Origin of the sequence: Leifsonia shinshuensis (genome assembly GCF_014217625.1) — a bacterium.
In the GTDB taxonomy this organism is placed as follows: Bacteria; Actinomycetota; Actinomycetes; order Actinomycetales; family Microbacteriaceae; genus Leifsonia; species Leifsonia shinshuensis_A.
The window spans coordinates 3420307-3477141 of sequence record NZ_CP043641.1 but is presented as its reverse complement, the minus strand read 5'-3'; the positions used below and the strand labels follow the sequence as shown (position 1 = coordinate 3477141).

The following is a 56835-nucleotide window of genomic DNA, read 5'->3' as shown; positions in this document are numbered from 1 at the left end:
GCGTCGCGCACCCGGGCGGCGAGCGCGTCCCACTCGGCGGGCGGCACGTTCGCGCGCGGGAAGGTGACGGCGATCCCGGCGGCCGGCCAGCCGGCGTGGTCGCGCACCGACACGGCGACGGAGGCGAAGCCGGGCGTCACGTCACCGTCCTCGGTGGCGTAGCCGCGCTCGCGCGCCTCCGCGACGAGCCGCCGCAACTCGGAGTACGAGTGCGGGCCGGCGCCGGTGCGGTCCTCGAACGCGTCGGCGTCCGGGTACAGGGCGCGCAGCTGCCCGGCCGGGAGGGAGGCCAGCAGGGCGCGCCCGCTCGCCGTCAGGTGCGCGGGGAGGCGGACGCCCACGTCGGTGACGAGCCGCGGCCTCCTGGGTGCCCGCTCCTCCACGATGTAGACGACGTCCCTGCCGTGCAGTACCGCGACGTGGCCGGACTCGCCGATCGCGTCCACCAGCGCGGCGACGATGGGACGGCCGAGCCGGCTGAGCGGCTGCTGCCGGGAGAACCCGCTCGACAGCTCGTAGGCGGCCACGCCGAGCCCGTAGCGCCGCGCCTCGGGGAAGTGCAGCACGAAGCCGTGCTCGGTCAGCACGGTCAGCAGATGGTAGACGGTCGAGCGCGGGAGGCCGAGGGCGGACGCGATGCCGGCGGCGGGGACGGGGCCGCGCTGAGTGGCGAGGTAGGCGAGGACGCGGAGGGTGTTCTCCGCGGCGGGGACCTTGCTCATGGACACTCCTCCCTGGATCGCATCCGGGCTGGATTCGGACTCGATCGCGGGCTCGCCTGGTTCGATTCCGCGTTCGATTCTCTGCTCGCCGCACCGCTCGACCCGGCGTCCGCCGCGCATCCCTGTCTGGTATCCCGGACACCGATGAGCCTAACCCCCGGGCGCTCCGGACGCCCAGCAGCGCATGATCGGAGCATGTCCGCCTTCACCACCGGTTCCACCTCCGCAACCACCCCCCGCGATGTGGACGACAGCGCGCCCGTCACCGTCGGCGCCCGCCCGCTCACCATCGCCGAGGTCGTCGCGGTGGCCCGCCACGACGCCCCCGTCCGGCTCGACGTCGCCGCGCTCGCGGCCGTCGAGGCCTCCCGCGCGATCGTCGAGGCCCTGGCCGACGACATCGAGCCGCACTACGGGATCTCCACCGGCTTCGGAGCACTGGCGACCACCTTCATCCCCGGCGAGCGCCGCGCGCAGCTGCAGGCCTCGCTCGTCCGCTCGCACGCTGCCGGGTCGGGACCGGAGGTCGAGCGGGAGGTCGTGCGCGCGCTCATGCTGCTGCGCCTGGCCACGCTGATGACCGGCCGCACCGGTGCGCAGCGCCGCACGGTCGAGACCTATGCGGCCCTCCTCAACGCGGGCATCACCCCGATCGTGCGCGAGTACGGCTCGCTCGGCTGCTCCGGCGACCTCGCCCCGCTCGCGCACTGCGCGCTCGCGGCGATGGGCGAAGGTCAGGTGCGCGTCGACGGAGAGCTCGTGGAGGCCTCCGACGCCCTCGCCGCCGCCGGCATCGAGCCGGTCGTCCTGGCCGAGAAGGAGGGCCTCGCGCTCATCAACGGCACCGACGGCATGCTCGGGATGCTCTCGCTCGCGCTGCACGACCTCGGCGCCCTGCTCACCACGGCGGATATCACCGCGGCGATGAGCGTGGAGGCGCTGCTCGGCACCGACGCCGTGTTCGCCGCCGACCTCCAGCAGCTGCGACCCCAGGCCGGGCAGGCACTCTCCGCGGCGAACCTGCGCGCGCTGCTCGCGGACTCCCCGCTCCTCGCCAGCCACAAGGGCCCGGAGTGCACGCGCGTTCAGGACGCCTACTCGCTGCGGTGCTCGCCGCAGGTGAACGGCGGCGCCCGCGACACCGTCGCGCACGCCACGATGATCGCCGAGCGCGAGCTGGCCTCCGCCATCGACAACCCCGTGCTCACCCCGGACGGGCGGGTGGAGTCGAACGGCAACTTCCACGGAGCGCCCGTCGCGTACGTGCTCGACTTCCTCGCGATCGTCGTCGCCGACGTGGCGAGCATGTCGGAGCGGCGCACCGACCGCTTCCTCGACCCCGCACGCAACCAGGGGCTGCCGCCGTTCCTCGCGCACGAGGTGGGCGTGGACTCCGGCCTGATGATCGCCCAGTACACCGCGGCCGGGATCGTCTCCGAGCTCAAGCGCCTGGCCGCCCCCGCGTCGGCGGACAGCATCCCGTCCTCCGCGATGCAGGAGGACCACGTCTCGATGGGCTGGGCCGCCGCCCGCAAGCTGCGCCGCGCGATCGACGGGCTCACCCGCGTGCTCGCGATCGAGCTGATGACCGCCGCGCGCGGCGCCGACCTGCGCGCCCCGCTGCGGCAGGGCCCCGCGACCGGCGCTGTCACGTCGGCGCTGCGCGCCACCGTCCCCGGCCCCGGCCCGGACCGCCACCTCTCCCCCGAGATCGAGGCCGCCGTCGCGTTCGTCGCCTCCGGCGGCGCCGTCGCCGCGGCACACACGACCACCGAACTCGCCTAACCATTCGACGTAGAAAGGACCAGACCATGCAGGGATCGCGACCCGTCCGCGCAGCGCGCGGCACTGAGTTGACCGCCAAGAGCTGGCAGACCGAGGCGCCGTTGCGCATGCTGATGAACAACCTGGACCCGGAGGTGGCTGAGCGTCCGGATGATCTGGTCGTCTACGGCGGCACCGGCCGCGCCGCGCGGAGTTGGGAGGCGTACGACGCGATCGTCGCGACCCTCCGCGATCTGGAGGCCGACGAGACGCTGCTGGTGCAGTCGGGCAAGCCGGTGGGTGTGTTCCGCACGCACGAGTGGGCGCCGCGGGTGCTGATCGCCAACTCCAACCTCGTGGGCGATTGGGCGACCTGGCCGGAGTTCCGCCGCCTGGAAGCCCTCGGCCTGACCATGTATGGGCAGATGACCGCGGGGTCGTGGATCTACATCGGTTCGCAGGGCATCCTGCAGGGCACCTATGAGACGTTCGCGGCGATCGCGGACAAACGGTTCGGCGGCAGCCTGGCCGGCACTCTCACGTTGACGGGCGGTTGCGGCGGGATGGGCGGCGCGCAACCGTTGGCTGTCACCCTCAACGACGGTGTCGTGTTGATCGTGGACGTCGACGCCACCCGCCTGCAGCGCCGGGTGGACCACGGCTACCTGGACGAGCTCACCGACGACATCGACGACGCAATCACCCGGGTCCTCGCCGCCAAGAGCGAGCGGCGGGCCCTCTCGGTGGGTCTGGTCGGCAACGCCGCCACCGTCTTCCCCGAGCTGCTGGCCCGCCGGGTGCCGATCGACATCGTCACCGACCAGACCAGCGCGCACGACCCGCTCAGCTACCTCCCCGAGGATGTCACGGTCGAGGAATGGCACGAGGCCGCCGCCGCCGACCCGGAGGCGTTCACCATCGCCGCGCGGCTCTCGATGGCCAAGCAGGTGGAGGCCATGGTCGGCTTCCTCGACGCCGGCGCCGAGGTCTTCGACTACGGCAACTCGATCCGCACCGAAGCACAACTCGGCGGCTACGGGCGCGCGTTCGCCTTCCCCGGCTTCGTGCCCGCCTACATCCGCCCGCAGTTCGAGGAGGGCCGCGGCCCGTTCCGGTGGGCGGCGCTCTCCGGCGACCCGGCGGACATCGCCGCCACCGACCGCGCCATCCTGGAACTGTTCCCCGACGACCACAAGCTGCGCCGCTGGATCACCCAGGCCGGTCAGAAGGTGCACTTCGAGGGCCTGCCCGCGCGGATCTGCTGGCTCGGCTACAAGGAGCGGCACCTGGCCGGCCTGAAGTTCAACCAGATGGTCGCCTCCGGCGAACTGTCCGCGCCGATCGTGATCGGCCGCGACCACCTCGACTCCGGCTCCGTCGCCTCCCCCTACCGGGAGACCGAGTCCATGAAAGACGGCTCCGACGCGATCGCCGACTGGCCACTGCTGAACGCGCTGCTGAACACCGCCTCCGGCGCGACCTGGGTCTCCCTCCACCACGGCGGCGGCGTCGGCATCGGCCGCAGCATCCACGCCGGCCAGGTCGTGGTCGCCGACGGCACCCCCCTCGCGGCGGAGAAGATCGAACGCGTGCTCACCAACGACCCCGGCACCGGCGTCATGCGGCACGTGGACGCGGGATACGAGCACGCCACCGACATCGCCCGCGAGCGCGGACTCCGCATCCCCATGCAGGAGACTGCGACCGTCTCGTCGGGACCGGTCGCCTGATGACCCGCGCGACGCTGCTGACCGGGATCGGCGAGCTCGTCACCCTGGACCCCGCCCATCCCGGACCGCTCGGCATCCTCCCCGACGCGGCCCTCCTGGAGGTGGACGGCCGGGTCGAGTGGACCGGTCCCGCGTCGGCGGCGCCGCGCGAGGACGCCGACGAGGTTCTGGACGCGGGCGGCGCTGCCGTCATCCCGGGCTTCGTCGACAGCCACACGCACCTCGTCTTCGGCGGCGACCGCTCGGCCGAGTTCGAGGCGCGGATGGCCGGCCGGGCGTATTCCGCCGGCGGCATACGCAGCACGGTGGCGGCGACGCGGGCGGCCTCCGACGACGAGCTGCGCTCCCGGATGGCCGGTTTCGTGCGCGAGCTCCGAGCCCAGGGCACGACGACGTTCGAGATCAAGAGCGGCTACGGCCTGACGGTGGAGGACGAGGCCCGCATCCTCCGGCTCGCCCGCGAGGTCACCGACGAGACGACCTTCCTCGGCGCGCACGTGGTGCCGGCCGAGTACGCGTCCGACCCCGAGGCGTACGTCGACCTGGTCACCGGCCCGATGCTCGACGCCTGCGCGCCGTACGCGCGCTGGATCGACGTGTTCTGCGAGACCGGGGCGTTCACCGTGCCGCAGTCGCGGCGCATCCTGGAGGCCGGCGCGGCCCGCGGGCTCGGCGTGCGGGTGCATGCGAGCCAGCTCGGCCCGGGCGACGGCGTCGCGCTCGCGGTGGAGCTGGACGCGGCGAGCGTCGACCACGGCACCTACCTCACCGACCGCGACGTGTCGCTGCTCGCGGGGTCGCGGACCGTCGCGACCCTCCTGCCCGGTGTGGAGTTCTCGACCAGGCACCCCTACCCGGACGCCCGGCGCCTCATCGACGCCGGCGTGCGCGTCGCCCTGGCGAGCGACTGCAACCCGGGCTCGTCGTTCACGTCGTCGATGCCGTTCTGCATCGCGGTCGCGGTGCGCGACATGGGGATGACGGTCGCGGAGGCGCTGCGGGCGGCGACCCTCGGCGGCGCGGAGTCGCTGCGCCGGGAGGACGTCGGACACCTCCGGCCGGGCGCGCGAGCGGACTACGTCGTGCTGGACGCGCCGTCGTACGTGCACCTGGCGTACCGGCCGGGGGTCCCTCTGGTGGCGCGCACGCACGTGGCCTGAGCTCGGCGCCGCCGAGTAACGCGTCAGCGCGACGCGAGCCCCGCCGCCGCCTCCAGAACGAGCAGCGCCGCCAGCCGCACCGTGCGCTGGTCCTCGGTGTCGGCGGTCGCGTCGACCTCGGCGATGTCGATCGACCGCACGCGGGGGTCCGCGCCGGCGAGGCGGGCGAAGCGGCGCAGTTCCCACGCCGCGAGTCCGCCCGGCACGGAGGCGGGGCAGCCGGGCGCCACGGAGCGGTCGCACACGTCCACATCCAGGTCGACGTGGATCGGGCCGCCGCCGGCGCCCGCGATGTCCAGGGCCTCCGCCATCACGTCGTCGATCGGGCGGCGGTGCAAGTCCTCACGCGGGATGACCGTGATGCCCCACTCCTGCGCGCGCCGGGAGTACGCGGCCGAGTTGGCGAAGTCCGCGATGCCGATCTGGACGATGCGGCGACCGTCGAGGCCGGCCTCCACCAGGCGGCGCACCGGGGAGCCGTTGGAGACGCCGTCGCGCAGGTCGTGGTGGGCGTCGAGCGTGACGAGACCGGCGTTCGATGCGTCGCCGTCCCACGCCCCGAGCGCGCTCGGCACGGTCAGGGAGTTGTCGCCGCCGACCGCGACGGTCAGGCGCGACCGGGAGACGGCCTCGCGCACCGCGGCGACCGACCGGCGCTCGCCTTCCGGACCGTCGGGCTCCTCGACGTCGCCGGCGTCGGCGAACCGCAGGGCCTCGACCTCCAGGCCGGGGACGTGCAGCGAGTACCGGCGCAGCGCGTCGCGGACGGCCGCCGGCGTCGCGTGCGCGCCGGTCGGGGACAGCGAGGTCCGCCAGGTGGGGAGGCCGATCAGCGTCAGGTCGGCCCGCTGCCCGTCCGGCAGCTCGGCGAGCGACGGCCAGGAACCGGCACGGGGCCAGAGGGGATCGACGGAGAGGCTCATACCGCGACGCTAGCAACGCCCGGCCCGGCCGGCGCCCCGACGACCGCAACCCACGTCTGAAATCCCGGACACCCGCTCACCCTCACTCCCCCGCCCTCCGCCGAGGGGCACGCAAACGCCCCTAAAACCCGGTTTTAGGGGCGTTTGGGTGCCCTTCGAGGGCTGGGGTCAGAGCTGCCGGCCGCCGGCGGGGGTCGTGAAGACCGGGGGCTCCGGGGACTCGCCGTCCGGAGCGGACCCGTCCGGGGCGCCCGGGCCGGTCGCACCGGGCCCACCGGCGCCGGCGGCCCCGCCGCCCTTCGCCTCCCGGCGCGCGATCCGGCGCTCGCGCGCACCCTCCACGAGGTTGTAGAGCGTCGGCAGCACGACGAGCGTCAGCACCGTGGACGAGATCAGGCCGCCGATCACGACGATGGCGAGCGGCTGCGAGATGAAACCGCCGTGCCCGGTCAGGCCGATCGCCATCGGCGTCAGCGCTGCGATCGTCGCGAGCGCCGTCATCAGGATCGGGCGCAGACGGCGGGAGGCGCCGTGCACGACCGCGTCGCTCACGGTCAGTCCTCTGGCGCGGTACTGGTTGACCAGGTCGATGAGCACGATCGCGTTCGTCACCACGATGCCGATGAGCATCAGCACGCCGATGAGCGAAGCGACGCCGAGCGGGATGCCCGAGGCGAGCTGCAGCAGGATGGCGCCGGTCGCCGCGAACGGCACCGAGACCAGGAGCAGCAGCGGCTGCCGCAGCGAGCGGAACGTCGCCACCATGACGATGTAGACGATCAGGATCGCCGCCAGCAGCGCGAGGCCGAGCTGGCCGAACGCGCTCGACTGGCTGGACGAGACGCCGCCGATCTTCGCCGTGGCGCCGGCCGGGAGGTCGGCGTCCTTGAGCGCCTTGGTGACGTCCGCGTTGGCGGTCGTCAGGTTGTCGGTGGCCGGCGTCGCCGTGACCGTGGAGGTCCGCAGCCCGCGCTCGGTGGTCACGGTCGACGGCCCCTTGGCCTCGGCGACGGTCGCCACCGAGCTGAGCGGCACGATGCCCTTCGCGGTCGGGATCGGGAGGTCCGAGAGGCCGGCGACCGTGGTCGGCGGGTTGTCGCTCTGCAGGTAGATGTTGAGCGTCGAGTTCTCGATCGCGACCGAGCCGATCTGGGTCGGCTGCATCGCCTGCGAGACGAGCGTGCCGACCGCGACCTCGCTGAGGCCGGCCTCCGCCGCCTTCGTGCGGTCGACGCTCACCGAGACGTACGGCAGCGACGCGCTCAGATTGTCGGTGACCTGCTTGAGCGACGACTTCTTCTTCAGCTCGGCGACGACCGAGTCCGTGGCCTTCTGGAGGTCGGCGTTCGAGCTCGCGCTGATGTCCACCTCGATGTCGCTCGACCCGCCGAACCCGCTCGACGCGGACACGGTGATGTCTCCGGCGCCGGTGATCGACGCCATCTCGTTCTGGACGGTGGTCTGCAGCTTGTCCTGGTCGGCGTTCTCGTCGGTGGTGACCGAGAAGGTCGTCGCGCCGCCGCCGCCGGTGAAGGCGTCGCGCAGCGACGAGCCGCTGGAGCCGATCGACACCTGCACGGTCTTCACGCCGTCCGTGTGCAGGAGCTTGTCCTCCACCTTGCGTGCGGCGTCATCCTTCGCCTGGAGGCTGGCGCCCGGCTCGAGGGTCTGCGACACGGTCAGCGAGTTCTGGCCGCTGGAGCCGAGGAAGTTGGTCTTGAGCAGCGGGAACGAGAAGAAGGTCAGGATCAGCACGACCACCGCGGCGACGACGGTCAGCACCGAGTGCTTCAGCGTCCAGCGGATGATCGGGAGGTAGCCCCTCTGCAGCCGCGACGGGTGCTCCAGCTCGTCGTGGCCGGAGGCCGTGGCCTCCGCGACGGACAGGTGCGCGGCCTCGTCGTCCACCTCGCCGCCCTCGTGCTTGCGGGCCTTCGGCGCGCGCAGGAACCAGTACGCGAGCACGGGCACGATGGTCAGCGCGACCAGCAGCGACGAGAGCAGCGCGATCGTGACGGTCAGCGCGAACGGCCGGAACAGCTCGCCCGTGACGTCGCCGACGAAGGCGAGCGGCAGGAACACCGCGACGGTCGTGATCGTGGACGCCGTGATCGCACCGCCGACCTCCCGCACCGCGCGGATGATCGTAACCGCCCGGTCTACGCCGGGCACGAGTTGCCGTTTGATGTTCTCGATGACGACGATCGAGTCGTCCACGACGCGGCCGATCGCGATGGTCAGCGCGCCAAGCGTGATGATGTTGAGCGTGTAGCCGCTCGCCCACATCACGATGAACGTGATGAGCACGCTGGTCGGGATGGAGACCACGGTCACGAGCGTGGAGCGCACCGACAGCAGGAACACGAGGATCACGATGACCGCCATCGCGAGGCCGAGCAGGCCCTCCTCGGCGAGCGAGTTGATCGACTGGGTGATGAACGGCGCCTGGTCGAAGACGACGGTGATCTTGGCGCTGTGGCCGAGCTTGGTCTCCAGGCTCGGGATGAGGGCGGACACCGCGTGCGAGACGGCGACGGTGTTGGCGGACGGCAGCTTCGTCACCGCGATGGTCAGCGCGGGCTTGCCGTTGACGCGCGAGAGGGAGGTCACCGGGTCGTCGGTCTGCGCGACCGTGGCGACGTCGCCGATCGTGGGCGGGGTGGTGTTCGCGGCGGCTGCAGCTGCAGCCGCGGCTGCTGCGGCGGACTGGCTGGAGGCCGCACCTCCCGCAGCGCCACCGGTGGCTCCCGTGGCCCCGGTCGCTCCGGTCGCACCCGTGGCGCCAGACGCACCAGACGCTCCGGCAGCCCCCGTGGACGACGTGATCAGCGGCAGCGCCGAGATGTCCGCCACCGACTTCAGCTGCGCCCCCGACTGGATGGTGAGCGTCTTGCCGTTCTCGGTGATCGACCCGCCGGGCAGCAGCACGCCGTTCTGCTGCAGCGCGTTCTTGATCGCCGACGAGCTGACGCCGGCGGCCGCGAGCTTGGCGGTGTCCGGGGTGATGGTGATGCGCTGGCCGACCTCGCCGACGAGCTGGGCGTCGTTGACGCCGCTGACCGCCTTGATGTCCGGGAGGGCGAGCTTGGTGATGTCGTCGCCGAGGGTGCGCTGATCGGTGTCGCTGCTCACCGCCAGCTGGATGACGGGGAGGTCGTCGATGGAGCCGGAGAGCACCTGCGGGTCGACACCGGACGGCAGCGTCGACTTGATCCGGTTGATCGCCTGGTCGATCTTCTGCTCGGCCGTCGCCAGGTCGGTGCCGTACGTGAACTTCGCCGTGATGATCGACTGGTTGGTGCTGCTGACCGCGGACGTGGAGTCGAGGTCGGGCACGCCCTGGATGGCGGCCTCCACCGGCGTGCTCACGTCGTGGTTGACGACCTCGGGCGATGCGCCGGGATAGCTCGACAGCACGACGAGCTGCGGGAACGTGATCGACGGCGCGAGCTCCTGCTTGAGGCTGGTGAGCGCGACCCCGCCGAAGATGGCGGCGACGATCGTGATCAGCGCGATCAGGGCGCGGTTCTTCATGCTGAGAACGGCGAGATAGTGCACGGAGGTCCCCTTGGCGAATGTGATTGCTGGCACGCGACGACGGCGGCGCTGCCAAAGTATCTCATTGCAGGCTGTGCAACTTCCTCATCCCCAGGTACCTGTTCTCGCCCCGGCCGGGCCGTACCGGTGGAGGACTCTCAGACCACGTTGGGCAGCGCCGCCGCGTCGAAGTACGGCGCCGGCTCGGCCGAGGCGACCGCCCAGGCGCGCTCCAGCGCGGTGAAGGCGCGTCGCGTCTCGTCCTCGCTGTAGGTGATCGGCACGCGCAGGAACCGCTCGAACGCGCCGTCCAGACCGAACCGCGGTCCGGCCGCGATGAGGAGGCCGTGGTTGCGCGCGGCGAGCGCGAGCGCCGAGCTGACCGGCGCGCCGATCCCGATCCAGGCCGCGAGCCCGCCGTGCAGGCGCGGGATGCGCCACTCCGGGAAGACCTCCGCCGCGAGCCGCCTGACCGTCTCCCTGCCTGCGGCGAGCTGCACGCGGCGCTCCTCGAGGATCTCGCGCGTCTGCGGCAGCATCCGCGCGACGACCAGCTGCTCGATCATGGGCGTGCCCAGGTCGGTGGACGGCTTGGCCGCGGTCAGCCGCTGGATGAGCGGGCGCTCGGCGCGGATCCAGCCGATCCGGAGGCCGCCCCAGAGGCTCTTGCTGGCCGAGCCGATCAGCAGCACCGGCGCGTCCCCGGCCTTGCGGCGCGCGTAGGACGGCAGCGGCAGGTACTCGCCGACGCGGTCGATGTCGAGGTCGGCCGTCGTCTCGTCGCCGACCACGACGGTCCCGTGCGCGGCCGCGGCGGCGAGGATGCGCTCGCGCGTGGCGGGCGACATGGACGCGCCGGTCGGGTTGTGGAAGTCCGGGATCAGGTACGCCAGCGCCGGGCTCGCCCGCCGGATCGCCTGCTCGGCGGCGTCGGCGTCCCAGCCGTCCTCCTCGGCGGGCTCCCGGCCGTCCGGCCCGAGCGCGTGGGGCGCGTCCTCTGGCGGCGTGACCGTGATCGGGAGCAGCCGGGCGCCGGCCAGCCGCAGGGCCTCCGTCGCGTGCGGGTAGGTGGGCATCTCGACGAGCGCGCGGTCGCCGCGCGACAGGAACGTGCGCGCGATGAGCGCGATGGCCTGCTGCGCGCCGACCGTGACCAGGATCTGGTCGGCCGTGGTCGGGAGCCCGCGCTCGATATAGCGGTCGGCGATGGCCTGGCGGAGGTGCGGGAGGCCGACCGGGTCGTAGCCCGAGTCCGGCAGGAAGTGCGGCAGCTCCTCCGCGGCGGCGCGCGCGGCGGCCGGGAGGGAGGCCGCGGCCGGCAGGGCGGCCTTGGTGAAGTCGAGCATCCCCTCGCCGCCCGTCATCGGGAGGGCGAGAGCGGGTCCGGGGAGGCGCGCGACGCTGCCCGAGCCGCGCACGCTGTCCAGGAATCCGCTCTCCCGCAACTGCCGGTAGGCCGCGCTGACCGTGGTGCGGCTCAGCTGGAGCCGGCCGGCCAGGTCGCGCTCGGCCGGGAGGCGCGTGCCGATCGGGATGCGACCGTCGAGGACGAGCAGGCGCACCCGGTCGGCGAGGGACTGGTAGCCGGGGGAGGCCGCTCCGCGCCAGTCGCCGAGCAGCGACTCCAGGGAGCGGGCGGTCAGTTGAGCGTCGGGCATGCGGGCCACTTTATCCGGATTGGCATCTTGATGTAAGGCCAATCGAGCGATTGGATTATCAGCATGTCCCGATTCCTCCTCACCCGCCGCCTGGCCCAGCTCCTCGTCGGACTGTTTCTGTACGGCATCGCCATCGCCCTGATGGTGCGGGCGGGGATCGGCGTCTCGCCGTGGGACGTGCTGGCCCAGGGCGTGTCGTACAAGACCGGCATCCCGTTCGGGCTGGTGACCAACCTGGTCGGCCTCGTCGTGCTGGCCTTCTGGATCCCGCTCCGCCAGCGACCGGGCCTCGGGACCGTGCTCAACGTCCTCCTGGTCGGGCCGAGCGCGCAGCTCGGTCTGTGGATCATCCCGCAGCAGACCGTGCTGTGGGCGCAGGTGCTGGTGTTCGCCGCCGGCCTCCTGCTGCTCGCCATCGCCACCGGCCTCTACATCGGGCCGAAGCTCGGCCCGGGCCCGCGCGACGGTCTGATGACCGGCCTCCACGCCCGCACCGGCCGGCCGATCTGGGCCGTCCGCACGGCGATCGAGGTCACGGTGCTCATCATCGGCTGGTTCCTCGGCGGCAACGTCGGCATCGGAACGCTCGCGTTCGCGCTGCTGGTCGGCCCGCTGTGCAGCCTCACCCTCCCGTTCTTCGCCATCCGGCTGCCGGAGCCCGCGCCCGCGGACGCCGAGCTGGAGGGCGACCTCGAAGGCACGGCGGAGCAGGGCCCCGGCCTCCGCGCGGAGAGTGCGGAAGAGCAGGATGCCGTCCGTTTCGACGTGCGAGACGGCATCCTGCTCGAATCCGACGCGGCCACCCGGTCGCGCGGCGTGGACCGCGCCGCGTCGCCGCTGGTGCGCGGCCCCCAGCCGGACCGCGCCCCCGCCGAGCCGGCCACGGCGCGGCGCCCGTCCCGGCTCGTCGAGGCGCACTGGCTCGACGACCGCCTCACCGGCCGCACCCGACGCGCCTGACCCCAAGCGATCCATTCCGGACGTATGCACGCTCGCGCCCAGCGCGTCGCGCGCATGAGTCCGGAACGGATGGAGTGGGGCTCTAGAGGGCGCCGGCGTAGATGCGGAGGGCGTCGCGCACGAAGGTCGCGCCCTCCTCACCGCCGTAGTTGGCGGCGAAGCGCGGGTCGGCGACGTACATGTCGCCGAGCCCGGTGAGGTACGCCGCCTTCGGCGCGCCCGTGCCGTAACCGGGCGTGCCCGGGATGTCGGCCAGCCAGTCGGCGTGCCGGCGGGCGAGGGCCTGGGCTTCCTCCGACGCCGGGTCGACCCCGCGTGCGGCGGCGGCCGTCCAGTCGGCGGCGAGCGCCTTCTGCCGCTGCTGCCAGGCGGCGCGCTCCTGGTCGGTCATCCCGCGCCACCAGCGGTCGGACGACGCGTAGGCGTCCTTCCCCCAGCGCTCCTCGACCTCCTCCTTGTACTGGGTGTGGTCGAAGCCGTCGAACATCTCCTCAGCCACGATCTCTCCTCCTTCCTCCACAGCGTGGATCGTCGACTCGACCGACGCGATCTGCCGCGCCAGCCGTTCCCGCTCGCCGCGCAGCCACGTCAGGTGGTCGCGCAGGGCGGGGACCGCATCCTGCCTGTCGTCGAGCACGCGGGCGATGGCCGGGAGGCCGAGCCCGAGATCCCGCAGCAGCAGGATGCGCTGCAGCCGCACGAGGGAGTCGCGGTCGTAGTGGCGGTAGCCGTTCGCGGCGACCCGGCTCGGCGGGAGCAGGCCGAGCTCGTCGTAGTGACGCAGCGTCCTGCTCGTCGTGCCGGCGATGCGCGCGATGTCCTGGATGCTCCAGTCCACGGTCGCCTCCACCATGATCCGTCTCCTCTCGTGGGGTGCTGATACCACGGTAGAAGTTGACGTTACGTCAAGGTCAAGCGGGGCGCGATACTGTCGTGCGTGTGCGCGCGATCCGATCCCTGACCACCGTCGCCCCCGGCATCCTCTTCGTCGAAGGCCCGGCCTCCAATTGGACCGTGTTCCACGGCCGCGGACGCGTGGAACTGGTCGACTGCGGCTACCCGGCTGACCGACCGCTGGTCGAGGAGTCGATCCGCAGGACCGGGCTGGATGTCGCAGCGCTCAGCCGCATCATCGTCACGCACGGGCACTCCGACCACGTGGGAGCCGCGCGAGACTACAGCGAGCGGCACGGCGTGGAGGTGCTGGCAGCCGCCGCCGAGCTGCCGAACGTCCGCCGCGAGGTCACCGAGCAGGTGACCGTGAAAGACCTGCTTCCGGTCGCGCTGCGCCGGGGCACCGTCCCCTGGGCCGTCGCGGCCATCCGCGCAGGGGGCCTCGGGGAGGTCGGCGTCCCGTCGGCTCAGGCGATCACCGCGGACACGCTGGAGCTCTCGACCGGACACCGCCTGGAGGTGCTGTCGACGCCGGGCCACACGACGGGGCACGCGTGCTTCTTCGTGCCGGACGCGGAGGTCCTGATCACGGGCGATGCCCTAGTGACCGGGCACGCGCTGCTCCCCGAGACGGGCGAGCTCCAGCAGCTCCCGGCGTTCTTCCATCACGACACCGACGGAGCGGCGGCGAGCGCGCAGCGTCTCAGCCTGTGCGACGCGCGCTGGGTGCTCCCCGGCCACGGGCCGGCGCTCCGGCTCTAGGACGCGCTACCGCTTGGCCTTCGCCGGCTCCTTCTGCTCATCCGCACCCAGCGGCGGCACCGCCAGCTCTCCCGGAGCCGCGAACTCGCCCTGCGCGCCTTGCTCGCTCAGCGTGATCGGCGTCGAGTGGATGTGGATGCGCGCACGCGCCGCGGACGCCGGCGCCAGCGGCCGCCGCGCGATCGGTCGCGTCGGCTCACCGCGGCGGTCCTGCCCGGGCAGCGGCCGCGAGCGGCGGCCGTAGATCAGCGACGACGAGTCCAGCAGCCACGGCACGAGCGCCACGGTGACGCCGTGGCACAGCATGAGCTGCTTGCTCAGCCGGCGGGCGCGGTGGTTGTGCAGCAGCGACTCCCACCAGTGGCCGACGATGTACTGCGGCAGGTAGACGGTCACGACCTCGGAGCCGTGCTCCTCGCGGCGGTGCTTGAGGTATTTGATCAGCGGCACGCCGAACTCGCGGTACGGGGACTCGATGATCGTCAGCGGGACGTGGATGTTCTGCTCGATCCACTGCCGCTGCAGCTTCTGGGTCGCCTCCTCCTCGATGGAGACGTGCACGGCCTCGATCGAGTCGTGCCGGGCGGCGATCGCGTAGTCCAGGGCCTTCAGGGCCGGCTTCTGCATCTTGCCGATGAGGACGACCGCGTGGTCGCCGACGCTGCCGAAGGTCGTGACCGGGTCGACCTCGATCTCCTTCTCGACGTCCCGGTAGTACCGGTTCACGCCGAGCATCAGGAACCAGAGGATCGGCATGAAGATGAACACGAGGTACGCGCCGTGAGTGAACTTCGTGATGGTGACGACGATGAGGACGACGAAGGTCAGCGTCGCACCGAACGCGTTGATGCAGAGCGACCGGACGATGCTGCTGCGCTCGCGCGAGCTGAGCAGCGGGTTGCCGTCCTTCCCGCTGCCGCGCAGCAGCGTTACCCAGTGCTTCACCATCCCGGACTGGCCGAGCGTGAACGAGACGAACACGCCGATGATGTAGAGCTGGATGAGCTGGGTCAGGTTCGCCTGGTAGACGAGCAGCAGGACCGTCGCGGCGAGCGCCAGCAGGATCATGCCGTTCGAGTAGACGAGGCGGTCGCCGCGGGTGTTCAGCGCCTTCGGGGCGTAGGAGTCGCGGGCGAGCACCGAGCCGAGCAGCGGGAAGCCGTTGAACGCGGTGTTCGCGGCCAGCAGCAGCACGACCGCGGTCGCGGCCTGCACGATGAAGAAGAAGAAGGTGTTGTTGCCGAAGGTCGCGGCCGCGATCTGCGCGATGAGCGAGCGCTGCGGGGAGGTCGCGCACTGCGCCCAGCCCTGGAGGTCGCACGGGTTCTCGGCGTAGTGCACGCCGCTGATCAGCGCCGTGGCGGTGAGGCCGGCGAACAGGACGATCGCGATGCCGCCCATCATCCCGAGCGTGGTGCGGGCGTTGCGGATCTTGGGCGTGCGGAACGCGGGGACGCCGTTGGCGACGGCCTCCACGCCGGTCAGCGCCGAGCAGCCGCTGGAGAACGCGCGCAGGAGCAGCAGCACCATCCCGGCCTGCGCGAGGCTGCTCGCGTGCACGGTGTACCCGGCCGACTCGGCGACCGGCGCGTGGCCGAGCGCGGTACGGACTAGCGCCGTGACGACCATCACGAAGATGCTGCCGATGAAGATGTAGGTGGGGAGCGCGAACGCCTTGCTCGACTCCCGGACGCCGCGGAGGTTGACCGCGGCGAGGATGATGACGCAGACCACGGCGAGCTCCACCCGCCACGGTGCCAGGAACGGCAGCGCGGAGATGACGTTGTCCACGCCGGACGCGACCGACACGGCGACGGTCAGCACGTAGTCGACCAGGAGGGCAGAGGCGACGATCAGGCCGGCCTTCTCGCCGAGGTTCTTGTGCGCGACCTCGTAGTCGCCGCCTCCCGAGGGGTACGCCTTGACCAGTTGCCGGTAGCTCAGCACCACCGTGACCATCAGGACGACGACGGCCGTCGCGACCCACGGAGCGAACGTCAGGAACGACAGCCCGCCTAGCAGCAGGATCATCAGGAGTTCCTGCGGAGCGTAGGCGACGCTGGAGAGTGCGTCGGACGCGAAGATCGGGAGCGCGAGGTGCTTCGGGAGTAGCTGTCCTTCGAGCTTCTCGCTCGGAAGCGGGTCGCCGATCAGCCACCGCTTCGGGGATCTCCCCTCATTTGTCACGAGGGACGAGAATACTCGCTGCCAAAACGCTGTCAAATCGGCGCGTCGCAGCATCCCCCGAAGGTGATTCCGCCGACGCTGGGTCGGCACCCCGCGATGCGTCCGTTGCCGCGGATTCTCGCGGGAGCCGGCCCGTCATCGGCCTCACTGGGAGTGAGATGAGCATGGGCTGAGACTTTCTGGGGATCTTTCGGAAACCCGCTCTCACCGGGCGGTTCAGTCGCGGCCGATCGCCTCGACGATCGACCGCCGCACGCGCAGCAACTCCTCCTTGAGGAGGGGCACGACGTTCTCCGGCAGGGCGCCGCGAGCCGCCTGGGACCGTAGGTCCGTGCGGAGCTGCTGGCGGAACTCGTTGATCGCCACCTCGGCCTCCCGCGCGGCGGCGTTGGCGGCCGCCCGGGCGTCGCGGCCGGCCTCGCGTGCCTCCTGCCGCGGGTCGACCCTGGTCGCGTCGCGCTTGGCCTCCCGCGCCGCCGACGCCAGCTCGGCGCGTAGCGTGCGCATGGCGTCGTTCACGCCGGCGCGGACCTCGTCGGCGAGCCGGCGGACGGAGTCGGTGACCTCCTCCTCGATCGCGTCCAGCTCGGGCTCGCGGGCGGCGAGCTCGGCGCGGCCGGCGTCCGTGATCGAATAGACGGTCTTGCGGCCGTCTGTCGTCTTGGTGACCAGCCCCTCCTCCTCCAGCTTCGCCAGCCGGGGGTAGATGGTGCCGGCACTCGGGACGTACGTGCCGCCGAAGCGGTCGCTCAGCGCCTGAATGAGCTCGTAGCCGTGGCGCGGCTCCTCCGCGAGGAGACTCAGCAGGTAGAGGCGGAGACTGCCGTGGGCGAAGACGGGAGTCACGCCGACGCCTCCTCCTGGGCCGCGGAGCTGCGCAGGACCGAGACCGCGCCGGAGACCGAGTTGACGGTGATGTCGACCCAGTAGCCGTCGAGGCTGCCAGTGGTCGCGGTGTACCCCTTTCCGGCGGAGCCGACGACCATGACATTGTCCAGCTGGACGCGGCCCGAGACGGTGTTGGCGCGGTAGCGGGCTCCCAGGGCCTCCGGGATGCGGATGGTCGTGTCGCCCGAGACCGTGTTGATCTGGACCTCGTCCGGGGTGCCGGAGATGTCCACCATGATGTCGCCCGAGACGCCGTCGGCGCTGAAGCGCGGGATGGTCCCGGTGGCCGTGATGTCCCCCGACACCGTGTGCGCGGTGATGCGGCCGGTGTGGCCGCGGGCGGAGAGCTCGCCGCTCACCGAGTTGAGCTCGAGCGCGCCCTCGAGGCCGTCGATGACGACATCCCCGGAGACGGTGCTGAGCCGCGCGTCGGTCTTCAGGCCCGAGATGAGGGCGCCGGCGGAGACCACGCCGAACTTGAGGGCGACGTCCCGCGGCACCAGCACGCTGACGTCGGCGCGGGCGCTCGACCGCATCGACTTGAAGACGTCGATGAAGTTGTCCCAGCGCAGCTGCGGGTGATCGATCTCGAGGCGGTCGCCGTCGATCGTGACCTTGAGGTCGCGGCCGGACACCGAGTGGACCTCCACCCGGGCTCCCGGCTCGTCGTGGCCGATGATGTCGATCTGGCCGCCCAGCAGCCCGACCTTGAGGGAGCGGACCAGCTCCACGTCGATCGTGCGGCTCTCGCCGGGCTGGATGAGCCACTTCTCCTGTGCCATGCTCTCGCGCTCCTTGCGTCGTGTTGCGTACGTGATTCGTGCGTTCGGGCTCCGGCGGAGCCCTCGGTGACTCGCGATATATCGCGATGTTGACGTATTCACGATATATCGCGAGTTGGCGTGACGCAAGCGTTTCGAGCGAATCTCAGGGTCGGCTCAGGGACATCCCCGAGTCGCGACGGATCAGCGCCGGACGAGCCAGGGGTGCAGGAGGCGCGTGACGAACGGCAGTAGGAAATAGGTCATCGTCGGCGTCAGCAGCAGAGTCGTGATGAGCACGGTCGCGAGCGGCCAGAGCTGGTGCCAGCCGGGCACCAGATAGAAGGTGATGTACGTGAAGGCGAGCGACAGCGGGAAGAAGCCGAGCCAGATGGTGACCGCCTGCTTCCAGCGCGGCGGCGCGGCGGGGACGCCGGGCTGCGGCTCGTCGAACCAGCCCTCGATGCCGGTGCGGCGCTCCACGCGCGACACCTCGACCAGTTCGCGGCCCTCGTAGAGCCACTCGGCGCGCTCGTCGGAGGCCTCCCACGCCTCCAGCGACGCGGCGTCGGCGAAGCGGTACAGCATGTGCCACTCGTGCGAGTGGGCGTTCGCGCGAACCCAGCCCGAGCCGAGGAAGCCCTCGTACGTGTTGGCGAGGTTGACGCCCGCCTGGACCCAGTGCGTCACCTCGGGGAGGCGGCTGGGGTCGACGCGGCGGGTGATCGAGACGGTGACGGGGATGCGCGGGGGTGTGTCCGGGTTCTGCGCTTGTGGCGCGGAGACGTTCGGCTCTTGTGGAGTCATGCGTCCATTGTCGCCGCCGCGGGTTTCGGGCGCGTTTCGCGGGATGCGCTCAGCGGATGCCGATCAGCGCGCGCCGATCAGGCTGCCGCCCTCCCGGACCACGAGCTGCGGCGTCACCAGCCGGTGCCGCGGGTCGTCCACCGCCGACCGCACGCGGCCGCCGTGCGCGCCGGTCAGTAGTTCGAGCACGCCTGCGGCGACCTCGTCCAGCGGCTGGCGCACGCTCGAGAACCCGAGCGACGCCGAGACCGGGGTGTCGTCGTAGCCGATCACCGGGATGCGGCCTCCCGTCGCCGTCAGCGCGCCCAGAGCGAGCGAGTCGGAGGCGCAGACCACGGCCTCCAGCTCGACGCGGGCCGCCAGCCGCCGCATGCCCTCGGCGCCGTACGTCACGCCGTCCTCCGCCGCCTCTTCCAGGGTCGCGAGGGTGGCTTCGTCGACGGCGTGCGCCTCCCGCATCGCCTCGAGCCAGCCCGCCCGGCGGTCGTCGCCGGTGCCGGAGCCGGCCGGCCAGCCCAGGTAGCCGATCCGGCGGAGGCCCTGCGCGAGGAAGTGGTCGGTCGCCTCGCGCAGCCCCGAGCGCCCGTCCACGTCGACCCACAGGTGCAGCGGGTCGGTCATGTCGTCGATGCCCCACGGCCGGCCGAACGTGACGAAGGACTGGCCGTGCTCGATCAGCCACTCCGTGCGGGGGTCGCCGTGGAAGGTGGAGGTCAGCACGAACGCGTCCACGTCCGCACCATCGGACAGCCGGCGGAACTGCTCGATCTCGTCCTCCGGACCGTCCGCCGTGAACAGCAGGACGCGCAGGCCCTTGCGGTCGGCCTGCTCGGTGAGCGCGTGCAGGAAGCGGTCGAGCACGCTGCCGGAGATGCCGTCGCGCGTCATCGGGTCGAGGCGGATGCCGATCGTGGAGCTCTTCTGCGTGCGGAGGCGGCGCGCGGAGGCATGCGGCCGGTAGCCGAGCGAGCGGATGGCCTCCTCGACGCGCTCGCGGGTCTCCGGACGGACGATCGCCGGGGTGTTCAGCACGTTGGAGACAGTCTGCCGCGAGACGCCGGCGGCGTCGGCGACGTCGCTGACCGTCGGCTGTGCGCCCATGCTGTTCCTTCCCCGACGCGCTCCGGGCGGGCCGGAGACGCTGTCTCAGACCTTACCGCTGCGCGTTCGCGCTGGCCCGCTGCCCCGCTTGACACGTCCAGAAGGCCGTGAGTATGGTGACAGCGTCCCCGTTTGATCGTTCAAAATGCACTGTAGCATCACCGAATTTGATCGATCAAAGGGACGTCTTACCGGAAACGAGACCACAGGAGGTCGGATGCGCGCAGAGCAGCGGGCCATCCCCGGCGCGTTCGCCGCGATGTCCTCCACAGGTCCGCGTCCACCGCGAACGATCCACGACTTCCGCACCCCCACCGCGTGAGCCCGTCCGTTCGGGCACACTCACACCAAGGAGAGAAACACATGCGCAGAATCACATCCCGCTGGCTCGCGGGCGGCGCCGTCGCCGCCGCGGCCGCACTGGCCCTCACCGCCTGCGGCTCAGGCTTCGGCGGCAGCGGCAGCAGCGACACCGGCAAGCTGACCTCGTCCAGCAAGGCGCTGACGGTCATGATCGGCTCGTCCGGCGACGCCGAGACCGCCGCGGTCAAGTCCGCCGTGTCCGACTGGAGCAAGAGCTCGGGCACCAAGGCCAGCGTCGTCGCCGCCAGCGACCTCAACCAGCAGCTCTCGCAGGGCTTCGCGGCGAAGAAGCCGGCGGATGTGTTCTACCTCTCGACCGACGCGCTCGCCGGCTACGCCTCCAATGGCTCGCTTCTCGCGTACGGCGACCAGCTCTCCAACAAGAGCGACTTCTACCCGAGCCTGGTCAAGTCCTTCACCTACAACGGCAAGTTCTACTGCGCGCCGAAGGACTTCTCGACCCTCCAGCTCGTCATCAACAAGGACATGTGGAGCGCCGCCGGCCTCACCGCCAGCGACATCCCCAAGACCTGGGACCAGCTGCAGGCGGTCTCGAAGAAGCTCACCGGCGGCGGCCACGTCGGCCTCGGCATCTCCGGTGAGTACGCTCGCATCGGCTCCTTCATGGTCCAGGCGGGCGGCAACCTGATGAACGACGACAGCACCAAGGCGACCGCGAACAGCGACGCCAACGTCAAGGCGCTCGACTTCGTCAAGCAGATGCTGAACGCGGGCGATCTCAAGTACGCCAAGGACCTCGGCGCGGGCTGGGGCGGCGAGGCCTTCGGCAAGGGCCTGGCCGCGATGACCATCGAGGGCAACTGGATCACCGGCGCCATGAAGTCCGACTACCCGAACATCAAGTACCAGGTCGCCGAGCTCCCGGCCGGCCCCGCCGGTCAGGGCACCCTCCAGTTCACCAACTGCTGGGGCATCGCCGCCGACAGCCCCAACCAGGCCGCCGCGCTCAAGCTCGTCGAGAAGCTGACCAGCAAGGGCGACCAGCTCGCCTTCTCGCAGGCCTTCGGTCCGATGCCGTCGATCAAGTCCGCCGCGAGCGAGTGGAAGTCGGCCAACCCCGACCTGGTCCCGTTCCTCAACGCCGCCGACTACGCCAAGGGCGTGCCGACCGCCAAGGGCGCGGCCGATGTCGTGACCGACCTCAACAGCAAGCTGGAGACGCTGGCCACGAGCGACCCGAAGACGATCCTCGACGCCACGCAGAAGAACCTCGAAGCGCTGAAGTAAGGATCGTATCCACCATGTCGCAAGCCACGAGTCGGTCTCGCCGTTCCGGAATCCGGCGCGGCGAGGCCGCCTCGGGGTGGTTGTTCACCGCCCCGGTCATCCTGCTGCTCGGCGTGTTCCTCGTCATCCCGGTGCTCATGGCGCTGTGGGTCAGCTTCTCCGACTGGGGAGGGCGCGGCAGCCCCTTCGCGTCCGACGTGAACTTCGTCGGGCTCAAGAACTACTCGACGCTCCTGGCCGGAGGCGGGCTCGCCGAGCAGGACTTCGGCATGGCGCTGAAGAACAACGCCTGGTACGTCGTGCTGGTCGTCCCCATCCAGACGGCGGTCGCGCTCTTCCTCGCGGTGCTCGTCAACCGGGCCGTCCTCCGCGGGCGAGGCTTCTTCCGCACCGCCTTCTACTTCCCGTCGGTGACCAGCTCGGTCGCCATCACCGTGCTGTGGCTCTTCCTGTTCAGCACCTCCGGCGCCGTCAACAAGGTGCTCTCCTGGTTCGGCGTGAACGGACCGAACTGGTTCAACGACCCGAGCGGGATCATCCACAACCTCCTCGGCCTGTTCGGCGTCAGCACCGGCCCCGCCGCCCTCACTCAGAACACCCTGCTCGGCGTCTCCTGGTGGGACTGGCTGGGCGGGCCGTCCGTGGCCATGACGGCCTACATCATCATGGCCGTGTTCACCACGAGCGGCACCTTCATGCTGCTCTTCATCGCGGCCCTGCAGAACCTGGGCGGCGACATCACCGAGGCCGCCATGATGGACGGCGCGAACGGCTGGCAGCGGTTCTGGCGGATCACGCTCCCGCAGCTGCGGCCGACGCTCTTCACCGTGCTGACCCTCGGCCTGATCGGCTGCTGGCAGGTCTTCGACCAGATCTACACCGGCACCAGGGGCGCGCCGGGAAAGACGACGCTGACTCCGGCCTATCTGTCGTACCAGACCTCGTTCAACAACCAGGAGTGGGGCCAGGGCGCCGCGATCGCGTTCATCCTGTTCATCATCATCGTGCTGTTCACGATCTTCCAGCGCTGGGTGCTGCGCGAGCGCACGGTGTCCAAGCGGCGCATGCGGCCCTACGACGCTCTGCTGATCGCGTCCACCGCGCCGAGCAATTCGTCCGGCTCCGCCACGAAGGGAGGCCTGGGATGACCGCCACCTCCACCGCTGCACCCTCCGCCGCGACCTCACCGGGCAGCGTCGCCCCGCGTCCCGCCCGGCCTCGCCGCCGCAGCACCGGGAGCGTCGCCGCCACGTCCGTCAGCTACGCGATCCTCGTCGTGCTCGCGGTCGTGTACATCATGCCGTTCCTCATCCAGCTCGCGACCTCGTTCAAGACCGACGCGGACGCGACGGCCAATCCGGTGTCGCTCATCCCCCAGGTGTGGACGACGGCGGCGTACACGAAGCTGTTCCTCAACTCGGACTTCCCGATCTGGTTCATGAACTCGGCCATCGTCACCGTGTTCGTGACCATCGGCCGGGTGTTCTTCGACTCGCTCGCCGGCTACGCCCTCGCCCGGCTGCACTTCCGCGGCCGCGGGTTCGTGTTCGCCGCGCTCGTGGCGGTCATGTCCGTGCCGATGGTCGTGCTGCTGATCCCGAAGTTCCTCGTCATCAACCAACTCGGCATGTACGACTCGTACACCGGCATGATCCTGCCGCTGTTGACCGACGCGGCGGGCGTCTTCATCATGAAGGGCTTCTTCGAGTCCATCCCGGCCAGCGTCGAGGAGCAGGCGCGCATCGACGGCGCCGGCACTTTCCGGGTGTTCTGGTCGATCGTGCTGCCCATGGCGCGGCCGGCGCTCATCACGATCATCATCCTGTCGTTCCAGGGCTCGTGGAACGAGCTCGCTCACTTCATCATCTCGACGCAGGACCCGGCGCTCACCACGCTGACGAAGGGCGTCGCGGGGCTCGCCAGCGGGCAGCTCAGCCAGGGCAGCCAGTACCCGATCAAGCTCGCCGCCGCGGCCATCATGACCATCCCGGTCGCCGTACTGTTCTTCATTTTCCAGCGCCGCATCATGAACTCCAGCGACGGGGCGGTGAAGGAGTGACGGCCATCGCACCGACCATCCTGGCCACCTGCGGCGGCCTGGTCGCCGGAGAGTGGACGGACTCCCTCTACGGTCCGCTCCTCCACCATGCGATCGAGCTCGCCCGGGTCACCGGCCGCGCGCCGCGCGTGACGCACATCAACACGGCGGGCGGCGACCAGCGGCACGTCGAAGGCGGCGAGCTGGAGGCTGCACGTGCGGCCGGGGTCGACGCGTCGCACGTGCGCTTCTTCCCGCACCCGAACATCCCCGACCTCCGCGAGCACATCCTCGCCCAGGACGTGGTGTGGGTCAGTGGCGGGAGCCTGCTCAATCTCCTCGCCGTCTGGCGCGCGCACGGGCTGGACGAGATCCTGCGGGAGGCGTGGCAGCGCGGCGTCGTCCTCGCAGGCGGGTCGGCCGGCGGCCTGTGCTGGCACGAAGGCGGCACGACCGCCTCGCGCGGGCCGGACATCTCCGCACTCCCCGACGGTCTCGGGCTGGTACCGGGATCGCTCGCGGTCCACTACGACTCGGACCCGCGACGCCGGCCTGCGCATCAGGCGGCGGTCGCGTCGGGTGAGCTGCCCGAGGGGTATGCGCTCGAGGAAGGCACCGGGCTGGTCTACCGAGGCACGACGCTGGTGGAGATCGTCTCGGAGCGGGAGGACGCGGCCGTGTGGCGCATCCTGCGCACCGAGGTCGATGGACGGGCGGTGATCAGCGAGACGCGCATCGAGCCGCGGGTGCTGCCGTCCCCCCGCCACCTCCTCCATCCCATCCCCCATCACGACCCCATCCCCCACTACGACCCCGTCCCCCACAACCACCCCGACCCCCACCCCATCCACGATCGAGGAGGCGCGAACGCCACGATGACCCAGCCGCTCCAACCCCTGCTGCACGACAGCGTCGTGGTGCTCACCGCGCCCAGCCAAGCCTGGTCCGCCGCGGACGGCGCCGTCGACGGCGGCGGGATCCACGGGTTCTACCACTCGGACCTCCGGGTGCTCGACCGCATCCTCCTGACCGTCGGCGGCGACGTGCCCGAGCACATCGCCACGGCCGGCCCCGACGCGGCGAGCGCCGTCTTCACCGCGCTCGCCCGGCGGATCGACGATGCCACGGCCGACCCCCGCGTCCGGCTGGACCGCACGCGCACGGTCGTGGCGGGGAGCCTGCGGGAGCGGATCGTCGTGCGCAACGCCCTCCGCACCCCGATCACGACGACGGTCGAGGTCGCGGTGCGCGCCGACTTCACGCCGATGCAGACGATCAAGGCGGGACTGACGGGCGCCGAACATCCGGTGTCGAGCGAGTCGGCCAATGGCCGCATCGTCTTCCGCTCCGGACCTGTGACCGCGACTCTGGCCGCCCCCGACGCGCGCGTCTCGGTCGACGGCCAGGACGCCGCCCTCCGCTGGGAGATCGACGTGCCCGCCCACGGCCACGTCACCCTCGACTGGGCCATCGACGTCGACGACCCCACCGCGGTCGTCGCGGGCGCCGCCCCGTCGGCCGAGTGGGCCGCGTTCCGCGCGTCCACCGGCGACTCCCGGCTGGCCTCCTGGCTCGACCGCGCGCTCGCCGACCTCCAGTCGCTGCGCATGTCGACCACCGCGCGGCCGGACGACACCTTCCTCGCCGCCGGAGCCCCGTGGTTCTTCACGCTGTTCGGCCGCGACTCGCTCTGGGCCGCGCGCCTGCTGCTTCCGCTCGGCACCGACATCGCCGCCTCGACCCTCCGCGTGCTGGCGCACTTCCAGGGCACGGAGACCGTCTCCGAGACGGCCGAGCAGCCCGGCAAGATCATGCACGAGCTGCGTCCGGCAGCCCTCACCATCCCGGGCGAGGGCGTCGTCCTGCCGCCGCTCTACTACGGCACCGTCGACGCGACCGCGCTCTGGATCGGGCTCCTGCACGATGCGTGGAAGTGGGGCATGGCCGACGACGAGGTGCGCGAGCTGCTCCCCGCCATGCAGGCGGCGCTCGCCTGGATGCGGGATCACGGCGACAGCGACGGCGACGGCTTCCTGGAGTACGTCGACACCACCGGCCACGGCCTCGCGAACCAGGGCTGGAAGGACTCGGGAGACTCCATCCAGTGGAAGGACGGCACGCTCGCGGACGGCCCGATCGCGCTCTGCGAGGTCCAGGGCTACGCCTACGAGGCGGCGGTCGGCGGCGCCGAGCTGCTCGACGCGTTCGGTCTGGAGGGCGGCGACGAGTGGCGCGACTGGGCCGCGGAGCTCAAGACCCGCTTCGACGCCGCGTTCTGGATCGACGACCCGGCGGGCGCCTACCCCGCCGTCGCGCTCGACGCCGCCAAGCGCAAGGTCGACACCGTCACCAGCAACATCGGCCACCTGCTCGGCACCGGCATCCTCACACCCGAGCAGTCGGCGCTGATCGCGCGCCGCCTGGCGTCGCCCGAGCTGTCCTCCGGCTACGGCCTCCGCACCATGTCGACCGACTCCGGAGGCTACTGGCCGCTCAGCTACCACGGCGGCTCGGTCTGGGCGCACGACACCGCGATCGCGATCATGGGGCTGTCGCGCGACGGCCACACCGCGGAGGCCGACCTCCTCGCCGACGGCCTGCTCGCCGCCGCGGACGGCTTCAGCTACCGGATGCCCGAGCTGCACTCCGGCGACTCGGCAGAGCAGACCAGCGCGCCGATCCCCTACCCGGCCGCTTGCCGCCCGCAGGCGTGGTCGGCGGCCGCCGCGGTCGCCGTCCTCTCGGCCCGCCTCGGCCTCCGCGCCGACGCCCAGGCCGGCTCACTCGACGTGCGCCCCACCCCCGGCGCCGGCAGCATCCGCGTGAGCGGCCTCCGCTTCGCGGGCGCACCCCGCGACCTGGAGGTCTGACCCGCGCCGTTCGTGCCGAATGCCGACCCCGCACCCCCGCGCGTGGACGTCGACATTCGGCACGAATCGCGGCTACCGAACGCGCAAAGCGGACATTCGGCACGAATGCCCGCCGTCGCACTCCACGAACGCACGCACATTCAGCACGAATCGCGGCTCCCGCACGCGCAAAGCGGACATTCGGCACGAATGCCCGCCGTCGCACTCCACGAACGCACGCACATTCGGCACGAATCGCGCCTCTCCGCCGCGCAGAGTCGACATTCGGCACGAATGCCCGCCGTCGCACTCCACGAACGCACGCACATTCGGCATGAATCGCGCCTCTCCGCCGCGCAGAGTCGACATTCGGCACGAATGTCGGCGCCCCCCCGCACGCCCGAACGGACCCCACATTCGGTACGAATCGCGGCTACCGAACGCGCAAAGCCGACATTCGGCACGAATGTCGGCGGCGTGGCACGCCTAGATCTGCGCCATGATCTGCCGCGCGATCACGCGCCCGGCCCGGTTCGCGCCGATCGTGCTCGCCTGCGGTCCGTATCCCGCGAGGAAGATCCGGGAGTCCTGCCACGACGCGCCGGAGGCCACCGTGAGCCCGCCCGCCTTCTCGCGCAGCTTCAACGGCGCCAGGTGGCGCAGCTCCGGGCGGAAGCCGGTCGCCCAGATGATCGCGTCCGCGTTCGTCTTCGTGCCGTCCGACCAGACCACACCATCGGGCTCGATCCGGGAGAACATCTCGCGCTCCACCAGCAGCCCGCGGTCGATCCCGGCCGCGACGCGGCGCGTGCGGGGCACGCCCGTCCCGCTCACGATGCTCGGGAGGGCCTGCCCCGCGCGAGCCGCCGCGTCCTGGGCGGAGACCGCGGCCACGCCGCCCTCGATCGTCAGCTCGGACTCGTTGCGGAAGTCCACGGGGCGACGCGTCGCCCAGGTCAGGCTCGCGGCCACGCCCTCCAGCTCCAGCAGGAAGCCGATCGCGCTCGTGCCGCCGCCGACCACCACGACCGACTTGCCCGCCAGCTCCTCCGCCGACACGTACGACGACGTGTGCACGTGGCGCCCTGCGAAGTCGTTCATCCCCGGGTACCACGGGATGAACGGCGCGCCCCAGGTGCCCGACGCGTTCACGACGACCCGGGCGCGGGTCTCGCCGCGGTCATGCGCGACGACCAGGTCCGCCCCGCGGTCGAACACCCGCGAGACCGTCACAGGACGCTGCACCTCGAGGCCGTAGTGCTCCTCGTAGCGGCGGTAGTAGCCGGCGACGATGTCCTTGGCCGGGAGGGCGCGGTCGGCGGTCTCGAAGCTGAGACCCAGCTCCGCCATTCCCGGGAGGTCGTTCACGTGGTGGGCGCTGCCGAGACGCAGGGCGTCCCACCGGTGCTGCCAGGCGCCGCCGGTGCTCGGGCCGCGGTCCAGGATCACGAAATCCTGTCCGGGGACCAGTTCGAACCGGCGCAGGTAGTAGGCGACCGCCAGCCCGGCCTGCCCGGCGCCGACGATCACCACCTGGGTGTCGGTCATGCCACTGATCACGCGCTCATTCCATCATTCGACGCTGTACGGGAACTCGGGGTCCATGGGGGTCACCATGCTAAACTCGATGCTAGTTTTCACTGTTTCTGTTGGATCCCCGGGTGCCATTCCCCGGGCATGACCAAAAGGGGGTCACGCATGGGGCGCGGCCGTCAAAAGGCAAAGCACACCAAGATCGCTCGTCAGTTGAAGTCGTTCAGTCCGAACGTCAACTACGACGCGCTCGAGCGTGAGCTCACCGGACATTCCCACCACGACGACGAGCACCAGTACGACGCGTGGGCCGACTACGACCCGGATGGCGACGACGACACCCAAGGGTACGACGACGCCGACGAGGACGAGTACGAGGACAGCGAGTCCGAGACGCCGAAGCGCGCCTGAGCGACGCCCGCGTCATCTCCGCGATCACCCGAGCGGGCTGCGTTAACCCACGCTGACGATTCCGGCGACGTCCGCGCGCGCCGGTCTTTCCTGTTGCCTGAGGGCGTGCGACGCGTCGATTCCGTGCGGCCGACGGCCAGTAGCCTGGGCACGTGACTGCCGTGGAGCTTCTGAGCGGGCTGATGTCCGCGATCGACGACCATCGCTGGAGCGACCTGGCCGGATTCCTCCACGAGGACTTCTCCTGCCGATACGTCCACACCGGGGAGACCTTCGACCGCGCGTCCTGGATCCGGCTGAACGCGGAGTACCCGGGATTCGACCACCTTCGCGTCGAGGAGATCGTCGGCGACGCGGATCACGCCGCCTGCCGCTCCCATGTGACGGGGCGAGGGAACGACGGCCTGGACCACTTCGAGTGCGCGACATTCATCCGCGTGCGGGACGGGCTGATCGGACGGATGACCGAGGTCTGGACCGACGTCGCACAGACGGCGCCCGCCGGAACCCGCCCAGGCCTCTAGGCGAGGGCGCCTACAACCACCCCTGCCGCGTCGCGATCGCGACCGCCTCGGAGCGGTTCCGCGCGCCCGTCTTGCCGATCGCGCTGGACAGGTGGTTGCGCACCGTCCCGTCGCTGAGGTGGAGGCGGCGCGCGATGTCGGTGATCGTCCCGCCCTGGCCCGCGACGGCCAGCACCTCGGCCTCCCGGACGGTCAGCGGTGACGCACCCGACGCGAGCGACTCGGCGGCGAGCGCGGGGTCGACCACGCGCAGCCCGGAGGCGACGCGGCGGACGGCGTCGGCGAGCTGGCCGGAGGGCGTGTCCTTCACGATGAAGCCGGCCGCGCCGGCCTCCATCGCCCGGCGCAGGTAGCCGGGACGTCCGAACGTCGTCACGATCAGCGACCGGCACGACGGGAGCTCCCGCGCGAGCTCCGCGGCGACCTGGATGCCGTCCAGCCCGGGCATCTCCACGTCGAGCAGCGCGACATCGGCGGAGGTCGCGCGCGCCGCGTCGAGGACTTCGTCGCCCCGGCCGACCTGGGCGACGACCTCCAGGTCGGACTCGAGGTCGAGCAGGGCGGCGAGCGCGCCGCGGACGAGGGCCTGGTCGTCGGCGAGGAGCAGGCGGATGGTCATGCGGCCACCTTCCCGGCGGTGGCGACCGGACGGCGCATCATGCGGCCACCCGCTTCACCGTCAGCAGCGTCCCCCCGCGCGGGCCGGCCTCCACCGTCACCGCCGCCCCGAACTCCCGCGCCCGGTCGGTCAGCCCGGCGATCCCCGAGCCGCGCACGAGCTCGCGCCGCTCGGCCGCGAACGGCGCAGGCCCGCGGCCGTCGTCCTCGATCCGCAGAGCGTCCGGCTCCACCGTCACCCAGCAGTTGCGGGAGCCGGAGTGCCGGATCACGTTGGTCACGCCCTCCCGCAGCACCCAGCCGAACAGCTCGCGCAGCTCGGGGGCGACGTCCTCGCCGTTGCGCGGGAGGTGGGCCTGGATGTCGGCGGCCGCGAGTCCCGCCTGGGCGGCGGCGAGCTCGGTGGACAGGCTCATCTCCCGGTAGCCGGCGACGGCGGCACGGAGGTCGGCGAGCGCCGAGCGGGTGAGGCGCTCGATGTCGGCCAGCTCCTCCTCCGCCCGCCGCGGGTCGACCGGGATGAGGCGGCGCGCCAGCTCCGACTTCACGGTGACCACGGTCAGCGAGTGGCCGAGGACGTCGTGCATGTCGCGCGAGAACCGGGCCCGCTCGTCCACCACGGCCAGGCGCGCGATCTCGCCCTGCGCGTTCCGCAACCGGCGGAGAGTGTCGATCTGGCGGGCGAACGCGCTCATCATGATGCCGATGGAGACCGTGATCAGGGCGATGAACCACGCGTCCGCGAACGTGTCCGTGAGGAGGAACACGACGATCTGCACCGCCCCGAGCGAGCCGATGATCGTGTTCGACACCCAGGTGCGCGCGATCGACATCCCGGCCACGCACGCGACGTAGACCCATGTCCAGAGGGTGTCGATGCCGATGAACGGGATGAGCGTCAGCGTCAGCGCGAAGTACGCGAGGACGCCGATCAGCCGCGTACGCTCGCCCTCCCACCACAGGATGGGCGGGAGGGCGAGGAAGCCCGCGTAGACGAGCGTCAGCAGCGCGGTCGAGACGATCTTCGTGGTCAGCAGGCCGGGGGAGGTCCACAGGCCGACGAGCACGGAGATCTGGTACAGCAGGCCGATCGCCGCGCCGGGGTACCAGCGGAAGGCGGAGCGGTGCGTCAGCCGTGCCCACACTCCCGTGGGCCGGTACTCCTCGACGTCGCTGCTGAACACGTCCCTACCCTAGCCAGCCGTGGCCCGCCGCCCGCGGCTCAGCCGCGCGCCGCGTCGCGCCGGTAGCGCCACACGATCAGGGCGCCGAGCGCGAGCGTCCAGGCGGTCAGCACGAGCGCGGGCGTCAGGGCGTCGCCGCTCTGCAGCGCGCCGAGCTGCCCGACCCGGTTGAGCCAGTACGACGGGACGGCCTGTGCGACGTTCGCGACCCAGGCGGGGAAGATCTGCAGCGGGATCCACAGCCCGCCCAGCACCGCCATCCCCATGAACACGGCCATGAACAGCGGCTGCGCGAACTCCGGCTTGGCGAACTGCCCGATCAGGATGCCGAGGAGGGCGAACGGAACGACGCCGGCCCAGATCGCCAGGCAGGCGAGCATCCAGCTCATCGCGGGGAGGTCGGGGTGGTACAGCACGATCGACACCGTGACGATGACGACGATGCTGAGCAGGGCGAGCGCCAGGGCCGCGACGAGCTTGGACACCAGGTAGCCGGTGCCGGTGAGCGGCGTGACCCGGAGCTGGCGGTTCCAGCCGAGCGAGCGCTCCGTCACGATGTTGAACGCCTGCGACAGCGCGGCCATCATGCCGCCGTACGCGGACACCTGGATGGTCGTGACGACGATCCACGGCAGGTGCGTGACGGCGTCGACCTGGCCGCGGCCTCCGAACGTGCCGCCGAAGGCCAGCAGCATGACGAGCGGGACGGCGAGCGTGAAGATCATGGCGCGCATGTTCTTGAGCTGGCGGAGGGACTCGCGCCCCAGGTAGGCGATGCTCATCGGAGGGCTCCTTCGGGGTCGGAGTGGTGCTGGGGCTGTGCCGTGGCTTCGTCGCGCGACGCGTCCCGCGACTCGGTCAGGGCGAGGAACGCGTCGTCCATCGTGTGCGCGGTGACCTCGATGTCGTGGAGGTCGTCGTGCGCCGCGAGGAGGGCGCGGAGGGTGGCGTCGGAGTCGTCGCTGACGATCGACAGCCGGCCGTTGCGCTGGTCGACGCTGCGGACGCCCGGGAGGCCGGCGAGCTCGGCGGCGACGGCCGCCGTCCACGCGAAGCCGGCGGTGGCGGCGATCCGGCGTCCCGACACCACGGCCTTCACCTCGGCGGGGGTGCCGTCGGCGACGACGCGGCCGCGGGCGAGCATGACGATCCGGTCGGCGTAGGCGTCGGCCTCGTCGAGGTAGTGCGTGGCGAAGACGACGGTGCGGCCCTGGTCGGTGAACTCCCGCATGGAGAGCCAGAAGGTGCGCCGGGCCTCCACATCCATGGCGGCGGTCGGCTCGTCCAGGAACAGCAGGTCGGGGTTCGACACGACGGCGACGGCGAACCGCGCGCGCTGCATCTGGCCGCCGGACAGCTTGGACACGCGCTGCTTGGCGATCTCGGTGCAGCGGGCCCGCTCCAGGGCCTCCGCGACGCTGAGGGGATGCTTGTGCGCGGACGCGACGAGCGCGACGGACTCGGCGACGGTCAGGGTGGGCAGCAGCGCGCCGCCCTGCAGCATCGCGCCGACCCTCCCCTCCCGGATCGCGCGCCGCGGGTCCTCGCCGAACAGCTCGGCGGTGCCGGCGGTCGGGCGCGCGAGCCCGAGCGCGAGGTCGATGGTGGTGGACTTGCCTGCGCCGTTGGGGCCGAGGAGGGCGATGACCTCCCCGGCGTTCACGGTCAGGTCGACGCCGTCGACGGCGGTGAGCGACCCGAATGTCTTGCGGAGGCCGCTGAGGCGGATGGCTGGTGAGGTGTTCACCGTCTCAGAGTGCCGGGTGCGGGGCGGCACCGCGCAGGGGAGGCGTCAGGGATTCGGGGTGACGTTTGTCATGGGCCGATCGCCCGTCATCCTGGCGTCGCCCACGCCCGATCAGAACAGCGCGTCGCGGGTGCGCACCGACCGGAACAGCCCGATCACACCCGCGATGCCCCCGACCGTGATCAGGGCGGCGCCCAGGAGGAGAAGGAGGTCCTGGCCGGCGGGGGCGCCGGCGACCGGCGTGTGCGCGGTCGGGTCGCCCTGCGGGAGCGCGGAGGCCGCGCCCGCCGCGCCTCCTCCGCCGGTGGTCCCCGCCGCGACCGACGCCGGGGTCGCGGCCGGGACTGCGGGCAACGACACCATCGCGACCGCGCCGCCGACCTCCGCCGTCGCGTGCTTCAGGACTACGAAGAACACGGAGGCCGGCGAGCCGGGGGCGCGGGCGGGCAGGCTCACCGTCGTGGTCGCGGTCGCCTGGCCGTCGGCGAGCGCGAGGGTTCCGGAGGCCGCGGCGTAGTCGGTTCCGGCATGCGCCGTTCCGTCGACGGTCGCGAAGTCCGCGGTGACCCGGCCGGCGGCGGCCGAGCGCGTGACGGTGACCGTGACGGAGGTGCTGCCGGAGACGACGCTGTCCGCCACGACGGCGAGCGGACCGGACGCCGCGGCGACCGTCAGCGGCGCGGTTGCCGTGGCGGCCCGGAGGGTGGAGCCGGCGGCGGGAGCGAAGGTCGCGGTGACGGTGTGGGCGCCCGCGGCCGGGGCGGCCAGGTCGGCTCGGGCGACGCCGCCCGCGGCGACGGCGACCGTCGTTGCTGACGCGCCGTCGATGGCGAACGCGACCGTGCCGGCGTCCGGCGCCCCGAGCAGGAACCGGCTGACGGTCGCGGACACGGCGATCGTGCCCGTGGAGGTCGCGGTCGCCGGCGCACTGAGGGCGACCGCGGTGGCGTCGGTGCAGGCGGGGGCGGACGCGTCGACCGTGGCCGATCGGCCGCCCAGCGTCCAGGTCAGCGACGGCTCGGCAGCGGCATCCACCGTCAGCAGCCACGCGCCGTGGTGCTCGCCCGGGAGGAAGGCCGACGGCTGCCCGCGGTCGGCGGCGCCCGGCGACAGGTCGTCGCTGCCCGAACCGGGAGTCAGGGACACCGGCGCGGAGGCCGTCGAGCGGTAGCCGAGAACCACGGTGCGCGAGGTCACGGCGCCGAGCGGGGCGTCCTGGACGCAGTCGACGAACGGGGTGAGGTCGTCCGGGCCGGCCGTGGCCGTCGGACTCGGGGTCGGCGTCGGGCTCGGTGTCGCCGCCGCGAACGCGGGCGCCCCCGCGAGCGCCACCGCGACGAGCGCCGCCCCCAGCGCGCACGCCAAGCGGAGGCTGGCGTTGGGGGTCACATTGGCCACCCTAGCGGGAGCCCGCGCTGCTCCGCGCCTCCACGAAGGGGGCACGTCGGGCGGGGTCGCCAACGGAGGAGATCGCGTGCCCGACAACGCCGAATCGCAGTCAGCGGAGGAGATCGGCCCGCCGGGGGCGCGGAAGTCCTCCGATGGCGAAGCGCGGCGGGCGCCCGTCAGCTCGCGTACGCCCCCACGAGCCGCACCGCGCCGCCGTCGACGCCCTTGGCGCCCTGCTCGAACCCGCCCAGATCGCGCCCCGCCGTCGACACCACACCGGCCCGCCAGGCCGGAATGCCGTCCGCCGTGATCGCCGCAGCGATCGCGTCCGCGGCTTCCGGCGCGACGACGGCGAACATCCCGATGCCGAGGTTCCAGGTGCCCTCCGACGACTCCAGGCTGCTGCCGGCCAGGTCGCTCAGCACGCGGAACACCGGGCTCGGCGACCAGGTCGAGCGGTCGACCTCCACCCACGATCCGACCGGGAGGACCCGCGCCAGGTTCGCGGCGATTCCGCCGCCGGTCACGTGGCTGAGCGAGTGCACAGCGCCCGCGAACGACGGGTTCTCGAGCACCCGCAGCAGCGGCGACGTGTAGAGCCGGGTCGGCTCCAGCAGCGCCTCGCCGACCGTGCCGCCGAACTCGTCCAGCCGGTCGGTGAAGGCGATGCCGCGCTGCGCGAGGATGTGCCGCACCAGCGAGAAGCCGTTCGAGTGGATGCCGGACGACGCCAGCGCGAGCACCACGTCGCCGTCGCGGACGCGCTCGGCGCCCAGCAGTTCGTCGGCCTCCACCGCGCCGACCGCCGCGCCGGCGACGTCGTAGTCGTCCGGGCCGAGGAGGCCGGGGTGTTCGGCGGTCTCGCCGCCGACCAGCGCCGTGCCGGTCTCCTCGCAGGCGCGGGCGATCCCGGCGACGATCGCCGCGATCCGCTCGGGGACGACCTTGCCGCACGCGATGTAGTCGGTCATGAACAGCGGGCGCGCTCCCACCACGACGATGTCGTCGACGACCATCCCGACCAGGTCCTGGCCGATGGTGTCGTGCTTGTCGAGCGCCTGCGCGATCGCGACCTTGGTGCCGACGCCGTCGGTCGAGGTCGCGAGCAGTGGCCGCCGGAACACCTTCAGCGCGGACACGTCGAACATGCCCGCGAACCCGCCGACCCCGCCCAGTACCTGCGGGCCCTGCGTGCGCGCCACAGCGGCCTTCATCAGCTCGACGGCGCGGTCGCCGGCGGCGGTGTCGACGCCTGCGGCGGCATAGGAGGAGGACGAGGATGCGGTGGGCTCGGTCACTGCTCCATGGTATCCGGGCGCCCTACTCGCCGCCGACCGCGCTCGGCAGCCCCTACTCCTGCCGCCCCGGGTCCCCGAACGACAGCAGCCGCTCGTACTCCGAGTCCGGCCCCGGCTCGCAGCCGTCGCTCGACGCGTCCGCGCCGGTGTCGGTCGCCTCGACCGTCGCCGCACGCTCCGCAGCGTCGTCGCCCGGGCGCTCCAGGAGGTTCTTGCCGAGGTGGTGGGCGTCGGGCAGCTCGATCGGGTAGACGCCGGTGAAGCACGCGGTGCACAGGCGCTCGCGCGGCTGGTCGGTCGCGGCGATCATGCCGTCCTCCGACAGGTAGCCGAGGGAGTCGGCGCCGATCGACTGGCGGACCTCGTCCACGCCCAGGCCGGTCGCGATCAGCTCCGCGCGGGAGGCGAAGTCGATCCCGTAGAAGCACGGCCAGGTGATGGGCGGGCTGGAGATTCGGACGTGCACCTCGGCCGCTCCGGCCTCCCGCAGCATCGAGACGAGCGCGCGCTGCGTGTTGCCGCGCACGATCGAGTCGTCGACCACCACGAGGCGCTTGCCCTTGATGACCTCCTTGAGCGGGTTCAGCTTGAGCTTGATGCCGCGCTGGCGGATGGTCTGCGACGGCTGGATGAAGGTGCGGCCGACGTAGGAGTTCTTGACCAGGCCCTGCCCGAACGGGATGCCGGACGCCTGCGCGTAGCCGATCGCCGCCGGGGTGCCGGACTCGGGCGTCGGGATGACCAGGTCGGCCTCCACCTCGTGCTCGCGGGCGAGCTGGCGGCCCATCTCGACGCGGGCCTCGTAGACGCCGCGGCCGGCGATCGTGGTGTCCGGCCGGGCGAGGTAGACGTACTCGAAGACGCAGCCCGCGCGCTTCTCGGTGGCGAAGCGCTGGGTGCGGAGGCCGTTCTCGTCGATCGCGATCAGCTCGCCGGGCTCCACCTCGCGCACGAAGCTCGCGCCGACGATGTCGAGTGCGGCGGTCTCGGACGCGACGACCCAGCCGCGCTCCAGGCGGCCGAGCACCAGCGGGCGCACGCCCTGCGGGTCGCGCGCCGCGTAGAGGGTGTGCTCGTCCATGAAGACCAGGCAGAAGGCGCCGCGCAGCTTAGGCAGCACCTCCAGCGCCGTGGCCTCCAGCGTGTGGTCGAGGTCGCCGGTGAGCAGCGCGGTGACGACGGCGGTGTCGGTCGTGTTGCCGCGGGACAGCTCGCCGTCGAGCTGCGGGTAGCGCTCGTGGACGAGCTGCATCAGCTCGGCGGTGTTGGTCAGGTTGCCGTTGTGGCCCAGCGCGACGGTTCCGCTGGAGGTGCGGCCGAGCGTCGGCTGCGCGTTCTGCCAGCTGGAGGCGCCGGTGGTGGAGTAGCGCGTGTGGCCGACGGCGATGTGGCCGGGCAGCGAGTTCAGCGCGTTCTCGTTGAAGACCTGGGAGACGAGCCCCATGTCCTTGTAGATGAGGATCTTGTCGCCGTCGCTCGTCGCGATTCCCGCGGACTCCTGCCCGCGGTGCTGCAGGGCGTAGAGGCCGAAGTAGCTGAGCTTGGCGACCTCCTCGCCGGGCGCCCACACTCCGAAGACGCCGCAGGCGTCCTGCGGCCCCTTCTCACCGGGCAGAAGATCATGACTCAGACGACCGTCGCCTCCGGCCACAGCGGGCCCCTTTCTCGAGGAATTCCGGGATGTTCAGCTGTCGACGGACGGGCGGGAGCCGTTGCCCCGCGCGTCCGAATCGGGACCCGGCTCCGCACCGCGCTCGGTGTCGAGCTCGGCGGCAGGGTCGGGAAGGCGCACGTCGATTCTATCCGCCTGCACGGTGCGGGCCCGGCGGGTGACCGCGCGGTCGATCAGGAGGGCGACCAGCGCGCCGACGGCGACGCCGATGGTCGCGCAGATCGCCAGCAGGAAGCCGAAGACCTGGCCGCGGTCGTAGGTCGGGTTCGCCGGGAAGGCGTAGGTGAGGATGAGGGCGATGACGCCGAAGACGACGGCTCCGGTGAGCATGAAGCGGAAGTACCGCGGCGAGCGGTGGACGCGCACCTCGGCCTCGGTGACGGTGGCGTCGACCTCGGGGTCGGGCTGCGGGGCCGCCTCGGCGTCCGGCTGCCCGGGTTCGGCGGTGTCGGCGGCGTGCGCCTCTTCGGGCACGGCGGACTCCTCCGGGTTCAGGCTCATGCCTCCATTCTCCCTCACCGCACCTGAGCGGATGCCCACGGCGGGCGCCGTCAGAACCGGAGCGGGAGGAGGCCGTCCAGGGTCGCGCGCTGGCCGGAGGCGTGCACGGAGCCGGAGGCGATCCCGGCATCCCAGGAGAGGGTCCCGGAGGCCAGCGCCAGCCAGGTCGCGGCGTCCGTTTCGATCACATTCGGCGGCGTCCCGCGCGTGTGCCGCGGGCCCGGGATGCACTGCACAGCACCGAACGGGGGCACCCGCACCTCCACGGTGTTGCCGGGCGCGCGCTCGGCCAGGCGCTGGAGGAGGTAACGCACGGCGGTGGCCGTCGTGTTGCGGTCGGCACCCTCCGCCAGCGCGCCGCGGACGGCCGCGCCGCCGACGTCGTCGGTGATCTTCGCTCTGGCCATGCCCCCATCCTCGCACCCGGGTCGGACGGCCGCGCCCGCGCCCTCTAGCATGGGTCGCGTGAAGATTCTGGTCCTCGGTTCCGGTGCCCGCGAGCACGCCATCATCACCGCGCTCCTGGCCGAGGAGGCCGGGCACGCGATCGTCGCGGCCCCGGGCAACGCCGGGATCGCGGCCGACGTCCCCGTCGAGACCGGCCTCGACCCCCTGGACGGCGCCGCCGTCGCCGAGTACGCGATCGAGAACGGCGTCGAGCTCGTCGTGATCGGTCCGGAGGCTCCCCTGGTCGCCGGCGTCGCGGACCCGCTGCGCACCCGCGGCATCCCGGTGTTCGGCCCGGGCCGCGCCGCCGCCCAGCTGGAGGGGTCCAAGACGTTCGCGAAGCGGATCATGGAGGAGGCCGGCGTCCCGACCGGCCGCGCCGCCCGCGCGAGCACCCTCGCGGAGGCCGAGCGCGCGCTGGACGAGTTCGGCGCCCCGTACGTCGTGAAGGCCGACGGCCTCGCGGCGGGCAAGGGCGTCATCGTGACCTCCGACCGCGCCGCGGCCGTCGAGCACGCCCGCCACTACCTCGCGCAGGGCGGCGTCCTGATCGAGGAGTTCCTGGACGGCGAGGAGGTCTCACTGTTCCTGGTCAGCGACGGCCACACCGTCCTCCCGCTCAGCCCGGCGCAGGACTACAAGCGCCTCCTCGACGGCGACGCCGGCCCGAACACCGGCGGGATGGGCGCCTACTCGCCGCTCCCCTGGCTTCCGGAGAACTTCGTGGACGAGGTCATCGACACCATCGCCCTGCCGACCGTGCGGCAGCTGGCCTCCGAGCAGACGCCGTTCATCGGCCTCCTGTACTGCGGCCTGATCGTGACGTCGAAGGGCATCCGCGTGATCGAGTTCAACGCGCGCTTCGGCGACCCCGAGACGCAGGTCGTGCTGCCGCGGCTGCTCACCCCGCTGTCGACGCTGCTCTACGGCGCAGCCACGGGCGAGCTGTCCGGGATGCCGCGCCCCGAGTTCGCGTTCGACACCGCCGTGACCGTGGTGCTCGCGAGCGAGGGCTACCCGGAGGCGCCGCAGACCGGCCGGCCGATCACCGGGCTGGACGAGGCGGCGCAGGTCCCGGAGGTCACGATCGCGCACGCCGCGACCGCACGGGACGCCGACACCGGCGCGCTGCTGGCGACCGGCGGCCGCGTCCTCTCGGTCGTCGCGCGCGGGACGACCTTCGACGAGGCGCGCGAGCGGGCGTACGACGCCGTCGCGCGCATCGAGCTGGAGGGGGCGCAGTACCGGACGGACATCGCGGCGCGGGTGGCGCGCCGCTGACGCGCTACTTCAGCAAGCGGTCCAGGAACGGGTTGCGGAACCGTCCCTCCGGGTCGAGCGCCGACGCGAGCGCCCGGAACTCGTCCAGCTTCGGGTAGAGCGCAGGCACGACCCCGTCCGCGTCGACGTACAGCTTGCCCCAGTGCGGGCGCGCGCCGAGCGGCAGCAGCGCCGCCTCCAGCGCCGGGAGCACCGCCTCCACACCGGCCTGGTCGCGGAACCAAGTGAAGTGCAGGCCGACCACGTCCGTCCCGTACGCGCTCGAGAGCCACAGGTCGTCCGCGGCGACCGTACGGATCTCGCTGATCTGCAGCAGCGGCGCGATCACCGGGCCCAGTTCGCGCACCGCCTGAATGGCCTCCACCGCCCGCGCCCGGGGCACCAGGTACTCGGACTGGATCTCCTCACCGTTGGACGGCGTGAACTCGAACCGGAAGTGCGCGAGGCGCTCGCTCCACGGGCCCACCACGCCGAGCTGCTCGGTCGTGTTGCGGACGTCCATCGCCGCGATCATGTGCCGCGCTTCGGTGAGCGCGGGAGCGCCGAAGAAGTCGTCGGAGATCGCCGTCGCAGCGCCGTCCAGCTCCTTCAGCCAGGCCAGCGAGACGGTGTCCTCGTCCCAGGTCGTGAAGAGGGAGACGCTGTACGCCGCGGACGTGACCTCGTTCAGGCGCCCGGTCACGGCCTCCCACGGGACGCCGCCGAACAGCCGCTGCCGCGCGTCGAACGTCGGCCGGATGTCGAGGACGACCTCCGTCACCACTCCCAGCGCGCCGAGCGAGACGGCCGCGCCCTCGAACCCGGCGTCGCCGCGCGCGAAGTCCACCAGCTCGCCCGACCCGGTGAGGATGCGCAGCGCGGCGACCGCGGTCGACAGGTTGCCGTTGCGGTCTCCCGAGCCGTGCGTCGCGGTCGCGATCGCTCCGGCGACCGAGATGTGCGGCAGCGACGCCAGGTTGTGCAGCGCCCAGCCCGCCGCCTGCAGCTCGCGGGCCAGGTCGCCGTAGCGGACGCCGCCGCCCACGGTCACCGTGCGGGCGTCCGGGTCGATGCGGATGTCCGCCGGGAGGCCGGCCGTGCTGACCAGCACGCCGTCGGTGTCCGCGAGGTCGTTGAACGAGTGCCTGCTGCCGAGGGCCCGCACCGAGGCGGCGCCCGTCACCACGTCGCGGAGCTCCTCCACGTTGGCCGGGCGGGCGATCCGCTGCGCCCGGTACTCATGGTTTCCTGCCCAGTTCTTCTCGCCCACCAGGGTCCTCTCCTCGCGCCGACGGCTGTGTCCGATGGGTTCCAGTCTAGGGATGTGACCGTGCGCATTCCGCCGCCTCCTGGAGCCGGAAATCGGTCATTGCCGGGCCGGGTACGCCTGTGTATCTTGTGCCGTGAAAGCGGGACCGGCCCGCGGACGGAGGCTTGAGATGGCTGAATTCGAGTACGGTCCGGCGGAGTTCATCGTCGCCCAGTTCGACAACGACAGGCCGTCGCCCGGGGTGGTCCAGGCCATCCTCGACCTGGTGGAGAGCGGCACGGTCCGCCTCCTCGACCTCGTGTTCGTGATGCGCCACGCCGACGGCGGTGTGGAGATCGTGGAGCTGGAGGAGATCGGCGACGAGATCGGCATGGCGGACATCAGCCTGGACGCCGGAGGCCTCGCAGGAGCGGAGGATGTGGACTCCATCGCCGAGCTGATCGAGCCGGGCACGACCGGCGCGATCATGGTCATCGAGCACCTCTGGGCGAAGGAGCTCGCCAGCAAGTTCTTCCAGGCGGGCGGTCTGGTGGTCCACAGCGAGCGCATCCCCGCGCCGGTCGTCAACGCGGTCGTGGCCGGGGAGTTCGAGGACTACGTGGAGTCCGACACCGACGTCGAGACGGTCGAGAGCTGAGGAGCGGAGAACATGCCTTTAGGACGAATGGGACGCCCGGGACTGATCGGGATGGCAGCCCGCACGGCCGTCGTTGCCGGAACGGCGACCGCCGTGTCCGGCAACGTGCAGCGGCGGCAGGCGCAGCGGGCGGAAGACAAGTACGAGCAGCAGGCGTACGAGCAGCAGCAGCAACAGGCGCAGATGCAGCAGGCCGCACAGGACGCGGCGGCGCAGCAGGCCGCGGCGGCTCCGGCTGCTCCGGCCGCGGCTCCGGCCGACGACATGATGGCGAAGATCCAGCAGCTCGCCACCCTGCACTCGCAGGGCATCCTGTCGGACGAGGAGTTCAGCGCCGCGAAAGCCAAGCTGCTCGCCTGACCCGCGCCCCGGAGCATCAGCCTCCGTCGAGGGGCACGTAAACGCCCTCAAAAGACTCTTTTAGGGGCGTTTACGTGCCCCTCGGCGTCAGCGGCGGAAGCCGGGGTGGCCGTCGGGCGGGACGGTGGAGGCTGCGGCCAGCTTGGCAAGGAGCGCCGCCAGCGCTACCTGCTCCTCGTCATCGAGCGGGGACAGCACGTCCCCCTGGTGCGCCTCGGCGACCTCCCGCAGCCGCGCCAGCATCCGCTCGCCGTCCGGCGCGAGGGTGAGCACGTTGTTGCGCCGGTCGCCCTCGCTGCGCTCGCGGACGACGAAGCCCTTCGCCTCCAGCTCGTCGACCAGCGCGACCAGCCGGCTCGGGACCGTCCCCAGCTGCTCGGCGAGCTCGCGCTGGCTGAGCCCCTGGCGTCGGCCGAGCACGCGGATCGCCCCGGCCTCTCGCGGTGTCAGCCCCAGCGCGGCAACGCGCTCGGCGAAGCGGTCGGCGGCATCCGCTCCGATCTGGGCGAGCAGGAACGCGGTGCGCGGCGGGGCTCCGCGGCGGGCGCGTTGGGGGGTGGACGTCACGGAATCCAGAATAGCGCTTGCGCGTAACGATTACACAATGTAATCATTTCAATTATGAACGATATCCAGTCGACTCCCCGTCGTCGCCGCCCGGACGGCCCGCCGATGGGCATCCTCGCGGTCGTCCACGCGGGGCTGTTCCTGCTCGCGCTGATCGTCGGCTTCGCGTTGTCCGGCGCGGGGGTGTTCCTCTCGCCGTTCGCCGGCGCGGACGCGGTCGCCGCGCACGCCCATGCGGACTGGGCCGGCATCCGCGTCGGGGCCATGCTGCAGTTCGGCTCCGCCGTGCCGCTCGGCATCTACGCAGCCACCGCGTTCGCGCGCCTCCAGCGCCTGGGCGTGCGCGTCCCCGGCCCGGCGATCGGCTTCGCGGGCGGTCTCACCGCGTCGATCCTGCTGATGGTGTCTGCGTTCGGCAGCTACCTGCTGAGCCGGCCGGAGCTGACGTCGGACCCGCGCCTCGCACTCGCCTTCTCCTTCCTGGCCTTCCTCGCAGGAGGCGTCGGCTACGTCGTCGGCCTCGGCCTGCTGATCGCCGGGATGGCCGTGCCCGGCGTGATCCTCGGCCTGTTCCCGCGCTGGCTGGCCTGGGCTGGGCTGGTGGTGGCGGCGCTGTCTGAGCTCTCCTTCCTGTCGCTCGCCGTAGAGCCGTTGCAGTTCCTGCTCCCGATCGGGCGCTTCGCGGGGATGGCGTGGCTGATTGCGGCGGGCTTCCTGCTGCCGCAGGACCGCCGGGATGTGCGGGACCGCGCGGGTGTGCGTGCGGAGGTGCGGTCGTGATCGGGGATGGGATGGATGCCGCGACCCGCGTCGCGTTCGTCCTCGGCGCGAACGGGGCCATCGGCAACGCGATCTGCCGCGCGCTCGGCGCGGACGGCCTCCTGGTCGTGCCGGCCGCGCGCGACGCCGACGCACTTCGCGCGCTCCAGGCTGAGCTCGTCGCGTCGGGGATCGCGTGCCCGCTGGTCCTCCCCCTCGACGCGACCGACGACGCAGCACTCGCGTCCGCGGTCGCCTCGGCGGCCGAGCTCGGCGGCGGGCTCGCGGTCGCGGTCAACAACGTCGGCCGCGGCCACATGCCCACCCCGCTCGCGGACATGTCTGCCGACGTCTTCGACGAGATCGTCGCGGTGAACTTCCGCTCGGTGGCGGTCGCGATGCGCGCCGAGGTGCGGGCGCTGCGGGCCTCCTCCGGCCCGCGCGCCATCGTCAACATCACCTCGACCGCCGGGACGCGCGGCGCTCCCGGGATGTCGGCGTACGCGGCCGCGAAGCACGCGGTGATCGGCCTGACCCTGACCACGGCCCTGGACGAGGCCCGCGCGGGCATCCGCGTGAACGCCGTCGCGCCCGGCCCGATCATGTCGGGCGGCAACCTGCGGCTGGACGACGCGACGCGCGAGCGGATCGGCGGCTACGTGCCTACCGGCCGGATGGGTTCGCCGGAGGAGGTCGCCGCCGCCGTGGCCTGGCTCGCCTCGCCCGCCGCGTCGTACGTCACCGGCGACGTGCTCGCGGTGGATGGCGGGCGCACGATCTGAGGCGAGGGCGCTCACGCCGGTCGGCGGCCCGCGTCCCGAGCCCTACGATGGACGGGTGAGCGAACTGGCAGGCTGGAAGCACGTCTACTCCGGGAAGGTCCGCGACCTCTACGTGCCCGAGGGGGCGGATGGCCTGGACGACACGGCCGCCGTCCTCGTCGTGGCCTCCGACCGGGTGAGCGCGTTCGACCACGTGCTCGAGCCCGGCATCCCGGGCAAGGGCGAGCTGCTCACCACGCTCAGCCTGTGGTGGTTCGACCGTCTCGGCAGCGTCCCGAACCACCTCGTCCCTGACCACACGCTCGACGGTGACCGCATCGTGGAGCGCATCCCGGCCGAGGTCGCGGGACACGCGATGCTGGTGAAGCCGCTGGACATGTTCCCGATCGAGTGCGTCGTGCGCGGCTACCTGACCGGCAGCGGCTGGGCCGAGTACCAGCGGACGCAGAGCGTCTGCGGCGTCCCGCTCCCGGCCGGGCTCGCCGACGGCGACCGGCTGCCGGAGCCGATCTACACCCCTGCGTGGAAGGCGCCGCTCGGCGAGCACGACGAGAACATCAGCTTCGAGCGCACCGTCGAGCTGGTCGGCCCGGAGGTCGCGGAGGAGCTCCGCCGGCTGTCGCTGGAGGTGTACGCCCGCGGAGCGGCGATCGCGGAGGAGCACGGCGTCATCATCGCGGACACCAAGTTCGAGTTCGGCGCCGACCGCGCAACGGGCGAGATCACGCTCGCGGACGAGGTGCTCACCAGCGACTCCAGCCGCTACTGGGACGCCCGCGTGTTCGCGACGGCCACGACTCCTGCGGCGCGGATGGCCAGCTTCGACAAGCAGATCGTCCGCGACTGGCTGGCCGCCAACTGGGACAAGCAGGGCACTCCGCCCGAGCTCCCGGCCGAGGTGGTGGAGCGAACGGCCGCGCGCTACCGCGAGCTGCTGGAGCGGCTGACCGGACGGTAGAGCTTCCGCTACCGCGGCCCGCTCCCGCCCTCGTGGGCTCACGCGGCCCTACCGCGCCCCGGTCCCGCCGCTCACCGCCACGCGCGGTCCCGCCCGTAGCTCCGCGGCCGCCCGCGCATCCAGCCGGCCCCCGATCGCCCGCAGCGCGGCGAGGATGGTCGCCAGATCGACCAGCTCCTGGATGAGCGCGCCGGCCGTCGCCGGGATGAAGCCGAACGCCGCGATGAGCATCAGGACGACCGACACCGCGATCCCGAGCCAGATGCTCTGGAGCGCGATTCGGACGGTGTCCTTGCCGATCCGGACCGCCCGGGCGACGCCGTGGATGTCGTCCACGAGGATCACCGCGTCCGCGGACTCGCTCGCGGCCGTCGCGCCCTTGGCGCCCATCGCGATCCCGACATCCGCCGCGGCCAGCACGGGGGCGTCGTTCACGCCGTCGCCGACCATGATCACGGGACGCTCGGCGACGCCCGCGACCTCGGCGACCTTGTCGGCGGGCAGGCACTCGGCGCGCACCCGCGTGATGCCGAGCTCCGCGGCGATGTGCTCCGCGGTCTCGCGTGCGTCGCCGGTGAGCATCATCGTGTTCGTCACCCCGAGCGTCGCGAGCTCGCGGAGGGTGGCGGCCGCGTTCGACCGCAGGCGGTCGCTCGCGAGCAGCGCGCCGGCGAACCGGCCGCCGATCGCGACGTAGACGGCCAGCTCGCCGGGAGCGATCGGGGTGCGCTCCGCGTCCGGCGCGTGCGAAGCGATGAACGCGAACTTGCCGACCACGACCTCCCGGCCGCCGATGTCCGCCACCACCCCGTTCGTCGCGGCCTCCTGCGCGGACGCCGCCTCGCGCAGTTCCAGCCCGCGCTCCCGCGCCGCCTGGATGAACGACGCCGCGAGCACGTGGGACGAGTACTGCTCGGCGCTCGCAACGGCGGCGAGGAGCTCGTCCGCTCCGAACGCCGGCTGCGGGCGCACCTCGCTGAGCGCAGGGGCGCCGTAGGTGAGCGTGCCGGTCTTGTCGAAGACCGCCGTGCGCGCCCGTGCGAGCTGTTCGAGGACCCCGCCCGACTTGACGATGATGCTGTTGCGCGCGCCGCGGCTCATCCCGCCGATGAACGCGACCGGCGCCGCGATGAGAAGCGGGCACGGCGTCGCCAGGACGAGCACCTCCGCGAAGCGCACCGGGTCGCCGCTCAGCCACCACGCCACCGCGCCGAGCGCCAGCGAGAAGACCGTGAATGGCACGGCGTACCGGTCCGCCAGCCGGACGACCGGCGCCTTGCTCTCCGCCGCCTGAGCGACGAGCGCGACGATCTGCTGGTACTGCGACGACGCGGCCGTCGAGGTGGCCCGGAGCTCGACCGCCTCCTGACCGTTCACCGACCCGCTCAGGACCTCGTCGCCCGCCGACTTCTCGACCGGGATGCTCTCGCCCGTGATCGACGCCTGGTCGAAGGCTCCACGCCCGGAGAGCAGGACTCCGTCGACCGGGACGATCTCGGACGGCCGGACGAGCAGCGCGTCGCCCACCTTCACCTGATCGACCGGCACCTCCTGATAGCCGCCGTCCACCACCAGATGCGCGAACTGCGGCGCGCGCGTGAGCAGGGCGTCGAGCTCGCGTTTCGCCCGGCGGTTGGCGTAGTCCTCCAGCGCGTCGCCGCCGGTCAGCATGAGCACGACGATGAGCGCGGCCACGAACTCGCCGACCAGCACGGTTGCGACGATCGCCGTGATGGCGAGGATGTCGAGCCCGAACCGGCCGTGCGCCATCGCGCGCACCATCCCCACCGCCTGCCACGCGGCGACGGCCAGCGCGTACACGCTGAACAGCCACTGCACGAGCCAGCCCGCGCCCGCGAGCGCCAGGACGATGCCGACGACGCCGATGCCGAGCGTCAGCGTCACGACCCAGTACCGGCGGGCCAGCCGAGCGATCCGTCTCATCACACCTCCCGGAACCATCCTTGGGCAGCGGGCCGCGTCGGAGAAGACCCCAGCGTGATCCGTGGAGAAGTCGAGGGTGCGGCGGGACTGTGGAGGACAACGCATTCCCCCACGAGCATGCGCGCGCAAGTAGCGTCACGACATGGACACGAACGCCCTCCCCACCGCCGCCGTCGCCGACGCCGCCGTCCGCCTCGGCATCCCTGTCGGCACGGCGCCGGTCGATCTCCTGCCCCTCCTCCCCGGCCGCCCTTTCCACGGTCCCGCCGCTCCTGTCACACACCTCGGCAGTGTGGATGTCCTGCTCGAGACCATCGACGACGCCCCGCCCGGCGCGGTGCTCGTCGTCGACAACGGCGGCCGGCGTGACGAGGCCTGCGTCGGCGACCTGATGCTGCTGGAGGCGCGCGAGGCCGGGCTCGCCGGCGCCGTGATCTGGGGGCTGCACCGCGACACCGCCCAGCTCCGCGAGATCGGCCTCCCTTTGTTCAGCCTGGGCGCGAACCCGTTCGGGCCGCGCCGGGTCCCGCCCGCGGGGAGCGCGATGCGCACCGCCATGCTCGACGGCGTCGCGGTCGCGCCCGGCGACTGGATCGTCGCGGACGACGACGGCGTGCTCGTGGTGGGCACGGACCGCCGCGACGACCTGTTCGCCGAGGCGCGGCGCATTCAGACGGTGGAGGGCGCGCAGTCCCAGCGGATGCGGGCCGGGACCTCCCTGCGCGCGCAGCTCGACTTCTCCCGCTATCGCGAGCTCCAGGCGGCCGACCCGTCACTCACCCTGCGCCGCTACCTGGCCGAGACCGGCGGCGCGATCGAGACCTGAGCAGCGATCGAGACCTGAGCAGCGATCGAGACCTGAAATATGCGGGACGCTCGTCGCGTTGCACTACGCATGCCCGAACTGCTCCCTGCCGACTCCGCGATGGGTGCGGTGACCCTCCGGGTCGCCGACCTCGACGCGATGACCGCCTACTACCGCGACGCCGTCACCCTCACGGTGCTGGCCGCTGAGGGCGGCCGCGTCATCCTGGGCCGCGGCGCGACGCCGTCGGTGATCCTGGAGCACGCGCCCGAGTTGAAGCACGCCTCCCCGGGCGAGGCCGGCCTGTTCCACACGGCGATCGTGTTCGACAGCCAGGAGGCCCTCGCCGCCGCGGTCTACTCGGTCGCGCGGCGCGCGCCCGGCACGTTCACCGGCAGCGCCGACCACCTGGTCTCACAGGCCTTCTACTTCACCGACCCCGAGGGAAACGGCGTCGAGCTGTATTGGGACCGCGACCGCAGCCAGTGGAGCTGGACGCACGGCCAGGTGGAGATGGACACGCTCTACCTCGACCCGAACGGGTTCCTGCGCGAGCACCTCACCGAGCGCGGTGCGACGCTGGCGGAGCTGCCATCGCTGGACACCGCAGCCGACGACCCGCGCTTCGGCGACGCGGTCGTGGGCCACGTGCACCTCTCGGTCGGGGACGTGGCGTCGGCACGCGCGTTCTACGTCGACCGGCTCGGGTTCGAGGCCACGGCCTCCCTCGGCTCGTCGGCACTGTTCGTCTCGGCCGGCGGCTACCACCACCACATGGCGATGAACACCTGGAACAGCCGCGGCGCGGGAGTGCGGAGGCTCGCGCTCGGGCTCGGGGAGGTGCAGCTCCGGTTGCCCGGCGCGGACGACGTGGGGGCGCTGACAGAGCGGATGCGGCACTACGGGGTGCCGACGCGGGACGACGGGCGGTCGGTGTCGTTCGACGACCCGTGGGCGAACGCGGTGCGGGTGGTCGCGGAGGCGTAGGCAGCGGAGGAGATCCGGCGCGACACGCCGCACAGACGCAGTGAAGGGAGGACTTCCCGGCCGGATGGGCCGGGGAGTCCTCCCTTCTTCGCGTGAGAGCGGCCGCGCTACTCGGTCGCGGGGGCGGCGTGGATGCCGTGGTGCTCGTCGCCGTCGCGGGGCGCGTCGGCGGCCGGCTCGGCGGAGTGCGCGCCGTGCGGCACCGCGTCCACCGGCCGGGAGGCCGCGTGCGCGCCGTGCGCAGACGCCGCGGACTCCGCGACGCCGACGGGCTCACCCGCAGGCTGACCGGCGCCCGCCGTGGCAGGCGCACCAGCACCAGCCCCAGCACCAGCGGCCCCCGGCCCCCACGCCGGCGGCTTCGGCTTCGCCCACCACACCACGATGAGCGCGCCGAGGAACGCCACCGCCGCGGGCAGCAGCAGCGCCTCCGACATCGCCTGGGTGAACCCGGCGTGCAGGAAGCTCGGCAGCTCGGTCCCGGCCGTCGCGGTCGGGGCCGCACCGCTCGGGGCCTTCGGGAGGTCGGCCGCGAGGCGGCCGGTGATGAGCGCCGAGATGGAGGCGCTTCCGAGCACCGCGCCGATCTGGCGGGTCGTGTTGAAGACGCCGGAGCCGGCTCCGGCCTGGTTCATCGGGAGGTTGCGGGTGGTGACGGCCGAGATCGGTCCCCAGACGCCCGACATCGCGATGCCCATCAGCGCGCTCGGGATGAGCAGCCACCAGATGCTGACGTCCGGGGTCAGCATCCGCGAGTAGAGGAACAGCGACAGCGAGAACAGCACCAGGCCCGGCGTCGCGATGAACTTCGGGTTGATCTTGTCGATGAGGCGGCCCATCACCGGCGCGAGCACGCCGGAGAACACGGCCGTCGGAGCGAGCATCAGCGCCGACTCGGTCGGGGTGAGGCCGCGGACCGTCTGGAAGTAGAACACCAGCGGCAGCGCCATACAGGTCACCGCGAAGCCCACCGTGGTGATCGCGCCGTTCGACAGCGAGAAGTTGCGGTCGCGGAACAGCGGGAGCGGCAGCAGCGGCTCCTTCTTGTTGAGCGCCTGCCAGACCACGAAAGCGATCAGGACGACGATGCCGGCGATGATGAGGCCCCAGACCGAGAACGGCCCGTCCCCGATGACGCCCCAGTTGTAGGTACCGCCCTCCTGGATGCCGAACACCAGCAGGAACATGCCCACCGCCGAGAGCACGACGCCGAGGATGTCGAACGCGTGCGTGTGCGTCGGGAGCTTCGGGACGAGCCGCATCGCGAGGATGAACGCCACGACGCCGACCGGGACGTTGATGAAGAAGATCCACTCCCAGCCGAGCCAGTCGACCAGCACGCCGCCGAGCAGCGGGCCGATCAGCGTGGCGACGCCGGCGACGGCGCCCCAGAGGCCCATGGCCGCGCCGCGGCGGTCCGGCGGGAAGATGCGGGTGATGACCGCCATGGTCTGCGGTGTCATCAGCGACGCGCCGAGGCCCTGCACGACGCGGGCGGTGATCAGCATCCCGATGCCGCCGCCGGCCATGACGCCGGAGAATCCGCACCAGGCGCTGGCGAGCGTGAAGATCACCAGGCCGATCAGGTACATGTTCTTGGGGCCGAAGCGGTCGCCGAGGCGGCCGGTGATCAGCAGCGGGACGGCGTACGCGAGCAGGTAGGCGCTGGTGACCCAGATGACCGCGTTGTAGTCCGTACCGAGGTTGAGGCCCTTCATGATCGACGGGTTGGCGACCGACACGATGGTCGTGTCGATCAGGATCATGAAGAACCCGATGACGAGCGCCCAGAGGGCGGGCCACGGCTTCAGTTGGCGTTCCATGTGATTCTTTCTCTCAGTGCTTCTTCTCCTCGTCCCAGGAGATCGCTCCTGAGGCGAGGTCGTCGATGAGGGCTTCGAGGGCGGCGGCTTCGGCCTCCGCCGTCGTGCGCAGGTACCGCACGTCGAGCCAGTACTTCTCGGGCAATCCCTTCGCCTGGACCCGGTCGATGCCGTCGTCGAGGAGGGTGATGTCGGCGCGCATGAGGCCGACGCGTTTGCGGAGGAGTTCGATCACGGTCCCGAGCGGGAGGTTGTGCGCCTCGCCGAGGCCGAGCGGGAACTCGGGGAACTCGTTGACCGGTGTCGCGATGATGTCCGCGACGCGTTCGCCGAGCGCCAGGGTGCCCTCCTCCGTGATCTCGTAGGTGGTGCGCTCCGGGCGGTTGCCCTCGCGCTCGGTGCCGGTCGCGCGCACGAGCCCCTGCCGGGCCAGGCGGTCGACCGTGTGGTACAGCGAGCCCGGCCGCACCTTGACGAGCCGGTCCTCCGAGCGCAGCACGAGCGTCTGATACATCTCGTACGGGTGCGTCGGCCCCTCGGCGAGCAGCGCGAGCGCGGCGACGGCGAGCGGGGTGAGGGACGGGGTGTGCGGCATGGACTCTCGGATGGTTCTGTTCGGGGTTTGATCGGAAAGGATTATTCCACGTGGAATAGTACGTCAGGAGGATTGCGGCAGTCAAGCGCGGGATGGCCGTTTTGTTGTCACGATCCGCTGCTTAGTCGCCGGACGGCAATCGGCCGATGTAACTAGGTGGACTAGCTACCGGGGTGCCGTCTGAGATCGCATACCGCTAGCAGCATCGAAAAAATATTTCCTCACATGGATAGCTAGTTGACCTAGCGATCGGTTATGATCGTTCCACGTTCACCGCCTGAGCGAAAGGAACGAGGATGGGCGCTCTGATCTACGACGGACAATCGTTCGAATTCGAGGACCGCGCGCTCGCGCACCTGCAGGCCGTCATCACCATGAAACTCCGCCGCCGCGAGCCGTTCCTGCTGACCTGGTCCCGCGACGACACCGACCCGACCGAGCCGGTCGGGCGTCACGCGCTCTGGATCGACAACGCCATCCCACTGCGCTACGAGTTCGAGTCCTCGTCCCCCGAACGCCTCGACGACCAGTGGCTGAACTCCCTCGCCGATCTGGCCTCGCGCGCGAGCGGGCTCCACTTCACCCCGCAGCCGAGCGAGGTCGCCGCGGTCTGAGCGTCCGCTGGATTATCATCGAGCCATGACGACGGACAAGGGTTCGACGCCGGCCACGTCCGGGCAGACGGACGCGGAACGTCGACGCGCGCTCGAGGTGCTCGAGGGCCTCAGGAGCTACCTGGTCTCGGAATCGGCCATGCAGCGCCGTTCCGAGAAGAGCATGAACCTCACGGTCAACGACATCTCCGCGCTGCGCTACCTGCTGCGTGCGCGCGAGCGCGGCATCGCGGTCGGCCCGAAGGAGCTCGGCGACTACCTCGGCATCCAGAGCTCGTCCGTCACCGTGCTGCTCGACCGGCTCGAGAAGGTCGGCCACATCCGCCGCGAGCCCAGCCCGTTCGACCGCCGGGCGCTGATCATCGTGCCCGCGGTGCCGACCGACGAGATCCACCGCGCGATCCTCGGCGACGTCCGCGAGGAGCTGGTCGACGTCGCCGCGACGCTGGACGACGACGAGGCCCGCGTGGTCATCGCGTTCCTGGACCGCCTCCGGGACACGATCGACACCATCGACGACGTGGCGCATTCCAAGCGGGCAGGCCGCTGAGGCTCGGCTCTTCCAGGCGCAGTACTTCGAGGCGCAGCCCGCTCAGAGTTCCAGCGCCCTGTTGAGGTCGATGAGCTGCTGGGCGAACAGCCCGGCACCGCCCTGCGCGGGATGCCGGATCGCCGGAGCCTCCAGCCCCGCCGTCGCGATCGCACCCTGCGCCTTCCGCCCCACGGCGACGACCGTCTCGATCTCCAACGCCCGGATCAGCTCCAGCGCGACCGGCGCCCCCGCGCGCACCTCGGCGGGCCGCGGGGTGCGGTTGCTGTGCGGGGTCCCGGCGACGAACGGATGGAGCGGGTAGACCGGCCACGACAGCGGCACCGGCCCCCGCCAGTCCTTCAGCGTCGCCCAGACCACCCGGCTGGAGGCCTCCCACGGCGCCTGCGCATGCGCGGGCAACTCCAGCCCGGGCACGACGCCGGCCTCGGCCTCCCGCGCCGACACGAACGGCACACCGGTCACCGTCATCCCCCGCCAGCCCGGCGCCTCGCCGAGCAGCAGGACGGACGCGTGCGGCATGGCGAAGTACCGCCGCAGATTCCGCTCACGACGCCGGCCCTCCGGATCGTCGCCGTACAGCGCCTCGGCGTCGACCGGCTCGGGAAGAGCACGCAGCAGCTCGAAGAAGCGGGCGAAGGGGTCGGCGGGCATGGGTCTACGATGCCACGGGCGGGTGGGCGGAGGTCAGTGCGCGGCCGGCGCCGACTGCGCCGCTTGCCCCGCCGGCCCCCGCGACTTCGACATCCGGTCGATCGCGGCGAGCGCGACCGCCGACACGATGAAGACACAGTGGATGACGACCTGCCAGAACACGCCCAGCGACGTGTACTTCTCCCCCTCGATCGACCCGCCGTTCGCCGCGCCGAGGTCGCCGACGGCGATGAAGGTCTTCAGCAGGTGGATGGACGAGATGCCGATGATCGCCATGGCCAGCTTCACCTTGAGCACGTTGGCGTTGACGTGCGACAGCCACTCCGGCTGGTCGGGATGCCCCTGCACGTTCACCCGCGAGACGAACGTCTCGTAACCCCCGATGATCACCATGATCAGGAGGTTGGCGATCATCACCACGTCGATCAGGCCGAGCACGGCGAGCATCACGTACGCCTCGTCCACGTGGCTCGGGTCGGAGACCACCTTCTCGGTGAGATGCCACAGCTCCACGACGAACACGTAGACGTACACCGCCTGCGCGACGATGAGCCCGAGGTACAGCGGCGCCTGCAGCCAGCGGCTGGAGAAGATCAGCGCGCTGATCACGCGGCTGGCGGCGCGCGGGCGCGGTGCGCCGGGCGCGGGAGACGTCGCGGACGGAGATGCGGTGGGGGCGGCGGTCGGGGCGACAGGGGTCTCGATCACGGGGGTCCTCACGGTCGGGCGGCTCCCAGGATAGGCAGCCGAAGATGTGAGAACGCTCAGGGAGTCCGCGCGACGACGTCAGGCCGGCCGGACCGCCACCCGCGGGAACCCGGTCGCCGCCAACGCCGCATCCACCTCCGCGAGCGGGAACACCGCCCCGACCTGCTCGGCGAACGGGTACTTCGCGCCCGCCTCCGCGAGGAACTGCACCGCCTGCTCCAGGTGCCGCGGCGCGTAGTTGTGGACGCCGCGGATGGTGAGGAGGCGCCGGACGAGCTGCTCGGGCACGACGGCCAGCTCGGGCCCCTCCGAGAGCGAGCCGGCGAGCACCAGCACACCGCCGACGTCCACCACGGTCAGCAGCGAACGCACGGCGGACGGGTTGCCGGAGAACTCGAGGGCGATCGTGGGGGCCGAGGCGCGGCCTCCCGCCTTCGCCAGGGCCGCCGCCAGGCCGGCACGGGAGTCCGGGGCCGCGCGCGGGTCGGCGACGGCCGCGGCGCCGAAGAGCCGGGCGGCCTCCCTGCGCTCGGAGATCGGGTCGCTGACGACGACCTTCGCGCCGGCCTCCGACGCCATCGCCGACGCGGTCAGGCCCAGCATCCCGGCGCCGGTGATCAGGACGAGCGCGCCGTCCAGCGGGACGATCGCGGCGGCGGCCTCCAGCGCGGCGGCGACGGTCGCGGTCGTGCAGGAGGCGGGCGCGAGCACGGACGCGGGGATGTCCTCGGGCACCGCGACCATCGGCGTGCCGTCGAGGAGGTGCGTGTGGGTGGCGAAGCCGCCGGACAGCTCCCAGCCGCGGCGCATCCGCTCGTGGCCGTATTTCTGGAGGCTGACGCAGCGCTGCGGGAGGCCGCGGCGGCAGCGCGCGCACCGGCCGCACGGCACCGCGACGGACCACACGACGCGCTCGCCGAGCGACACCCGGTGGCCGTCGGTCGTCTTCGCGCCGCCGCGGCCGAGCGCGACCACGCGGCCGACCTGCTCGTGGCCGAGCACGAGCGGCGTCGGCGCGGGGCGGTGGCCCAGCGCGGTGTGGACGTCCGAGCCGCAGACCGTCGCCAGCTCCACCTCCACCAGCGCGTCGCCCGGCGCCAGCCGCACGCCGGGGACGGCCACGGCTTCGAGCGGGTGTCCGACGCCCTGCCACACCATCGCGGTCGCCGACGGATACACGCTCACCCCCATCCCCAGGCTCGCCGGCGGCTCGACGACGCGTGGGGTCACCGCCTTGATCGTCACCGGAGCGTCTGCCCCTCCGGGGCGCCGGCTGCGCGGACGGAGGCCTTCGGAGCGGGCGCGTGGAGGCCGGCCTCGGCGTCCGCGGCGGCGTCCTCGGCCTCGATGTCGTCCCCGTCGTCATCCGCGTCGGCGTCGCCGTCGTCCGCCTCGCGCGCGTCGAGGTCGTCGTCGTCGAAGTCCAGCTCGTCCAGGTCGTCGAACTCGTCGTCCAGCTCTTCGGCGCGCTCCAGCTCGTCCAGGCCCAGCAGCTCCGCCAGGTCCGCGACGCTGGGGATGACCGCGTCCGCCCCCGCGCCGAGGAGCGTCCGCTCGTCGTGCGCTCCGGTGAGCACCCCGACCACCAGGCCCGCGCCGGCGGCGAGGCCGGACGCGATGTCGCTCGCGGTGTCGCCCACGACGACCATCCCGTCGACGCTCGACGCGCCCGTGCGCAGCAGCGCCGTGAGCGGCAGGTCGGGGTAGGGACGTCCGCGGCCGGCCTCCGACGGGCTCAGCGTGAGGTCGGCGAGGTCGCGCCAGCCGAGCGCGTCCAGCACGGTGTCCTGGGTCGCGCGCGAGAAGCCGGTGGTGAGCACGACCGCGACGCCGAGCGACTGGAGGCGGCGGGTGAGGTCCTCCGCGCCCGGCACCGCGCGGATGCCCTGGTCGGCGGCGAGCTCGGCGTACGCGGACTCGAAGACGGCGTTGGCGTGCTCCGCCTGGTCCTCGTCGTCGGTGAGCGCGCGGAAGACCGCGATCTTCGGCTGGCCCATGGTGTCGCGGGCGAACACCCGCGCGCGGCGCTGCTCGTCGTCGGTGACGGCGAGGCCGGCCGCGTCGACGGCGCGCACGAACGCCTGCTCGACCAGTCCGTCGTCCACGACCGTCGTGCCCGCGAGGTCGAGCACGACCAATTCGAGGTCCGCGAGCCCGTCCGGATCGTCGGCGTCGACCGCGACTACCGCGGCCGCGTCGACCTCGGTGTCGATGATCGCGGCGTCGTCGAACTCGCTCGTGATGAGGCCTTCAGGAGACATGGCCGGTGCCTTTCTGTGCGGAGCTTCGGTGGTCGGCGGGAGTGCGGGACGGCGGACGGTGTGCGGTTGTCAGTGCGAGCGCGCGGCCCCCGCCGCGGTCAGCACTCCCGGCGCGGTGGCGAACAGCTCGTCCACCACGCGATCGGCGAGGCCGAGCCCGGAGGTCATCCCGATCCCCGAGGTCACCGACACGACGCGGACGGACGGCGCGGGAGAGGACACGAGGAAGTCGTCGGCGGCGGAGGCGTGCACGCCCTGCCAGCGCTCGAGGATGCGCACGCGGCCGAGGCCGAACAGCGACCGCGCGCCCTCCAGCAGCAGCTCGAACGCGGTCTCCGACTGGAACGGCGGCACGTCGTCGCCGCACCGCCTGGCGGCGCCGAGGATGACGGAGCCGTCCGGGCGCTGCGCGAAGACCTGGTCGATGTCGAACGCGGCCAGGTCGGGCCGCTCGGTGGCGAGCCGCTCGCGGAGCGCGTCGACGCCGGGGGTGTGAGCGAACCCGGCGGCCCCCACCAGCGACCGCGCGGTGAGCACCGGCGCGGTGAGCGGACGCTCGAAGTCGGCCTCCACGAGCAGCATGTCGAGCCCGCAGCGCTGGATACCGTGCGCCTCCGCGATGCCGGGGAACAGCCGGTCGACCTCGTGGTCGACGGCGACGACGACTGCGTCGGCCGACACCCGTCCGCGCGAGGTGTGCACGCGGCCGGTCTCGACGCCGGTAACCGTGGTCTGCCAGAAGAAGTCGACGCCGTGCGCGTCGAGCCAGCGCGCGATCGCCGGAGCGGCCTCGCGCGGGTCGACCTGCAGGTCGGCGGGGAAGAACGCGCCACCGACCGCGACGCCGTCGGCGACGGGGACCCGCTCGCGGACGTCGGCCGGGGTCAGCATCCGGACGTCGTGGCCGCCGCGCGTGTCGCGGAACTCCTCGAGCACGGCCAGCTCGTCTGGTGCCTGCGCGACGACGACGGTGCCGACCTCCCCGAGCCAGAACCCGGCCTCCACGGCCAGCGTCAGCCACAGTTCGCGGCCGAGCTCGGCGTACGCGCGGGCTTCGCCCTCCTGGCCGGTGATGCACAGGTGGCCGAAGCCGCGGACCGATGCTCCCTCGACGCTGGAGGCGCGGTCCACGACGGCCACGGTCAGCCCGCGCCGCAACGCGGCGACAGCGTGCCCCAGTCCGACGATGCCCCCGCCGACGATCGCGAGGTCGTAGTGCCTGCCCATTCCCGTCTCCCGTCCGCAGGAAGTCCCGCGTCGAAGGTAGAAGCCGGCGACGACGGAGGCGGCAACTCCAGGTAACCGGGCGGTGAACGGCAGCGAACGTCCGCGTGCTGGGTTCAGTCGGTGAAGACAGGCTGTTGCACTTCCGTGACGATCGGCGCAGAATCGCAACATGACGTCGAACCAGAACACGCGCGAGTTCGATCCGGACATCGTCACGGACTTCCGCGAGCGGATGTCGTACGGGTCGTATCTCGACCTCGGGACCCTGCTCAGCGCGCAGAAGCCGGTGAGCGTGCCGGAGCACCACGACGAGCTGCTGTTCATCATCCAGCACCAGACCACGGAGCTCTGGCTGAAGCTGGTGCTGCACGAGCTGGAGTCCGCCCGCGATCTGCTGC

Annotated in this window: 52 protein-coding genes (2 of these 52 cut by a window edge); 22 read left to right on the top strand and 30 right to left on the bottom strand. The window is 71.9% G+C overall.

Going from position 1 to position 56835, the window contains the following annotated elements; translation table 11 throughout:
* Nucleotides 1–722 carry the 5' portion of an IclR family transcriptional regulator gene (locus F1C12_RS16905; RefSeq protein WP_185276046.1) on the bottom strand. 37 nt of this gene lie to the left of the window's left edge, so only the first 722 of its 759 coding nucleotides appear in the window; the start codon lies at nucleotides 720–722; its stop codon lies beyond the left edge, outside the window.
* A gap of 195 nt (nucleotides 723–917) precedes the next feature.
* Between F1C12_RS16905 and hutH the strand changes: the two genes are divergently transcribed.
* From hutH to hutI, 3 genes are read left to right on the top strand one after another with little or no spacing between them, the layout of a single operon-like run.
* Nucleotides 918–2507 carry a histidine ammonia-lyase gene (gene hutH / locus F1C12_RS16900; protein WP_185276045.1) on the top strand — a complete coding sequence of 530 codons (1590 nt, stop codon included), beginning with the start codon at nucleotides 918–920 and terminating at the stop codon, nucleotides 2505–2507.
* A 26-nt stretch (nucleotides 2508–2533) separates the two neighbouring features.
* Complete coding sequence (gene hutU / locus F1C12_RS16895; protein WP_185276044.1) at nucleotides 2534–4216, top strand: urocanate hydratase; 1683 nt, start codon at nucleotides 2534–2536, stop codon at nucleotides 4214–4216.
* Nucleotides 4216–5376 carry an imidazolonepropionase gene (gene hutI, locus F1C12_RS16890; protein WP_185276043.1) on the top strand — a complete coding sequence of 387 codons (1161 nt, stop codon included), beginning with the start codon at nucleotides 4216–4218 and terminating at the stop codon, nucleotides 5374–5376. Before hutU ends, hutI begins: the two co-directional genes overlap by 1 nt.
* Before the next feature lie 23 nt (nucleotides 5377–5399).
* Here the strand turns inward: hutI and F1C12_RS16885 are convergent, their stop codons facing one another.
* The 3 genes from F1C12_RS16885 to yczR all read right to left on the bottom strand — a co-directional run bounded on the left by F1C12_RS16885 (nucleotide 5400) and on the right by yczR (nucleotide 11494).
* Entirely contained in the window at nucleotides 5400–6299 is a 900-nt protein-coding gene (locus F1C12_RS16885; RefSeq protein WP_185276042.1) for an arginase family protein, read from the bottom strand.
* Between the two features lie 168 nt (nucleotides 6300–6467).
* A complete protein-coding gene (locus F1C12_RS16880; protein WP_185279025.1) occupies nucleotides 6468–9857 on the bottom strand; it encodes an efflux RND transporter permease subunit in 3390 nt (1129 codons plus the stop codon).
* A 137-nt stretch (nucleotides 9858–9994) separates the two neighbouring features.
* Nucleotides 9995–11494, bottom strand: coding sequence for a MocR-like transcription factor YczR (gene yczR, locus F1C12_RS16875; RefSeq protein ID WP_185276041.1), 1500 nt, complete (start codon nucleotides 11492–11494; stop codon nucleotides 9995–9997).
* A 63-nt stretch (nucleotides 11495–11557) separates the two neighbouring features.
* Between yczR and yczE the strand changes: the two genes are divergently transcribed.
* Nucleotides 11558–12454: a membrane protein YczE gene (yczE, locus tag F1C12_RS16870; RefSeq protein WP_185276040.1), complete on the top strand. Its 897-nt coding sequence runs from the start codon at nucleotides 11558–11560 to the stop codon at nucleotides 12452–12454.
* 82 nt (nucleotides 12455–12536) lie between these two features.
* Here yczE and F1C12_RS16865 read toward each other — a convergent pair whose 3' ends face one another.
* Nucleotides 12537–13292 (bottom strand): MerR family transcriptional regulator, encoded by a 756-nt coding sequence (locus tag F1C12_RS16865; RefSeq protein ID WP_185279024.1) that lies wholly within the window; start codon nucleotides 13290–13292, stop codon nucleotides 12537–12539.
* 101 nt (nucleotides 13293–13393) lie between these two features.
* On the opposite strand from F1C12_RS16865, the gene F1C12_RS16860 reads away from it, so the two are divergent.
* Nucleotides 13394–14110, top strand: coding sequence for an MBL fold metallo-hydrolase (locus F1C12_RS16860; RefSeq protein WP_185276039.1), 717 nt, complete (start codon nucleotides 13394–13396; stop codon nucleotides 14108–14110).
* A 6-nt stretch (nucleotides 14111–14116) separates the two neighbouring features.
* Here the strand turns inward: F1C12_RS16860 and F1C12_RS16855 are convergent, their stop codons facing one another.
* The 5 genes from F1C12_RS16855 to F1C12_RS16835 all read right to left on the bottom strand — a co-directional run bounded on the left by F1C12_RS16855 (nucleotide 14117) and on the right by F1C12_RS16835 (nucleotide 19854).
* A complete protein-coding gene (locus tag F1C12_RS16855; protein ID WP_258046267.1) occupies nucleotides 14117–16264 on the bottom strand; it encodes an APC family permease in 2148 nt (715 codons plus the stop codon).
* Between the two features lie 249 nt (nucleotides 16265–16513).
* Nucleotides 16514–17143 carry a PadR family transcriptional regulator gene (locus F1C12_RS16850; RefSeq protein ID WP_185276038.1) on the bottom strand — a complete coding sequence of 210 codons (630 nt, stop codon included), beginning with the start codon at nucleotides 17141–17143 and terminating at the stop codon, nucleotides 16514–16516.
* Nucleotides 17140–17967 (bottom strand): DUF4097 family beta strand repeat-containing protein, encoded by an 828-nt coding sequence (locus F1C12_RS16845; protein ID WP_185276037.1) that lies wholly within the window; start codon nucleotides 17965–17967, stop codon nucleotides 17140–17142. The genes F1C12_RS16850 and F1C12_RS16845 overlap by 4 nt, the downstream gene beginning before the upstream one ends.
* Nucleotides 17968–18150: 183 nt before the next feature.
* Nucleotides 18151–18753, bottom strand: coding sequence for an antibiotic biosynthesis monooxygenase (locus F1C12_RS16840; protein WP_185276036.1), 603 nt, complete (start codon nucleotides 18751–18753; stop codon nucleotides 18151–18153).
* A 63-nt stretch (nucleotides 18754–18816) separates the two neighbouring features.
* A complete protein-coding gene (locus F1C12_RS16835) occupies nucleotides 18817–19854 on the bottom strand; it encodes a LacI family DNA-binding transcriptional regulator (RefSeq protein WP_185276035.1) in 1038 nt (345 codons plus the stop codon).
* Nucleotides 19855–20217: 363 nt separating this feature from the next.
* Between F1C12_RS16835 and F1C12_RS16830 the strand changes: the two genes are divergently transcribed.
* Genes F1C12_RS16830 through F1C12_RS16810 form a run of 4 tightly spaced genes read left to right on the top strand, consistent with a single transcriptional unit; the run spans nucleotide 20218 to nucleotide 26373 of the window.
* The gene (locus F1C12_RS16830; RefSeq protein ID WP_185276034.1) at nucleotides 20218–21465 is read left to right on the top strand and encodes a sugar ABC transporter substrate-binding protein; all 1248 of its coding nucleotides are present in this window, start codon (nucleotides 20218–20220) and stop codon (nucleotides 21463–21465) included.
* 14 nt (nucleotides 21466–21479) lie between these two features.
* Nucleotides 21480–22613, top strand: a complete 1134-nt coding sequence (locus tag F1C12_RS16825) for a carbohydrate ABC transporter permease (RefSeq protein ID WP_185276033.1) — start codon at nucleotides 21480–21482, stop codon at nucleotides 22611–22613.
* Nucleotides 22610–23524, top strand: a complete 915-nt coding sequence (locus tag F1C12_RS16820) for a carbohydrate ABC transporter permease (protein WP_185276032.1) — start codon at nucleotides 22610–22612, stop codon at nucleotides 23522–23524. Before F1C12_RS16825 ends, F1C12_RS16820 begins: the two co-directional genes overlap by 4 nt.
* Nucleotides 23521–26373, top strand: a complete 2853-nt coding sequence (locus F1C12_RS16810; protein WP_258045958.1) for a glycogen debranching N-terminal domain-containing protein — start codon at nucleotides 23521–23523, stop codon at nucleotides 26371–26373. Before F1C12_RS16820 ends, F1C12_RS16810 begins: the two co-directional genes overlap by 4 nt.
* 465 nt (nucleotides 26374–26838) lie before the next feature.
* Here the strand turns inward: F1C12_RS16810 and F1C12_RS16805 are convergent, their stop codons facing one another.
* Nucleotides 26839–27900: an NAD(P)-binding domain-containing protein gene (locus F1C12_RS16805; RefSeq protein ID WP_185276031.1), complete on the bottom strand. Its 1062-nt coding sequence runs from the start codon at nucleotides 27898–27900 to the stop codon at nucleotides 26839–26841.
* Between the two features lie 198 nt (nucleotides 27901–28098).
* Between F1C12_RS16805 and F1C12_RS16800 the strand changes: the two genes are divergently transcribed.
* Nucleotides 28099–28296: a DUF3073 family protein gene (locus F1C12_RS16800; protein ID WP_374939535.1), complete on the top strand. Its 198-nt coding sequence runs from the start codon at nucleotides 28099–28101 to the stop codon at nucleotides 28294–28296.
* A gap of 152 nt (nucleotides 28297–28448) precedes the next feature.
* Nucleotides 28449–28820, top strand: coding sequence for a nuclear transport factor 2 family protein (locus F1C12_RS16795; protein WP_185276029.1), 372 nt, complete (start codon nucleotides 28449–28451; stop codon nucleotides 28818–28820).
* Between the two features lie 10 nt (nucleotides 28821–28830).
* Here the strand turns inward: F1C12_RS16795 and F1C12_RS16790 are convergent, their stop codons facing one another.
* The 9 genes from F1C12_RS16790 to F1C12_RS16750 form a co-directional block, all read right to left on the bottom strand.
* On the bottom strand, nucleotides 28831–29439 hold the full coding sequence (locus F1C12_RS16790) for a response regulator transcription factor (protein WP_185276028.1): 609 nt from the start codon (nucleotides 29437–29439) through the stop codon (nucleotides 28831–28833).
* Between the two features lie 37 nt (nucleotides 29440–29476).
* On the bottom strand, nucleotides 29477–30622 hold the full coding sequence (locus F1C12_RS16785) for a sensor histidine kinase (RefSeq protein ID WP_185276027.1): 1146 nt from the start codon (nucleotides 30620–30622) through the stop codon (nucleotides 29477–29479).
* Nucleotides 30623–30660: 38 nt separating this feature from the next.
* The gene (locus tag F1C12_RS16780) at nucleotides 30661–31404 is read right to left on the bottom strand and encodes an ABC transporter permease (RefSeq protein WP_185276026.1); all 744 of its coding nucleotides are present in this window, start codon (nucleotides 31402–31404) and stop codon (nucleotides 30661–30663) included.
* Nucleotides 31401–32369: an ABC transporter ATP-binding protein gene (locus F1C12_RS16775; RefSeq protein ID WP_185276025.1), complete on the bottom strand. Its 969-nt coding sequence runs from the start codon at nucleotides 32367–32369 to the stop codon at nucleotides 31401–31403. Before F1C12_RS16775 ends, F1C12_RS16780 begins: the two co-directional genes overlap by 4 nt.
* Before the next feature lie 111 nt (nucleotides 32370–32480).
* Entirely contained in the window at nucleotides 32481–33758 is a 1278-nt protein-coding gene (locus F1C12_RS16770; RefSeq protein WP_185276024.1) for a Calx-beta domain-containing protein, read from the bottom strand.
* Between the two features lie 176 nt (nucleotides 33759–33934).
* Nucleotides 33935–35056 carry a phosphoribosylformylglycinamidine cyclo-ligase gene (gene purM, locus F1C12_RS16765; RefSeq protein WP_185276023.1) on the bottom strand — a complete coding sequence of 374 codons (1122 nt, stop codon included), beginning with the start codon at nucleotides 35054–35056 and terminating at the stop codon, nucleotides 33935–33937.
* A 52-nt stretch (nucleotides 35057–35108) separates the two neighbouring features.
* On the bottom strand, nucleotides 35109–36707 hold the full coding sequence (gene purF, locus F1C12_RS16760) for an amidophosphoribosyltransferase (RefSeq protein ID WP_185276022.1): 1599 nt from the start codon (nucleotides 36705–36707) through the stop codon (nucleotides 35109–35111).
* Between the two features lie 33 nt (nucleotides 36708–36740).
* Nucleotides 36741–37229: an MFS transporter gene (locus tag F1C12_RS16755; RefSeq protein WP_185276021.1), complete on the bottom strand. Its 489-nt coding sequence runs from the start codon at nucleotides 37227–37229 to the stop codon at nucleotides 36741–36743.
* A 50-nt stretch (nucleotides 37230–37279) separates the two neighbouring features.
* Nucleotides 37280–37636, bottom strand: a complete 357-nt coding sequence (locus tag F1C12_RS16750; RefSeq protein ID WP_185276020.1) for a sterol carrier family protein — start codon at nucleotides 37634–37636, stop codon at nucleotides 37280–37282.
* Nucleotides 37637–37694: 58 nt separating this feature from the next.
* Here F1C12_RS16750 and purD point away from each other — a divergent pair, with 58 nt between their 5' ends.
* Nucleotides 37695–38957 carry a phosphoribosylamine--glycine ligase gene (gene purD, locus F1C12_RS16745; RefSeq protein ID WP_185276019.1) on the top strand — a complete coding sequence of 421 codons (1263 nt, stop codon included), beginning with the start codon at nucleotides 37695–37697 and terminating at the stop codon, nucleotides 38955–38957.
* A gap of 4 nt (nucleotides 38958–38961) precedes the next feature.
* Here the strand turns inward: purD and F1C12_RS16740 are convergent, their stop codons facing one another.
* Nucleotides 38962–40206, bottom strand: a complete 1245-nt coding sequence (locus F1C12_RS16740) for an FAD-binding protein (RefSeq protein WP_185276018.1) — start codon at nucleotides 40204–40206, stop codon at nucleotides 38962–38964.
* Nucleotides 40207–40375: 169 nt separating this feature from the next.
* Here F1C12_RS16740 and F1C12_RS16735 point away from each other — a divergent pair, with 169 nt between their 5' ends.
* Nucleotides 40376–40843: a DUF6325 family protein gene (locus tag F1C12_RS16735; protein ID WP_185276017.1), complete on the top strand. Its 468-nt coding sequence runs from the start codon at nucleotides 40376–40378 to the stop codon at nucleotides 40841–40843.
* A gap of 12 nt (nucleotides 40844–40855) precedes the next feature.
* Nucleotides 40856–41203, top strand: coding sequence for an SHOCT domain-containing protein (locus tag F1C12_RS16730; RefSeq protein WP_374939534.1), 348 nt, complete (start codon nucleotides 40856–40858; stop codon nucleotides 41201–41203).
* 87 nt (nucleotides 41204–41290) lie between these two features.
* Here the strand turns inward: F1C12_RS16730 and F1C12_RS16725 are convergent, their stop codons facing one another.
* The gene (locus F1C12_RS16725) at nucleotides 41291–41770 is read right to left on the bottom strand and encodes a MarR family winged helix-turn-helix transcriptional regulator (protein WP_185276016.1); all 480 of its coding nucleotides are present in this window, start codon (nucleotides 41768–41770) and stop codon (nucleotides 41291–41293) included.
* A gap of 54 nt (nucleotides 41771–41824) precedes the next feature.
* On the opposite strand from F1C12_RS16725, the gene F1C12_RS16720 reads away from it, so the two are divergent.
* Genes F1C12_RS16720 through F1C12_RS16710 form a run of 3 tightly spaced genes read left to right on the top strand, consistent with a single transcriptional unit; the run spans nucleotide 41825 to nucleotide 44269 of the window.
* Complete coding sequence (locus F1C12_RS16720) at nucleotides 41825–42550, top strand: hypothetical protein (RefSeq protein WP_185276015.1); 726 nt, start codon at nucleotides 41825–41827, stop codon at nucleotides 42548–42550.
* A gap of 11 nt (nucleotides 42551–42561) precedes the next feature.
* A complete protein-coding gene (locus tag F1C12_RS16715; RefSeq protein WP_185276014.1) occupies nucleotides 42562–43311 on the top strand; it encodes an SDR family NAD(P)-dependent oxidoreductase in 750 nt (249 codons plus the stop codon).
* 55 nt (nucleotides 43312–43366) lie between these two features.
* Nucleotides 43367–44269, top strand: coding sequence for a phosphoribosylaminoimidazolesuccinocarboxamide synthase (locus F1C12_RS16710; protein ID WP_258045957.1), 903 nt, complete (start codon nucleotides 43367–43369; stop codon nucleotides 44267–44269).
* 48 nt (nucleotides 44270–44317) lie between these two features.
* On the opposite strand, the gene F1C12_RS16705 is transcribed toward F1C12_RS16710, so the two are convergent.
* On the bottom strand, nucleotides 44318–46213 hold the full coding sequence (locus F1C12_RS16705) for a heavy metal translocating P-type ATPase (RefSeq protein ID WP_185276012.1): 1896 nt from the start codon (nucleotides 46211–46213) through the stop codon (nucleotides 44318–44320).
* A gap of 142 nt (nucleotides 46214–46355) precedes the next feature.
* On the opposite strand from F1C12_RS16705, the gene F1C12_RS16700 reads away from it, so the two are divergent.
* Complete coding sequence (locus F1C12_RS16700; protein ID WP_185276011.1) at nucleotides 46356–47039, top strand: RraA family protein; 684 nt, start codon at nucleotides 46356–46358, stop codon at nucleotides 47037–47039.
* Between the two features lie 69 nt (nucleotides 47040–47108).
* Nucleotides 47109–48005, top strand: coding sequence for a VOC family protein (locus F1C12_RS16695; RefSeq protein WP_219732630.1), 897 nt, complete (start codon nucleotides 47109–47111; stop codon nucleotides 48003–48005).
* A 107-nt stretch (nucleotides 48006–48112) separates the two neighbouring features.
* Here the strand turns inward: F1C12_RS16695 and F1C12_RS16690 are convergent, their stop codons facing one another.
* The gene (locus F1C12_RS16690; RefSeq protein WP_185276010.1) at nucleotides 48113–49828 is read right to left on the bottom strand and encodes a DHA2 family efflux MFS transporter permease subunit; all 1716 of its coding nucleotides are present in this window, start codon (nucleotides 49826–49828) and stop codon (nucleotides 48113–48115) included.
* 13 nt (nucleotides 49829–49841) lie between these two features.
* Complete coding sequence (locus tag F1C12_RS16685; RefSeq protein WP_185276009.1) at nucleotides 49842–50423, bottom strand: PadR family transcriptional regulator; 582 nt, start codon at nucleotides 50421–50423, stop codon at nucleotides 49842–49844.
* Nucleotides 50424–50719: 296 nt separating this feature from the next.
* Between F1C12_RS16685 and F1C12_RS16680 the strand changes: the two genes are divergently transcribed.
* Together F1C12_RS16680 and F1C12_RS16675 are read left to right on the top strand one after the other, a co-directional pair.
* Nucleotides 50720–51037, top strand: coding sequence for a DUF7882 family protein (locus tag F1C12_RS16680; protein ID WP_185276008.1), 318 nt, complete (start codon nucleotides 50720–50722; stop codon nucleotides 51035–51037).
* Nucleotides 51038–51062: 25 nt separating this feature from the next.
* The gene (locus F1C12_RS16675) at nucleotides 51063–51587 is read left to right on the top strand and encodes a MarR family winged helix-turn-helix transcriptional regulator (protein ID WP_258045956.1); all 525 of its coding nucleotides are present in this window, start codon (nucleotides 51063–51065) and stop codon (nucleotides 51585–51587) included.
* Nucleotides 51588–51629: 42 nt separating this feature from the next.
* Here the strand turns inward: F1C12_RS16675 and F1C12_RS16670 are convergent, their stop codons facing one another.
* The 5 genes from F1C12_RS16670 to F1C12_RS16650 all read right to left on the bottom strand — a co-directional run bounded on the left by F1C12_RS16670 (nucleotide 51630) and on the right by F1C12_RS16650 (nucleotide 56437).
* The gene (locus F1C12_RS16670) at nucleotides 51630–52241 is read right to left on the bottom strand and encodes a uracil-DNA glycosylase (protein ID WP_185276007.1); all 612 of its coding nucleotides are present in this window, start codon (nucleotides 52239–52241) and stop codon (nucleotides 51630–51632) included.
* A 33-nt stretch (nucleotides 52242–52274) separates the two neighbouring features.
* Nucleotides 52275–52949: a TIGR00645 family protein gene (locus F1C12_RS16665; protein WP_258045955.1), complete on the bottom strand. Its 675-nt coding sequence runs from the start codon at nucleotides 52947–52949 to the stop codon at nucleotides 52275–52277.
* A gap of 78 nt (nucleotides 52950–53027) precedes the next feature.
* The gene (locus tag F1C12_RS16660; protein ID WP_258045954.1) at nucleotides 53028–54179 is read right to left on the bottom strand and encodes an alcohol dehydrogenase catalytic domain-containing protein; all 1152 of its coding nucleotides are present in this window, start codon (nucleotides 54177–54179) and stop codon (nucleotides 53028–53030) included.
* 11 nt (nucleotides 54180–54190) lie between these two features.
* Nucleotides 54191–55210 (bottom strand): phosphonatase-like hydrolase, encoded by a 1020-nt coding sequence (locus tag F1C12_RS16655; RefSeq protein ID WP_219732629.1) that lies wholly within the window; start codon nucleotides 55208–55210, stop codon nucleotides 54191–54193.
* A gap of 69 nt (nucleotides 55211–55279) precedes the next feature.
* Entirely contained in the window at nucleotides 55280–56437 is a 1158-nt protein-coding gene (locus F1C12_RS16650; protein ID WP_185276005.1) for a TIGR03364 family FAD-dependent oxidoreductase, read from the bottom strand.
* Between the two features lie 169 nt (nucleotides 56438–56606).
* On the opposite strand from F1C12_RS16650, the gene kynA reads away from it, so the two are divergent.
* A protein-coding gene (gene kynA / locus F1C12_RS16645) for a tryptophan 2,3-dioxygenase (protein ID WP_185276004.1) crosses the window boundary here: on the top strand, nucleotides 56607–56835 show its beginning. Its footprint extends 632 nt past the window's final position; 229 of the gene's 861 nt are visible here — the first part of the coding sequence; the start codon lies at nucleotides 56607–56609; its stop codon lies beyond the right edge, outside the window.

Bases quoted from the DNA above. Each gene is read 5' to 3' on its own strand.
- hutH (WP_185276045.1), top strand. From the start codon at position 918: ATGTCCGCCTTCACCACCGGTTCCACCTCCGCAACCACCCCCCGCGAT.
- hutU (WP_185276044.1), top strand. From the start codon at position 2,534: ATGCAGGGATCGCGACCCGTCCGCGCAGCGCGCGGCACTGAGTTGACC.
- hutI (WP_185276043.1), top strand. From the start codon at position 4,216: ATGACCCGCGCGACGCTGCTGACCGGGATCGGCGAGCTCGTCACCCTG.
- F1C12_RS16885 (WP_185276042.1), bottom strand. From the start codon at position 6,299: ATGAGCCTCTCCGTCGATCCCCTCTGGCCCCGTGCCGGTTCCTGGCCG.
- yczR (WP_185276041.1), bottom strand. From the start codon at position 11,494: ATGCCCGACGCTCAACTGACCGCCCGCTCCCTGGAGTCGCTGCTCGGC.
- yczE (WP_185276040.1), top strand. From the start codon at position 11,558: ATGTCCCGATTCCTCCTCACCCGCCGCCTGGCCCAGCTCCTCGTCGGA.
- F1C12_RS16845 (WP_185276037.1), bottom strand. From the start codon at position 17,967: ATGGCACAGGAGAAGTGGCTCATCCAGCCCGGCGAGAGCCGCACGATC.
- F1C12_RS16840 (WP_185276036.1), bottom strand. From the start codon at position 18,753: ATGACTCCACAAGAGCCGAACGTCTCCGCGCCACAAGCGCAGAACCCG.
- F1C12_RS16835 (WP_185276035.1), bottom strand. From the start codon at position 19,854: ATGGGCGCACAGCCGACGGTCAGCGACGTCGCCGACGCCGCCGGCGTC.
- F1C12_RS16830 (WP_185276034.1), top strand. From the start codon at position 20,218: ATGCGCAGAATCACATCCCGCTGGCTCGCGGGCGGCGCCGTCGCCGCC.
- F1C12_RS16825 (WP_185276033.1), top strand. From the start codon at position 21,480: ATGTCGCAAGCCACGAGTCGGTCTCGCCGTTCCGGAATCCGGCGCGGC.
- F1C12_RS16820 (WP_185276032.1), top strand. From the start codon at position 22,610: ATGACCGCCACCTCCACCGCTGCACCCTCCGCCGCGACCTCACCGGGC.
- F1C12_RS16805 (WP_185276031.1), bottom strand. From the start codon at position 27,900: ATGACCGACACCCAGGTGGTGATCGTCGGCGCCGGGCAGGCCGGGCTG.
- F1C12_RS16790 (WP_185276028.1), bottom strand. From the start codon at position 29,439: ATGACCATCCGCCTGCTCCTCGCCGACGACCAGGCCCTCGTCCGCGGC.
- F1C12_RS16780 (WP_185276026.1), bottom strand. From the start codon at position 31,404: ATGAGCATCGCCTACCTGGGGCGCGAGTCCCTCCGCCAGCTCAAGAAC.
- F1C12_RS16755 (WP_185276021.1), bottom strand. From the start codon at position 37,229: ATGAGCCTGAACCCGGAGGAGTCCGCCGTGCCCGAAGAGGCGCACGCC.
- F1C12_RS16750 (WP_185276020.1), bottom strand. From the start codon at position 37,636: ATGGCCAGAGCGAAGATCACCGACGACGTCGGCGGCGCGGCCGTCCGC.
- F1C12_RS16735 (WP_185276017.1), top strand. From the start codon at position 40,376: ATGGCTGAATTCGAGTACGGTCCGGCGGAGTTCATCGTCGCCCAGTTC.
- F1C12_RS16730 (WP_374939534.1), top strand. From the start codon at position 40,856: ATGCCTTTAGGACGAATGGGACGCCCGGGACTGATCGGGATGGCAGCC.
- F1C12_RS16720 (WP_185276015.1), top strand. From the start codon at position 41,825: ATGAACGATATCCAGTCGACTCCCCGTCGTCGCCGCCCGGACGGCCCG.
- F1C12_RS16715 (WP_185276014.1), top strand. From the start codon at position 42,562: ATGGATGCCGCGACCCGCGTCGCGTTCGTCCTCGGCGCGAACGGGGCC.
- F1C12_RS16705 (WP_185276012.1), bottom strand. From the start codon at position 46,213: ATGAGACGGATCGCTCGGCTGGCCCGCCGGTACTGGGTCGTGACGCTG.
- F1C12_RS16700 (WP_185276011.1), top strand. From the start codon at position 46,356: ATGGACACGAACGCCCTCCCCACCGCCGCCGTCGCCGACGCCGCCGTC.
- F1C12_RS16695 (WP_219732630.1), top strand. From the start codon at position 47,109: ATGCCCGAACTGCTCCCTGCCGACTCCGCGATGGGTGCGGTGACCCTC.
- F1C12_RS16690 (WP_185276010.1), bottom strand. From the start codon at position 49,828: ATGGAACGCCAACTGAAGCCGTGGCCCGCCCTCTGGGCGCTCGTCATC.
- F1C12_RS16685 (WP_185276009.1), bottom strand. From the start codon at position 50,423: ATGCCGCACACCCCGTCCCTCACCCCGCTCGCCGTCGCCGCGCTCGCG.
- F1C12_RS16680 (WP_185276008.1), top strand. From the start codon at position 50,720: ATGGGCGCTCTGATCTACGACGGACAATCGTTCGAATTCGAGGACCGC.
- F1C12_RS16675 (WP_258045956.1), top strand. From the start codon at position 51,063: ATGACGACGGACAAGGGTTCGACGCCGGCCACGTCCGGGCAGACGGAC.
- F1C12_RS16670 (WP_185276007.1), bottom strand. From the start codon at position 52,241: ATGCCCGCCGACCCCTTCGCCCGCTTCTTCGAGCTGCTGCGTGCTCTT.
- F1C12_RS16655 (WP_219732629.1), bottom strand. From the start codon at position 55,210: ATGTCTCCTGAAGGCCTCATCACGAGCGAGTTCGACGACGCCGCGATC.
- F1C12_RS16650 (WP_185276005.1), bottom strand. From the start codon at position 56,437: ATGGGCAGGCACTACGACCTCGCGATCGTCGGCGGGGGCATCGTCGGA.